Consider the following 55,978-nt stretch of genomic DNA (forward strand, 5'->3'; position numbering starts at 1 on the left):
CGCTCTTGCCGGAGCCGCCATTGTCGCTCTTGCCGGAGCCGCCATTGTCGCTCTTGCCGGAGCCGCCATTGTCGCTCTTGCCGGAGCCGCCATTGTCGCCCTTGTCGGAGCCGCCATTGTCGCTCTTGCCGGAGCCGCCATTGTCGCCCTTGCCGGAGCCGCCGTTGTCACTCTTGCCGGAGCCGCCGTTGTCGCCCTTGCCGGAGCCGCCATTGTCGCTCTTGCCGGAGCCGCCGTTGTCACTCTTGCCGGCGCCGCCATTGTCGCTCTTGCCGGAGCCGCCATCGTCGCTCTTGCCGGAGCCGCCGTTGTCACTCTTGCCGGAGCCGCCGTTGTCGCTCTTGCCCGAACCGTCTTTGTCGCCCTTGCCGTGACCGTGATCCTTGCCCTTGTCGCCGTCGTGATGATCGCGGTCCTTGTCGCCGTGATGATCGCGGTCCTTGTCGCCGTGATGATCGCGGTCCTTGTCGCCGTGGTGATCGCGGTCCTTGTCGCCGTGGTGATCGCGGTCCTTGTCGCCGTGATGATCGTGGTCTTTGCCGCCGTGGTGATCGTGGTCCTTGCCATCGCCGGTGTCATCTCCGCCGCCGGTATCGTTTCCGCCACCGTCAGCAACCTGGTTGCCGCTGTTTTCGGCAGTCGACCCGGTGCTCGATGTTTTCTTGCCGCTGCCGGTGCCCTGGCTGCTGGGGTCGCTATCTCTCGGGCTGAACTTGCTGCCGGCCGGAATTGATTTGGTCGGCATGCACAGCCTGTATTCGAGTGTGCCGCGAACTGCGCTGTTGCAGTTAACCACTGCCGGGGCTGCGGTTGCCAAGCTGCTGCTTGCCAGAAGCGAAGCTAAGGCAATGCCCAATTTCGATGCTCTGCTGATCATTTCAACCGTCTCCCAAGGTTAACCGAATGTTAATGGAGAGAGTTCGTATACTAACGATCAACTAACGTGAAGAATAAACAATAGTTAATCTGTGTCAGTTATGTAATAAGGTTAAATTCGTAAGTATAAAATTTTAATAAATTTTTATACCGACTCTGTTATCGTGACGATACAAATAAGGGGAATCCGCTATGGCGCGTCTCTTTTCTCTTGCTGCTATCTCATTCATTCTCCTGGCTTTTCAGGCTGTTGCCGGGTCATCGCTACCTGTGACGAGAAGCATCGGCGCACCTGTGGGATTCGGCGCAGCCTGCGCCAAGTACAAATGGCTGTGCGGCAGGATGGCGGCGCAACAGCTGAACGACGCGGCAGGCATGGCGCTTCTTCAAAAGGTCAATCGTGCTGTAAATGGACGCATCATTCCCGCAGAAGATCGCCCCTCATCCGGATCCAAGGATGTTTGGTCTCTACCGGTCGCCGGCCGTGGCGACTGTGAGGACTACGCCCTCCAGAAGATGAAGGACCTGATCGAGGCTGGGTTTCCCTCGAACCGGTTGGCGCTTTCCGTGGTCATCGGACCGCATGATCAAAACCATGTCGTTCTCATTGGCCGGACGGACGGCGGCGATTTTGTGCTGGATAATCTGACCAGCGCCGTGAAGCCCTGGCGCATAACCGGCTATACGTTTCTGGCCACGCAGGATTTCCAATCGCGAACGGGCTGGCGCGTGACGCTTGCTGGTCCTCGCGCCGGTGAGTTCTCCTGAACCAGACGCGTCGTCATTCAATCGCATCGCCAAGGTGCCTGACACCGGCAGCCCCGGCTCGGCCGCGAATGGTCCCGTCTCGCAGACTGGGAAGTCTCCTGCAAGAGACCAGGCCTGCCGTTCCTCGGGCGAAGAGGGCGCGGCAATATTGGCTCCTTCAAACTCGTGAGTGAGCCGAAGCGGCAAAACACAAGGGAGCTCAGGTAACTCGATGAGAGCCGTTCAGCGCTGGCGTCAGAGGGCGCCGCGCTTCGAAAGGGCTCGCCGCTGACAAGCACCGGTTCCGGCACTATCTTCACCGCCGAGCTGTTGCCAAGCCTGGAACGAACCATGACGAAAACCAAACTTGTGGATCTCTATCGCGACTACATCGCCTGCCTCAACAGGCAGGACTGGCCGAACCTCGGGCAGTTCGTCGCCCGCGACGCGATTCACAACGAGCGACAGATCGGGTTGTCGGGTTACATCGCCATGCTGGAGCGCGATTTCGATGATATTCCGGACCTTTGTTTCAATGTGCTAATGCTAGTCGTTGACCCGCCTTACCTAGCGTGCCGGCTGAGCTTCGACTGCACGCCCAAGGGAGAATTCCTCGGCATCGATGTGAACGGCAGGCGAGTGACCTTCGCCGAGAACGTCATCTACGAATTTCGCGACGGAAAGATCGTCGAGGTCTGGTCGGTGGTCGACAAGGTGGCCATCGAAGCTCAGCTTCAGGGCGAGCGGTAATTGCGCGGACATCAGACGATGACGACGCGCTCTCCGAACGGGGTGTCGTCGTCGAAATTGCGGGTGCCGATCCGCTCGCTTTCGCCTCGCCTGACAAGACCGGTTGCTCCGCTTGATGCCCAGCTTCTTCCCCTTCTTCCGATGCCGCGTACGCAAACCGCTTCTGTGAGTTCTCCTCGTCGTGGACGATCAGATTCGCGTGCGGGATGAAATCGCTTTCGGTTTCCTTCTTGAGTGCCATCTGATCGGCGGTGATCTGCGACTGGCGGGCGGCGACCCAGGCATTGTCGGGTTCGGAGCCGATCGATGTGCTGGTGCCGACCTTAGTGGGTTCGGACGGGGCGGTGGCGGAGATGGGGTTGATCGCGTCGACCATGAAATTCTCCTGCTGGTGGCAATTTGGCGAAACAGCGGTCGTTTTCTGGGAGGAAAAAACGGAACGGTCTTCGGACCAGTCAGGGAGACATATCGAGCCCAGGCAGAAAAACACAAGGGGACAGTGACGTCGCCGCCACCTCGAACAATGCCGAAATCGAGTGCAGGTACGGCAAATTCGACGAGGAATTGTGTACCCGACACACGGCCCAACGAATGATTTATGTAAGAATCGGAAACACTTTGTGACTAAGTGTCTCCAAAAGCAGCGTTTTTTGACTTGTCGCGTAAGCAGAGATGAAGGATATTCTGAAAACGTTGAGGGAAGCCTTCATGATCAGAATGATTGAAAACCCTGCCGAACTGGCTGGCGAGGATATCACCGGCAAATATATTCTCCGGAAGCTGAACTATCATTGGTTCGCTTACGGCAAGGCGGCCATTGTGACCGCCTGCAAGGGAACAATCCTGCATCTCGAGCGAGAAGAGACGGTTTATTCCGAGCGTTGGGGCCGTCGCGCCTATACCGGAACCGGCAAGCGTTACCCAGGCGGCATCTGTCCCATTTCGGCAATCGCCTGCGTTTGCGATACGCCCGATGACGTCAATGCCGTCATTCAACTGGATGTCGAAGCGCAGGACGAATTCTATCAGCTGATCGCCAAGGCGGAAGCCAGGGTTCAGGCGCTTGCCTCTTCCTCACGAAACAGCCAGTTTCTCGAAGCTGCCGAATAAGGCGGTTTTTCAACGAAATCAGCCTCGGGCCGTCATTGCGGCAATGGCGGAACTTCTCTGACATCCAGAATGCGGGATGCAGAGGCGTCGCGCAATCAGCCGCTTTCGCCGAAACTCAAGCACGTGTTCCCCGATTCTGCCGGCTCGATCACCCGATCTGCTTGAGATCGCGGGCGAAGCGTTGCCAGTTGGCGATGTAGTTTTCCGCCGAGCGGCGGATGGCTTCGATTGCCGCCTCGTCGAGCACACGCACGACGCGGGCGGGTGCTCCGACGATGAGGGAATTATCGGGGAATTGCTTGCCTTCGGTCACCAGCGCATTGGCGCCAACAAGGCAGTTGTCGCCAATCTTCGCGCCATTCAGAATGGTGGCGCCCATGCCGATCAGCACGTTGTCTCCGAGCGTGCAGCCGTGGAGGATGGCGTGGTGGCCGATGGTGCAGCCTTTGCCTGTTGTCATCGGGAAGCCCATGTCGGTATGGGCCATCACACCTTCCTGGATGTTGGTGCCTTCGCCGATGGTGATCTTCTCGTTGTCGCCGCGCAGCACGGCGCCGAACCAGACGCCGACATTCTCGCCGAGCTCGATCTCGCCGATAATATTGGCATCCGGTGCGATCCAATAGAGGCCGGCAGCGGCAAGTTTCGGCGTTGATCCGCCGAGCGCATAGACGGGCATGGCTCGCTCCTCAGACGATCTCGACCGATAGGGTGGCGACGCCGTCGATGCCGCAACTGATGCGATCGCCCCTGGCGACCGCACCGACGCCGGCAGGCGTGCCGGTCATGATGATATCGCCCGGCGCCAGCGTGAAGAGCTTCGACAGTTCGGCGATGATCTCCGGCACCTTCCAGATCATCTGGTTGAGATCGCCGTCCTGGACACGCTTGCCGTTCTGTTCCAGCCAGATATTTGCCTGCGAGGGGTGGCCGAGGCGGCTTGCCGGAACGATCGACGAGACGGGGGCGGAATGTTCGAAGGCCTTTCCGACCTCCCAGGGACGGCCGAGCTTCTTGGCCTCGCCCTGCAGATCGCGGCGGGTGAAATCGACGCCGACGGCATAGCCGTAAATGCAGTCGAGCGCGTCTGCGGCCTTAATGTTGGCGCCGCCGGATTTCAGCGCAAGCACACATTCGACCTCGTAATGCACGTCCTTCGAGAGTGGCGGATAGGGGAAGGCATTGCCCGCCGGCAGCAGGTTATCGGCATTCTTCTGGAAGAAGAAGGGCGGCTCGCGGGTGGGATCATGACCCATCTCGATCGCATGGTCGGCATAGTTGCGCCCGACGCAATAGACGCGGCGCACCGGAAAACGCTCGGCGCTGCCCTCGACCGGCAGCAAAACCGGTTGCGGAAGCGGGATGACGGTTGCGGGATCGGACATGAGCGGGCTCTTTCTGTTTTCGAGTCTTGCCGCATCTTAGACGGAAAACATCGCGCCGGGGAAGCGTCCCGGGCGTCCCGCTTCGGTGCATTGACGCTGTCAAGGTCGCAGGTTAACGTTGGCCATGAGCAGGATTTTTGCAGTTTCAACACAGTCTACGACCATCGCGCCGCGGTGGGTGTTAGACGCGTGAACTGAATTCCGTTCATTGCCGCTAAGACCAACCCGCCGGAGACGAGCGGGTTTTTTGTGGCCGCCCGTGTCCCGCATTCGAGGATGAAATCATGGACGATATCCAGAAGCATATTCTTGCGGAGCGGGCGCTGGCCGTTGCCCGTCGTTGCGTCACCAGCCGCTTTGCCGGGGCGGCTTTCGCCTACGTGGCTGGTTCGCTCATGCGTGGCGATGGGACTGCGTTTTCGGATATTGATCTCGTGGTCGTGTTCCCATCGCTGGAAAGAGCCTCGCGGGAGTCGTTCACTGAGGACGGTTTCCCGGTCGAGGCCTTCGTCCACGACGAACAGACGCTGGCGCATTATCTTCATGCCGATGCGGAGAGCGGCTGCCCCGTCATGGTCACCATGGTGGCGACCGGTAGCATCGTGGGCCTGGATTTCGACAGCGCACGCATCGTTCAGGCCAGGGCCGCAAGCATGCTCGCAGCAGGGCCAAAACCTCTTGCCGGCGCAAGCTACGACATGCTGCGCTATCACGTCACCGATCTTGCCGTCTGCGCGGGTCGCGCCCGCCCGAAGAGATCGCGGCCATCGCTGCGCAGCTCTATCAGAAACTCGCCGACCTCATCCTCCTCGGGCGTGGCGCGTGGGCCGGCCGCGGAAAGTGGGCGCCGCGTCTCAAAAGAGCGCTCGATGCACAATTGGCAATCGAATTCGACGCGGCGTTCAGGCTGGCGGCAGAGGGCGACGCTACGCGATTTCTGGCTTTGGCCGACCGCGAGCTTGCCTTGCATGGCGGCCGCTATTTCGAGGGGTTCAGGCAGGACGCGCCGATGGAAGCGCGCCGCCTGGAATAATAAGGCTGCAGGGTTTCCAGCACCGAATTGAAGAATCCGCGGCGTTGTCATCTCCGACCGGAGAGTTGGTCAACCGACATTGCCGCAGACGCTGCTGAACGTCGCTCGGGCGAAAACAGGCCCTCAACACGTCATTCCATGCTAATCTTTGAGCCATCGGAAGGGATAGTGATGGCAATGCTGGAAACGGATAAGGTGTTCGCAGGCTCGGTTCCGGAAAACTACGACCGCTATATGGTTCCGTTGATTTTCGAACCTTACGCTGCGGATCTTGCGGGGCGGGCGGCATCCTTCTCGCCGAGCGCCGTGTTGGAAACCGCCGCGGGCACCGGGGTCGTTACCCGCGTATTGGCGCCAAGATTGTCGTCAGGCGCAAGCTATGTTGTCAGCGACCTCAACCAGCCGATGCTCGACTATGCCGCTTCCCGGCAAACGCCCGACAGCCGCATCCAATGGCGCCAGGCGGATGCTCTGGCGCTACCGTTTGAGGATGCGGCCTTCGATCTCGTCTGTTGTCAGTTCGGGGCGATGTTCTTTCCCGACCGGCCGGCTGCCTACCGCGAAGCAAGGCGGGTCCTGAAATCAGGAGGACGTTTTTTGCTGAGCGTATGGGATCGCATCGAAGAGAATGTGTTTGCGAATGATGTGACGAATGCTCTCGCCAGGATTTTTCCGAACGCTCCGCCGCGCTTCCTGGCACGCACGCCGCATGGCTACCACGACAAGGACCTGATCCGGTCGGAGTTGGAGGGCGCAGGTTTCTCCCATGTGGTGATCGAAACGAGGGCCGAACAAAGCCGCGCATCCTCGCCCCGCATTCCGGCCGTTGCCTATTGTCAGGGCACGCTTCTTCGCAATGAGATCGAAGCCAGAGAGGCAGGAAAACTGGAGGCTGCGACCGACTACGCTGCATCCGCGATTGCAGACAGGCATGGCGGCGGCGAGGTTGCTGCCAAAATTCAGGCGCATGTCATCGTGGCCGTGGCCTAGAACAGGATGATTTTAGGCCCGCTCGGCCTAATCTGAATCCTGTTCTTAAGAGTTAGAGCATGATGTCATGAGAAAACCGCACACACTTTTCAACATCATGCCAGAGCTGGCGAACACCCGAAGTACATGCCTAGCCGAGAGCGCCTTGGGCAGCGCAGATCCTGTCGATCAGAGCATCAAGTTCACCCCTTGGCGGACGGCTTTTGGCCAGGCGCTGCTTGAGGTACATGATCGGCTCGGCCAGAATTTCTTCCAGGCTCTCGGCGCAGGTGAAATCGCCGGCCACGCGCTTGACCTTCGAATTGTCGAAGATTGCCGTCCAGGCCTTGTCGCCGAGCAGTGGGCCTACCCACTCCGGATTGTATTTGATCAGGGTGTCCGTCGGAATGTGGACGATCTTCGCCTCGACGCCCAGCAATCTTGCGATGGTCTTTTGGATGTCGTCCCAGATATGTGCGCGATCGGAGGTGATATGGAAAATCTCATTTAGCGCTGCCTCCTTGGCGAAAAGTCCGACGAAAGGCATTGCGAAATCGACCGCGCGTGTCAGTGTCCACGGCGTGTGGCCGTCGCCGGCCACGATGGTGGGCTCGCCATCCAGCATGCGTCTCGCCATGACGTCGCTGTCGCCCATCATGATCGGCAGGCCGGTGCGAACGGTGTGGCTGGGACGGACGATCGTCCAGGCGAGATTGATGGACTTCTTGAGCAACTCCTCGCCGGCAATCTTGGCCTGGCTGTAGGGCCAGTAAGGATTGATCGCCGGGGTCTCCTCGGTAATCACATAGTGACGCGGCGGCTTTTCATAGACCGAGGCCGAAGAGATGAAAATGTACTGACCGCAATTGTCCGCAAACAGTTCGATGTCGCGCGCGACCTGATCGGGCGTGAAGGCGATGAACTGGCACACGACATCATAGTTGGCCTTGGCGAGATCGGCATAGCCGCGCGATCCCAGTTCGCCGACGATCGAGGTCACCCCCGCAGGCAACGGGTTGCTTCTCAAGCCACGATTGAAGACGCTGACATGATGGCCTTGGGCAACGGCCCGCTCAACGCATGGATAGGAGATTTGGCCGGTGCCGCCAATGAAAAGAACTTTCAAAGCCATGAGAGTGACCTCGGGGTCTGCGCGGGATCGATGATGGCTCTTCATAGCGCGAAAGAACTTGATCGTCTCCCAGAAATCTCGCCATCTGAGAATGGCAACGCCCAAGAGAGCCTCGTCCCGACATGCTCCGAAGGACTCGAACGGCGAGCGGCATGTGTTCGGGCTGTTGATGGGTGCAAGGAGCGGCGTTGCAGCGTGTCCTTCGAGGCTCCGGCCTTTGGCCTGCGCGCCTCAGGATGAGGGCGTTGGCGGATGCCGCGCCTAGATGAGGGGCGCCGAGGATATCCCGTCCTCGATGAAGAGGTAGACAATGTCCGATAAAGAACTCAATGGCGCCGCGTCGCCGGCAATGAGGCGTACAGCGCGATTGAGGCTCAGGGCTCCTGCATCAACGGATATTCTTTTCCTGACCGAGCTTTTCTCCCGACCGGAGCTGGTCGCACACCGACCCGTGCCGCGGCCCGACTCGCCCGATGAAAGTGCTGCGCGGCTTGCCCGTGATATCGGGCATTGGAAAGATCATGGGTTCGGGCGTTGGGCGGTCGAAGCGAACGGCGCGCTGATCGGTTTCGGCGGCGTGACCGTTTCGAAGGAATTCGGCGGCCTCAATCTTTCGTATCATCTGCACCCCGAAAGCTGGGGGCAGGGATATGCCACGGAGCTGGTCCGGGAAACACTGACCTTTACCTTCGACGATCTGCATGCGGAGCGGGTGATCGGGTTGGTCCGCCCCATCAATGTCGCTTCAAAGCGCATTCTCGAGAAATACGGCTTCCATTTCGACCGCGAAGTGATGCTGCATGGCGCACCGACCAACATGTACACCCTCGGCGAACTCCGGACTTGAGGCCGCCGTAGAGGTTCGGGATGGCCGGTTTGCGCAGGCCCAAAACAGTCGCGCATTTTTGCTCGCTCTAAGGTACCAGCAAGATACTGCCGGCGGAGCGCCCCGACTCCATTTCTTCATGAGCCGTCGCAACATTTCTCAAGCTGTATTCGGCGCCGATCTGAGAGACGATCCCTGTTTCCATCGCCCGGACCGCCGCTTGAGCGGCCTCACGATATCTATCGATGTCAGTGCACCAAGCCATGATGCTCGGGTGAGAGAGCGCCTTGCCTGGCCGGAGTTCCTCGAGGGGAACGGGTGGAACCGGGCCGGCGGCCTGGCCGATGCTGACAGCCATGCCGAACGGTCGGACCGAGCGGATGCTTTTAACAAGCATGTCACCGCCAATTCCGTCAAAGGCGACGTCGACACCGTTTCCGCCCGTCAGCCGCTTGACCTCTGTGACAATATCCGCTCCCCGTCCGACCACGAGATGATCGGCTCCGTAGGATTCGGCGAGCGCCGCCTTTTCAGCGCTACTGACCGTGCCGATCACCGTGGCATTGAGCGACTTTGCCCAACGAACAAGCATGCTGCCCAGTCCACCGGCGGCCGCATGAATGAGAACACAACTCCCGTCATGCACATTGTAGGTCTTCGTCAACAGCATGTAAGCGGTCATGCCTTTGAGCAGCGAACTTGCCGCCGTTTTAGCCGAAATCGCCTTGGGAAGCTTAATCGCACGGTCGGCAGCGATGTTCCTCGTCGAGCAGTAGGCTCCGACCGGCGGTCCCGCATATGCGATATGATCGCCCTCTTTGAAGTTCTCGACGCCGGGGCCGACAGCTTCGACGACGCCTGCGGCCTCCGCGCCGATCACTGCGGGATATGAGGGCAGCGAGTAGATGCCCTTGCGGTGATAGACGTCGAGAAAATTGGTCCCGATAGCGTGATGGCGGATTTGGATCTCGCGGTTGCCGGGAGGATGGACACGTTGATCCTGGACCTGGAACTGAGCGACGTCGCCCGGCGAGTTCAGCAGTACAATCTGATCTGTCATCGTTTGTCTCCTTGATGCAGTCAAACTACCCGGTGGCGAGATGCGTGAAAATTCCCTATTGTCGCCCAATGATTGGGAAAGAATTCACACAAATCGATTGGGACGACCTGCGGCATTTCTTGGCGCTCGCACGGTCCGGAACGTTTCTCGGCGCGGCGAAGCAGCTCGGCGTTGAACATGCGACAATAAGCCGGCGTGTTGCATCGCTGGAAGCCAGACTGGGACGCAAGCTCATCGACCGTCGCGGACGGCGCGTCGTTCTAACCGCCGATGGGGAACAGGTTGCCAAGCATGCAATGCTTATCGCCACGCAAACTGCCGCAATCGAGCAGCTTGGTCGCAGCAGCTCGACTGAACTGCGTGGCCACGTAAGGATCAGCGCTCCTCCAGCGCTTTCGAGCGTCCTTCTGGCGCAGCCAATCGTGGCCATCCGGCGAGACCATCCAGCCGTCCAGATCACGCTTGTCGGAGAGAAACGGCTCGCTTCGTTGAACCGACGGGAGGCAGATATCGCTGTGCGGTTGTCGCGGCCAGAAGATGGCGACTATTCCATCATCAAGCTTGGCGAGATCACCTTCGACCTCTACGGCTCAAAGTCATACCTCGAAACCGTTGCGCCATCCGAATGGACCTTCATCGGCTATGACGAAACAATGAACGCCTCGCCGCAGCAGGCTCGTCTCATTGAGCTGGCCGCTGGCCGGCCGATAGCGGTGAGGTCATCGGTACTGGAATTTCAGGCCGCAGCGGCGAGGCTTGGTGGCGGTGTCGTCATGCTCCCGGATTTCGCCGTCGCGGAATCCGGCGATCTCCAGCGCATCACGGGGGAACATGCTCTTGGAAGGGACGTGTGGTTGGTCGTGCATTCGGAGATCAAGGACGTCCCCTCCGTGCGTGTGGTCGTGGATGCGCTCAAGCGCGCCTTCGGGAAGTGATCGGCTGCCAAATGGAGCGTCACATGCGCGAGCTACGAAGCTATTGAGGGCGCGCTTCATTTCACGGGTTCCATGCGCAGAACCTGGTTTTAGCGCTGCCCCGGATGATCACTCACCGCCGTCGCCAACCAGCGCATCCCGGACGATCGCGTAATAGGGGGCTAGCTCGGGCATGTCAGCAGCCAGCCTCTCGAAGACGTGGTCGGATGGCGCGAGCGTGCCGGCATATTTTGCATCGATGAACGCCCGATGGGCGGCGAGGGACAGCGGATCGGCCTTGTGCAGGACGGTGAAGACCGGCGACGTCACGGTGCGGCCCTTGACGATGATCCGGTCGAGCTCGACGACGGTGTAGGTGTCGGCGACCAGTCTTGCGGTATCCTCGCCGAGCAGCAGCGCTACGCCATAATTCTTCGAGGCGCCTTCGAGGCGGGAGGCGAGGTTGACGCTGTCGCCGAGGCAGGAATAGTCGAAGCGGCGGGTCGAGCCCATATTGCCGACGATGCATTCGCCGGTATTGATGCCGACGCCCATCTTCAGGACGTGCGGTTTACCGCCATGCGCTGCCGCTTCCCGCTCCAGCTGGTTGTTCAGCCTCGAAATCGCTGTCTGCATGGCAAGCGAGGCGCGCACGGCATGGAGGGCATGGTCGGGATCGTCGAGCGGCGCGTTCCAGAAGGCCATGATGCAATCGCCCATATATTTGTCGATCGTCCCGCCATGATCCATCACCACGTCGGAGAGCGGCGTCAACAGCCGGTTGATCAGACCGGTCAGCTGCTCCGGATCGTCCTTCAGCGTCTCGGCGATGGTGGTGAAGCCACGTACATCCGAGAACAGCACCGAGAGCGTGCGCCGCTCGCCGCCGAGCTTCAGTTGCGAGGGATCGTTCGACAGGCGCTTGACGAGATCGGGGGAGATGTATTGGGCGAAGGCGCGGATGATCTGCCGCTTGTTGCGGCGCTCCTCGGCATAATCGAAGGCGGCCTGGCCGAAGACGACCGAGATATAGGCGACCGTCGGGCCGAGCGGCGAGACGAAGACATGGGCAAGCCGGATGCCGGCAAAGCTTACGGCGGCGAAGGCGAGGAGGCCCACCGCACTGGTGACGATCGTCAGCCATCCCGTCGAGCGCCAGACGGTCGTGGCGGCAAGCAGCACCGATATCAGGATGCAGGCGGCAACCGCGGGCAGGCGGGCTTCGGCGATCGACAGGCCAGCACGGATATTGTCGTAGATGGTCGCCTGAATCTCGACACCGGAGACGAGTTTGCCGGTGTGAACCGTATAGGGCGTCGCAAAGGCATCGACACCGCCCTTGTCGATCGCGGGCGCATTCTGCAGGCTGAGGCCGACGAGAACGACTCGGCCCTTGAAATAATTCCGCGGCAGCAAATTCTCAGGGTCGAGCGCCTGGTAGTAGGAGACCGTGGGATAGCTGCGGGCCGGGCCGAAGGACTGGATGAGCCGGCCGGCCGACAGAATCTCCGCCGGCGTTCCCGACGTCTTCGCCAGCATGGCGGCAAAGCCGTCCTCATAGCCCGGAATGCGGCGGAAGATGCCGTCGCCGCTGAGATCGATCGAGGCGATGCCGGTCACAGCACCCGCTTGCGTCAGCTGCGGCAGCGGCGTGGCGCGGATCAGTTGCGAGGCCTGCGGCGTCTCGATCAGCGTTTCGTCGCCGGCAAGCACGGTGTCGGGACCGACGGCCTCGGTGATTGCCGCGTCATTGCCGGGGTTCGAGGGTTCGGCCATGATGATGTCGAGGCCGATGACACGGGCGCCGGCGGCGCGCAGCTGTCTCACGAGTTCGGCATGCAGGCTGCGCGGCCAGGGCCATTGGGCGTTGATATCGGCAAGCGACGGTTCGTCGATCGCAACGATGACAGGTCCACCTTGAGGCGGGCGTGGATCGTCGACGGTCGAGAGGTAATCGTAGCTTCTGAGCTCCAGCAGCGACCAGGCGGGCAGGCGTGACAACAGCGAGATGGCGATCAGCACCGACAGCGACAGTATCAGCAGCCTGAGACGGCGGCTCCCGGTCTGACTGCCGGTGGGCCTGGCCTGCCGAGGCTTATCCTGCTCCCGCATCAGAAGCGGACTTTGAGGGTGCCCTTGAAGGCGCGGCCCCAGCCGGGCACGCCGGGCGTGATCTCGAACTCCTCGTCGAGCAGGTTATAAGCGGCAGCTTCGAGTGCGATGCGCTTGTCCAGCGGTTCCCAGATCAGGTGGGCGTCGAGGCTCCAGTAATCGTCGAGCGTGGTGCCGAGATCATCGCCGTCGCGTTCGCCGACATAATTGGCGGCCACCGTCGCCTTGACCTTGGCCTCGTTGACCCAGGTCAGCGCGATCTGGCCGGAATTCTTCGGGATAAACGGCAGAGAGCCGCCGTAGTTCGGCTCCAGCGGGTCCTTGTTCTCCGATTCCATGTAGGCATAGGTGGCCGAGAGGCCGAAACCGGCGCCGAGCGCGACGTTGGCCGTGACGGCGGCGCGGTCGATGCTGCCGCGCGACAGCGGCAGGCTGTCTGCCGCAGGCAGCGCGATCAGCGGCAGGTCGATCGAGAAATCATGCAATTCCTGGTGCTGATATTCGACCGAGGTGAAGAGCCGGTCGGTCCACTCGGCATCCCATTGCAGCGCCACCGTATCGGTATAACCCTCGACGCCGATCGAATATTGGTTGGCCTGCAAACCGAGGATGCCGATCGGGGCAAGAGTGGGAACGCCGGTGTCGAGGCTCTGGCGCATGAAGGCAGCGCGCAGCCAATGGTTCTCGGCCGGTGCCCAGGCGAGGCCGAAGCGTGGCTCCAGCCGGCTGACATCGACGCTGCCGCCGCTCATCTGCGTGCCGAAGAGAGCATACTCGCCTTTGAGTTCGGGGGTGATCTCGTGCAGCACGTCGATGTAGGCGCGGGCGATGTTGACGCGGTTATTGAATGTGTCCGGGCCGTCGGTGGTCCCGGGGATGATCGGGAAGAGCGGAAAGAGTTCATGAAGGCGAGAGGAGGTGGTCGCGCTGGCATCGATCCAGCCGCCTTCGATGCCGTACCGCCAAGTCAGCGGTCCGCTGCCGATGGAATGGCTGAGCGCGGCGACATAGGCTTTTGAGGACAGCTCCTCCGTCCCGTCCAAGAATGGAATGATGTCGGGGTCAGGCAGACCGAGAACCGGTGCATCGTCTACCTGAAGAGAGGTGGACGTCTGCGATTTGCTTTCCGAATAGAGAAAGGCGCCGTTCAATATGTTTTCGTAGCCGAAGGTATGGCTCCAGCCGAGGCCGGCATTGGTCGTTTCGGTGATATTGCGCCGATAATTGTATTCCGAAGAGACTTCGGTGCGAACCCCGAAGCCCAGGAGGTTGAGGAAGTCCGTCAGTGACGAGCCTTCCGTCAGTGCGTTCAGCGTTCCATCATTCTTGGCATGGTTGACATAGGCCACCACGCGATCGTCCGGCGTCACCGTTGCCGTCAGATAACCATTGCCGCCGACGAGCTTGTTGTTGGTCTGGAAGCCGCCGAAGTTGCGATAGTCGCCGTCCAGCGCCAGTTCTTCCCAGGTCAGGTTGCCGAAGAAGCTGAGCGGGATCGTCTCGTTCGAGAAGCCCTGGATTTCGGCCTCGCCGATGCGCCTTGTATGGCCGTCGACGCTGTTGATGCCGCCGCCGAGCGAGCCTTCGATGAAAGGCGTGCGCAGCAGCGTTGCCGAACGAGAGCGGCCGGAGAGCATGTGCGGATCAAGCAGCAAGCCCTGGATAAAGGATGAATAGCTAGACGCGTTGCCACGGTTCTGGATGACATTGTCATCGCTGAAGCTCGTTGCATTGACGTAAGGGAAGATGCTGCCCTTGATCGACTGGTCGATATAGCCGCTGCCTTCGAAGGGGCTGAAGACCGCATCCCCGTAATAGCGGCCCCAGGCATCCAGGCCCTGGAGGCGAAAAGCGTTGTTCAGCGTCGAGCCGGCATCCTCGTTGGCGCCGAGCGCGCTGTAGTCACCGCCGCGGGCGCGTGAGCGGCGGAGAAATTCCTGCGCGTTGCGGATCGCGCCGTCGGCGTCGTAATCGTCGATATCGATGGCGGTGCGGAAGGAGGAGATGACCGGATCGTTCTTGTCGAGCCTGTCGGCATTGTCGACTGCCTGCTCGGAAGGGATGCGGTCGCCCTTTTCGTAATGGGCGGCGGCGAGCATCAGCTGCGATTGCGAATGGGCTGGATTGGCGGTGCTGGCGGCCAGCAGGTCCTCCAGCGCCTTGTCGCGCTCGCCGGTTTGCAGGTAATAGCGGCCGCGGGCGAGGAGAGCGATGTCGAAGGAGGGATCGGCGGCGAGCGCCGCATCGATTTCGCGCTTGGCATCCTTCATCCTGGATTGGTCGAGATAGAGGATGGCAAGATTGCCGTGCGGGACCGGATCCTGCGGATCGAGGGCGATCGCCTTTAGGAACGCAGCCTCGGCCTCGTCATTGGCGTTGCGGGCGCTTTGCAGCAGGCCCATCGAGTTCAACGATCCCGAGGCCCCCGGCGCAAGCTCGATGGCGCGGTTCAGATCGGCCAGGGCGCCATCGATATCGCTTTCGTAACTCGCCTTGTAGGCGGCACGTGCGGCAAGGGCGATCGGATGATTGGGATCGAGCGAGAGGGCGCGGTTGACCGCCTCCAGCATCTGGGCGCGGTCGTCGATCAGCTGCGCCAGCTGGGCGCGGATCGCAGGCAGGGTTGGGTCATCAGGAAAACGCTTTTCCGCATCCTTGATCAGGTCGACGGAGGCGCGGGGATTTTTGAGGAAGCCTGCCGTGTAGGCCTGCATGATCGCGCCATAGGGGCCGACCGCTGATGACGGCGGCTTTTCGACATGGGCTGGATCGGAAAGCGAACGGGCAAAATAGCCGCCATACTGCGCCATGTTCCGGCGGGCCGGATCAAGATGCGGCAGTGCCGCCGCAAACAGCCTTGCGGCTTCGTCATAGCGTTTTTCGGAGCCGGCGATCGTGGCATCGATCAGGTCGACGCGCGCCTTCTGGAGGGTGGTCAGCTTGCGCCGGCGAACCTCCTGAAGCGTCTTTGCGGCGACCTGCCGGCCGTCGAAGGCGCTCTGCACTTCGGCAAGCTCCAGCCAGTTCTCGGTGGTGCGACGTTCCGGCGACAAAGTCAGCAGCCGGCGGCGCTCATCGGCCATGCGGCCTGCCGGCAACGGAGAGGTCGGCATCAGGCCGAAGCCATCGCGCAGGTTCAGGTAGAACAGCATCTGCTCGCGATCATCGGGTGTGACGATCACCAGCTTTCGCGGCGCCTGGCCGATCGTGGCAACCGCCCCTTCGCCTTCGTTCACCTCGACGCTGCCCTGCGGGTTGCTCAGCGCCACACGGCCTTCGAGCACGATCATCGAGGTCTTGTTGCCCTCGACGGTCATCGTCCAGTCGGTGCCGCGGATGGCGGCTGCGGCCGCTGGTGTCTCGACCGTCAGACCTTGGCCGCCACGCTCGGCGCGCGCCCAGATCGTTCCCGATTGCAGCTCCAGTGTCGTGTCGCCGCTGGCGGCCATTTTCTTGACCTGCAGCGATGAATTGCGGCCGAGGCGAACCTGGGTGTGGTCGGAAAAGACGATGGCGAGCTGGCCGTTGGCATTGGTGCGCAGCACGTCGCCGGTCAGGAGATCCTGATTGATATCGACGACACGCCAATTCGATACGTCGATGAAACGGACCTCTTCGCCGGTCTTGCGGGCGATGACGGAACCGGCGACCGGTGTTGCACGCTGGACCGGATCGGCCATTGCCGGCGGTGCGAGACCGGGACCAGCAAGCGCCAGCGCCATGCCCGCACGACAGATGTTCTTGGAATAACCCCGCATAACCCCAGACCCCATACCCGCTTCCCCTTTGTCCGTGTAGAGGGGAAAAGTCAAGCGCGTTGCACACGTGTTCTTGCTTTCGCCGTCAAGTGTAATATCAGGGAAACACTTGGGGATGGAGTATTCACGTGAGCGAATTCGAAACTGCAACTGAGGTTATGCTAAGCCAGCCGTCGAGCGCGGATATCGGCGTGGAGTATTTCGACCATATCAAGAAAATCAATGATATATTTTACGATCAGGTCAAGATATCCGATCAAAAGGCTGCCTATATCTTTACGTTCATGCTGGCCTTCCTGGTGAGCTCCAGCGAGGTGAGGGCGGTTTTCAGCCTGGGGCGTTATATCAGCGGCACACCAGGGAGCATGCTGTTTTCCGGCTTGCTTGCCGCAGCTTCGGTCTTTTCCATCCTGTCGGCGATCCTCGTTGTGCTGCCGCGCCGTTTGGATAGCTCGACCTCGCTGTTCTGGGGCGCCTGGCAGAACCATCGAGATCTGTTCTTCGACGCGGCACTGCGGCGCGACGAGAGTTATCTGTTCGACCAATATCTCGAAAACGCCAACATCCTCTCCGCCATCGCTCGCAGCAAATACCGCTGCGTCACTTTTGCGTTTCGCGGTTTGATGGTGAGCGTCATCGCTTACGTCCTGCTATTGGTGGCGATGTGAGGATGGGGTTGTTAACAAAACTCATTTGCGCTGAGCGCACGCCAAGCCAAGAATGCAGGGGCGGTGAGACGGGCGCGCCGAAGCGCGCCCGTCCTCTTCAATCCTCGACCTCAAGAACGAGCTCAAGCTCGATCGGTACGCCGAGCGGCAGGCTGGCGACGCCGAGGACGACGCGCCCGGAGAGTTTTTCCTCGCCGAAGACCTGGAGCAGCATTTCCGACGCTCCGTCCGCGACCTTGGGGTGATCGCGGAAATCGCCTTCGGTGGCGATATAGACGCCGAGCTTGACGATCCTGACGACCCTGTCCAGCGAGCCGAGATAGTCCTTGGCGGCCGCCAGCGCACTCAGTGTCGCCGTCTCGGCCGCCTTCCTGCCGTCCTCTGATGTCAGCGCGCCGCCGACACGGCCGATATAGCGCGGCTGGCGGTTGACAACCGGCAGCATGCCGCTGAAGAAGACCAGGTTGCCGCTCCTGACCGCCTCCACATAGGCCCCCAGGGGTGTTGGTGGCGAGGGAAGCGTGATGCCGAGTTCCTGCAGCCGGCGTTCTGCGCCGGCTGCGTGCGCTTGCGGGTGGTTTACCATTTGCCCAGATGTGCGCCGCCGTCGACGTGCAGCACCTCCCCGGTCACGCGCGGAGCTTCGGTCAGGAAGACAACCGCATCGACGACTTCCGCGACGTTGGAAATGCCAGCCATCGGCGACAGCGTGCTCAGGAAGTCCTTCGGATTGTCCTTGTGCAATGGCGTGTCGACGACCCCGGGAGCCACGGTGTTGACGCGGATTCCCTCGCTTGCATATTCCATCGCCAGGTTCTTGGAGATCGCGTCGATGCCGCCTTTGGTCATCATGGCGACCGAGGCCGAGAAGCCGGCGATCGGATGGTCGATCAGCGGTGTGGTGATGCTGACGATGCTGCCGCCCGATTTCTGGGCCAGCATCTGCCGGACAACCAACTGGGTCAGGTGGATGAAGCCTTCGAGATTGGTCGAGGACAGCTTCCGGAAGTCGGTCATGGTGTAATCGACGAAGGGCTTGCTGAAGAAAATGCCGGCATTGTTGACGAGGGCGTCGATCGAGCCGAACCGGTCGATCGCGGTCCTTGTCACTCGCGCCGCGGTTTCGGCATCGCCGATGTCACCGTCGACGAGCGCCAGTCTGTCCGACGCCTGCAAGGCATCCGAGGCGCTGACCTGACGTGAGGTGGCGACGACATTATAGCCGCGCTCGATGAAGGCGTTGACGAGCCCGGCTCCGATACCCTGGGAGGCGCCCGTGACGATGACAGTCTTTGCGGTAGTCATGTTGAACTCCATAGTCTGGTCGGGCAACGCAGGCCTTACGAAGGCGGGTCGCTCGAGACGGGGCTGCTGCGAATGCGCCTCCATCGGGTTATGATCGTTTTCGCAAGGTGAATATGATGAAAACTCCATTCCCCGATTAGATGGAAATATCTGGATTCTCTTTTGCATCCATGCAAAAATCCTGGCATGGCAGACCTGAACGACATCGCGGTTTTCGTGAAGGTGGCGCAGTATGGCAGCTTCAGCCGCGCGGCCCATTCCCTCGGCATGCCGGTCTCGACCGTCAGCCGGAAGGTGACGTCGCTGGAGGAGCAGCTTGGTGTGACGCTGCTGCAGCGCACGACCCGCAAGCTTAGCCTGACGGCGCAGGGCCGGGCCTATTTCGATCAGTGCAGTGAGCCGCTCGCCCATCTTATCGACGCCGAGCAGGCACTCACGGAAACGCAGAAAAAGCCGGAAGGCCTGCTGAAGATCTCCGTGCCCGTCATTTTCGGGCAGGAGGTCTTCTACGAATTCGTATCGTCCTTCCTGAAGACCTATCCCGATATCCAGGTCGATCTCTTCGTCACCAACCTGTTCCTCGATCTGATCGCCGAGAATATCGATCTCGGCATCCGCTTCGGCGAACTCAAGGATTCCTCAATCATCGCGCAGCGGCTCGGAAAGAGCGTGCGTTATCTGGTCGCCGCGCCGGACTATCTGAAGGGCAGGGCGCCTCCCTCAGAGCCCCAGGACCTGAATGAGCATCAGTGCGTGTTGCTGAACGGCCGCAACGGCGAAGCGGAGTGGCATCTGGTCAGCGGCGGCAAGTCGGTCCGCCAGCAGGTGTCGGGGCCGGTCTCGAGCCGGGATTTCGACGCGGTGAGCGCCTTTACCAATCGCGGCCACGGCATCGGCCTTCTGCCTTCGACCTATTGCGACGATGAGATCAGGAGAGGTGCGCTCATCCGCCTGCTGCCGGACTGGTCGTCCGAGGAGATATTCGTGCATGCCGTCTATCCCACCCGCCGCTTCTTGCCCGCCAGATTGCAGGTCTTCCTCGACGCGCTGAAAGCATGGAAAAGCCCTTTGTGGCTGCCGCTGCATTGAGCCGGCCATCACCGAAAATTGAAACTACCGGCGTGGCCGGGCGTCCTGCGTCGGCCAAGCTGTGCTAAGGTTGCGCGCTTGGATGGCGCGGGGATCTGCCGATGCTGACGACAGTTGCGGTGCTTATGGGTCTTTCCGGCCTCGTCCCGGCAGCGCAGGCGGGGGGAAACGAGGTTGACGTGACCCTGGTCCTTGCCGTCGACACCTCGCGCTCGATGGATTTCGAGGAGATCGGCATCCAGCGCGAGGGTTATGTCGAAGCGCTCAAGCACAAGGAATTCATCGATGCGGTGAAGGGCGGTCTGACCGGCCGCATCGCCATCAGCTATTTCGAATGGGCGGGCTATGTCGTCCAGGATTCGGTGATCGACTGGCAGGTCATCGAGACGGAAGCGGACGCGATCGCTTTTGCCGAAAAGCTCGAAGCCCGGCCGATTGCCACGCAGCGGCGTACATCGATCTCCACCGCGATCGCCCAAGGCGCCAGCATGATCGTTTCCAGTCCGTTTCCGTCCAGACGACAGGTGATCGATGTGTCGGGCGATGGCCCGAACAATTCCGGAAATCCAGTCATATCCGCCCGCGACAAGGCGGTGGAAGCAGGCATGATCATCAATGGCCTTGCCATTATGCTGCGGCCCTCCGATGCGCCGAACGGGCTCGACACATATTATGCGGATTGCGTGATCGGCGGCCCCGGCGCCTTCGTGCTGCCGGTCCGCAACATCGAGGATTTCGCAGTTGCCGTGCGCCGCAAGCTGGTGCTGGAGATCAGCGGGTTTTCCCCGCCGGCAACGGTGCAGAGAATCACCGGCGCCGAGACCGGGGTCGACTGCCTGGTTGGCGAGAAACAGTGGCGGGATTTTTTCGAGCGGTGACGGCGGGCGCGTGCGCCGACGCCGAATGAATGCACGGAGCAGCGTTGGAGGTGTCCTTCGAGGCTACTGGCCTTCCTCCTGCGCACCTCAGGGAGGTGCGCAGGACGAAGGCATGCCTCAACAAGGGCTGTTTGAGTTCGCCGGAAAAGACCGCTGCCTATAGCGGCAGCTCTCGGCCAGACTGTTCACTGACCATGTAGTCGGCGTACCAGTCCGGCCAGCCCTCGTCGTGCTTGCCGCCGTTTCGCTTTTCGTGTTCGCCGTGGGCGGTCGCCGCGCGGCGCAGCGCTGATGCAAGGTCGCTCGAGGTCGCAAAGGCTGTCTCGTCGGCGTCGATGCGTCCCGCCAATCGCGTAGTGACCTCCTGGAATAGCCAGCCATTGCCATCGGGATCCTTGAACGAGGCGAAGGAGCGATAGCTGCGGTTTTCGGGATCTCGGCCGGCGATGCGCAGCCGTCCGAAGAGATAGGGCTCGTCCTTGCCGGCATAGACGCCGGCAGCGTCGTGGAACACGTCGCTGACCTCGACGCCGCGAGCGATAAGATCGCGGCGGGCGGCCTCGATGTCGGAGACGATAAGGTAGAGCCCCTGGGCGGAGCCAGGTGGCGCGGCGGTGACGTTCTTGCCGAAGATGATCGCGCAGCCGGAGCCGGGCGGGGTAAACTGGAGCACCCGGAAATCGGCATCATTGGCGAAGTCGGCGTCGAGCCGCCAGCCCAGGCTGTCGTAGAAACGTTTGGCGCGATCGACGTCGGAAACGGGGATGACGACCACCTCGAGCTTGGTGTCGACGGGCCGTGTTCGCGAATTTTCGATAGGGGTTTCACTGCGCATTGCATTGCTCATCTTCAGCTCCTTAAGGTTTGGGACGCATTAAGAATGGCGATACATGTCGGGGGTGAGTGGATCACAGCGCGGCGAGGGCGTCGAATCAATTATTCTGTCGGAATTGACCTGATGAAGACGGCGGGATCGGTCCCGCCGCCTCGGTTCGGGGGGGAACCGCCTTACGCGGCAAGAGCGGCGCGTGTCTTCCCGATTGTGAGCGCGGCCTTTGCGGCCTCCCGCCCTTTCTCGACGAAATGCGCGCGGTAGATCTGCTTATGGTGCTCGGTTTCCTGATACTGATGCGGCGTCAGCGAAATCGAAAGCACCGGCACGCCGGTATCCATGCCGGCGCGCATCAGCCCGTCGACCACCGCCTGAGCGACGAATTCGTGGCGGTAAATTCCGCCGTCGACGACGAAAGCGGCGGCAATGACGGCGCCATAACGTCCGCTTGCGGCCAGATCGCGGGAAAGCAGCGGCATCTCGAATGCGCCGGGAACATCGAACACATCGACCTGCTCGGGCGGCACGAGCTGATAGAAGCCGTCAAGGGCGCGGTCGACGATGTCGGCGTGCCAGCTGGCTTTGATAAAGGCGTAGCGGGTGGGTGTCATGGTAATCTCCTTTGGCGAACAGACACATCACCCAAGGCGATCACGAACGTGCCCGACAGCCGCAAAGGCTGGGAACGTGCGTTCTCTTTCATCCGGACTATGACCGTCGGCTCAGGCATCTCACCTGATCTGCTGACCCTTCCGAGGAAGGCGCTCGCGGGCTCGCAATCGAAACTGCATACCGCCGGTAGGGACTTTCACCCCGCCCTGAGAACGGCCGGGACAATAGGGGGAAGACGAAGGGCTGGCAATAGGGCGAAATGCTTGCATCGCGGAGGCGGGGATGGGGTGAGGCGATCGCCACCTTGCTGGCTGCACCCCCCAGAGAGCCTTTTCCTGAGGTGCGCCGCAGAGGCCCCGAAGGACGCGGCGGGTGCGCGGATGCTAGATGAAGGCAGGGAGCAGCGTTGCGGCGAGTGCTTCGAGGCTCCGCCCCACGGGCTACGCGCCTCAGCATGAGGGACGTTGGAGGATGCCGCGCCGGTGCCGGGCGACGGGGGCGGCGTGGCCCGACCACCCTTGCTGATCGGGTACTTCCGCCTACATGCTCACGCGAGGACACCCACGTCAAAACAGCATGACCCGCTGATCCCGCCCGCGGCGAGGCAGGCCATGACAACTATCGGAGAGCGTGATGCCAGAATCTTTCGTCGTTCACCGCGAGGCGCATATTGCGGCGCCGCCGGCCGCAGTGTTTGCGCTGATGACCGACCCGCAGAAGATCCTGCGCTGGATGGGGACGGAGGCAGAGGTCGAGCCGCAGCCGGGCGGGCTCTATCTTGTCAACGTCACCGGTGCCCGCTTTGCGCGCGGCTCGTTTCGCGAGGTGGTGCCGGTTCATCGCCTTGCCTACAGCTTCGGCTGGGACGGCAGCGAGGTGGTGCCGCCGGGGTCGAGCCTCGTCGAGATCGACCTGATCGAGCAGGGGGGCGGAACACTGCTGCGACTGACGCATAGCGGCCTACCGAGCGCCGATCAATGCGCCGGGCATGCGGAAGGCTGGGCGCATTACCTTGGGCGGCTGACCGAGGTCGCCGCCGGGCGTGACCCGGGTCCCGACGCATTTTACGGCAGGACATGAACGGTTTTTGCGGGCCGGTGGATGGCCCTGAAGCGCCTGCCCTTGCGGGAAAACCAGCTGGCCGGCGCTGCGATGAGCTGTCCGAAATCGCTTCTTTTTCTCCCGCAAACATGAACGTGAAGTTCATCTCCAGTTCAATTTGGCGGCCCTAGGGTGGGAACGGCTGGATGAATTGGAGTTTTCGATGAAGGCACTTTCTATCGCGGCTGCCTTGCTCGCTGGCAGCCTCTCGGTCGGCACAGCTGAGGCGATGCCGATGGGGACAATCAATGTCCAGAGCAATGTCACAAGCGATGTCACGAAGGTCGACTATGCGTGCGGCCGCGGCTGGCATCTGACCCGCTGGGGCGAATGCCGGCCAAACTGGCGACGCCCGCCGCCGGTGGCCTTTTACGGCGGTCCGCCCCGCTGGGGCTGGGAGCGGCGTCACCGGGATTGGGATGGTCCGCGCTGGCGCGATGATTGGCGCGGCGATCACCACCGCCGTTGGCGGGATGACGACTGAAGCCTTCCCAGGGGCAAATTGACGAAGGCCGGTGCGATATTTCGCCCGGCCTTTTCTCTTGAATGTTACGACTGTGATCAGGTCAGATTTTGCTGACCAGCCAGTACTTGCCCTCGATCAGTTCTTCGAGTTCGATCGGATCCTTGACGCCGAATTCATACCATTCGACAAGTTCCTTCGCCTTGCGGCTGCTCTCCTGTGCTGTCAGCTCGACCTGATGCCTGTCGCACCACCGCCGAAGGATCGACGTCAGCAGCGTCATGTCATTCCCATCCAGCGGATCTTTCGGCCAGAAAATCGTGCCCATCGTACCCCTCAATCACACGATGACGAACCGCCGCATAATGGAAGCAAAACGGCGCAAGTTTAAAGCGTTATTTTTTGCTTTTCGCCGTGATGGAAGAATCTCGACAGGAATTGTCTGCGTGGAATGGCTGAAGGGGTCGATGGGGCTTCAGAAGGCATCCTTGCGGACGTCCCGGGGCGATGTCATGTTGAAGCATGGATCTGCCATCTCCCCTTGCCTGGTTGGTTGATGAGGCCGGTGCCTCGCCTGGTCCCGAACGGTTTCTGGCCGAGCTCGGGCGCCGGCTTTTGGCTGACGGCCTGCCGCTTTCGGGCGGCGCGCTGACGCTTTCCGTGCCGCACCCAATCATCGCTCGGCGCACCTGGCTGTGGCGGGCCGAGACCGGGGCCGTCATTGAGGCGCTGGCCTTTGCTGCAGCTCCGCAGAGTGAGGCCGGGCGCGACTGGCTGGGTGGGCTCGGGCCGGTGTGGGAGAGCCGGATCGGGCCTGCACAGGATAATCAGGCATCGGACGGGCCGCTGCTTGGCTGGGCGGGAGTTGCCAACGGGGCAGGGGGCGGCGCATTCGGTGCGGCCGAGGCCAGTCTGCTGCGCGAAGTCGCGCGTTTTGCCGCAGCGCCGCTCGCCGCTTTGGCGGCGCGGGAGGCGCGGGCCGCGCTGCTCGAAGCCTATCTCGGCCGGCGCAGTGCTGCCCGGGTGCAGGCCGGCGCGCTTGCTCGCGGCACCGGTGAGACCATCCGCGCTGCCCTTCTCTGTGCCGATCTGCGTGATTTCACCGCGCTTTCGGAAGTGACGGAGCCGCAGGCGATGATTGCCGCGCTCGACGCTTATTTTGATCGCGTCGCCGGCGCAGTGCACGCCTTCGGCGGCGAGGTGCTGAAATTCATAGGCGACGGCGTGCTGGCGATCTTTCCGGTCACCGCGACGTCGGGCGAAGCAGACATCGCCCGGGGGGATCGCGAGGCCTGCGAGGCCGCCCTGCGGGCGGTCGCCGCCAGCCGTGCCGGCATGAGCCATCTCGACCAGGTGCGCCAGGCCCAGGGGCTGGCGCCGTTGCCGTTCGGCGCGGCGCTGCATTTCGGCGAGATTCTATGGGGCAATATCGGTGCGGCCGACCGGCTGGACTTTACTGCCATCGGCCCCGCGGTCAATCTGGTCAGCCGCCTGGAAGGGCTCTGCAAGCCGCTCGGAAGAAACGTGCTGATTTCGGGAGCGGTGGCGGCGAATACGACGACGGCCTTGATGCCGCTCGGAGAGCATAGCTTGCGCGGCATTACCGACCCTTGCGCAGTCTTCACCCTGGCAGAAGCTTAAGTCACGGACAGGGCGCTTGCAGTTATGCAAAGAAAATTTTGCAAAGATATCTTTGCAATGGTAAGCTTCTGGCATGAAGAACCCCCATCGCCAGACCGTCGCCCATTCAAAGCCGCCGCGCACCGTCAGCCGGGTCGTACCTGATCCCGTCGCGTTGAAGGCGCTGGCGCATCCCGTCCGGTTGCGCATGCTCGGCATGCTCAGGGTCGATGGACCCGCCACGGCGACGCAGCTGGCGGTGCAACTGGGATTGAACAGCGGTGCGACCAGTTATCATCTGCGCCAGCTTGCCCAATACGGCTTCATCGAGGAAGCGCCGCATGCTTCACGGCGCGACCGCTGGTGGCGGGCCAGTCACGAGCTCACCTCGGTGCCGGCAAGCGAGGCCGAGGGTGAAGCGCTGGATCTCGATCACGCCTTCAACCAGGCGGTCCTCTCCTTGCAGGTCGGCCAGATGCAGCAGGCGCTGGAGGAATATGCCGAACTGCCGGGGGAATGGCGCAAGGCGAGTGCTGCCAACGACATGATCATCCCGATGACGGCAAAACAGGCCGAGGCGCTGACCAAGCAGCTGACCGACATCATCCTCGAAGCGATGCGGGTAGCTCCGCCCTTGGGTGAGCCGGCACCCGGGAATATGGTTCCCTTCTCCATCATGCTGCATGCCTTTCCCTATCCGGGCCGGCTTCCGCATCGCGAAAAGGATGGCGAACCGTGAGAAGGGGCGGGCCTTTCCTAGCGCTTGCCGCAGCCGAGACGCTTTCGCTTTCCGGCACGCGGCTATCGACCATTGCTATTCCCTGGCTGGTGCTGAGCACGACGGGTAGCCCTTTCCTGACCGGGCTGACGGCGATGATGGAGATGCTGCCCTATGTCGTCGCCAAGGCGCTCGGCGGGCCGCTGATCGACCGCGTCGGCGCCAAGCGCATCGCCATCGTCTGCGATACCGCTTCGGTGGCCGCGGTGGGACTGGTGCCGCTGCTCGATTTTTTCAGCCTGCTCGGCATGCCGGTGCTTCTGCCCGTGGTCTTTGCCATGGGCGTGCTGCGTGGGCCTTCCGACGCCGCCAAGCAGGCAATGGTTCCCGACATCGCCGCGCTCGCGAATGTGCCGCTCGAACGGGTGACCGGCGTCGCCAGTGCGATCGAGCGGCTGGCCTCGACGGCGGGGGCGGCCGGCGCGGGCGCGTTGATCGGGCTGATCGGCCCGGGCCAGGCGCTCCTCGTCAATGCCGCCACCTTTGCCGCCGCCGCGCTGATCGTCGCAGTCGGCATCCCCGGGATGCGGCGCGCGCCCGAGCTATCCGGCGCACCCGACGTCCGACCGGCAGAAAGGGCTTCCTATCTCGACGATCTCCGCGAAGGCTGGCGCTTTTTGCGTGGCGATGCGGTGCTCGTCAGCATCGTCGCCATGGTGGCGATCACCAATCTGCTGGACCAAGCCTATCATGCGGTGCTGCTGCCTGTCTGGACACGCGATTCCGGCCATGGTCCGGAACTGCTGGGGGCGATGTTTGCGGCCTTCACCGGCGCTTCGATCGCCGGCGCGGCGATTGCCGCGGCGATCGGCGAACGGATGCCGCGCCTGATGGTCTATACCGTGGCGTTCCTCTTGACCGGATTTCCGCGCTTTTTCATCCTTGCGCTGGATGCGCCGCTCATCCTCATCTTCGTCACCTTGGCAATCGCCGGATTTGCCTCGGGATTCCTCAACCCGATCCTGTCGGCGGTGGTTTTCGAGCGCATCCCCAAGCCGCTGATCGGCCGCGTGACCGCGATGAATGCCGCCCTCTGTTTTGCGCTCATTCCCTTCGGCGGCCTCGTCGGCGGCGCGCTGATCAGCACGATCGGCCTTGCCGCGGCACTATTGCTCACCGGGCTTGCCTATCTCGCCGCAACTCTCTTTCCCCTTGCGCTGAAAAGTTTCCGTGGCTTCGACAAGGCTATTACCGATGCCGGTGCTTCCGTATCAAGGCGATGAGCGCGGTCTCTCGTGCCCCAACGCCTCGACCATCAGATCGACAAAACGATGGATGCGCGGTTCCAGCAGGTGCTTGTCGGGATAGAGCATGACGATCTTGGCGTCATCGGTTTCGAGGTCGGGGAGGACCTGCCGGAGACGGCCAGCGGCGAGATCGTCGGCGACGAGGAAATCGGGCAGGAGAGCGATACCCAGCCCCGCCAAGGCGGCGTCGCGGACCGCCTCTGCGCTGTCGAGCCTCAGGCGGCTGCGCCCCCGCGCCTTGATCCACGAGCCGCCTTTGCCGCGAAAACGCCAGCCTTGTCTTTGATTGCGGCTGGCGAAAATCAGGCAGTCATGGGCTGCGAGATCGTCGATATCGCGCGGCTCGCCGCGTTCGGCAAGATAGGACGACGAGGCGCAGAGCCGCGTCCTGTAGGTGGCGATCACGCGCGAGACCAGCCGGGAGTCCGATGCCGTCGCGCCGATCCGGATCGCCAGATCGAAGCCTTCCTCGACGATGTCGGCAAGACGATCGGTTTGGCTCATCTCCACCTGGATGTCGGGCCAGGCCCGAAGATATTCTTCCAACAGGGGCAGCACGACGCGCCGTCCGAAGGCATCAGGCACGGTGAGCCTGAGAACGCCGCGCGGCGTACCGCTCTTGCCTGCCACGCTCGCTTCTGCCTCGTCTACCGATGCGAGGATTTGCAAGCCACGGTCGTAAAACACTCGCCCTTCGTCGGTCAGGTTCAATGTTCTCGTCGTGCGGTTGAGCAGACGTGCGCCGAGCCGGTCCTCCAGGCGGATGACGGCCTTTCCCGCCGCCGAACGGGACAGGCCCAAGGCCTCGCCGCCGGCGATAAAGCTTCCGGCATCGACGACGGCCATGAAGATCAGGATATCGTTCAGGTTCGTACGCGGCATCAGGCAACTCGAGCGGTTCGCTACAGCCATAAGTCGGTCAGTCAGCGACCGATTCAAGGCTCGGACCATCAACGTCCATCGCGGCTGTAAGGTCCCGACGCTCCGCTTCTATGTCGGTGTGCGTTCGGTCCGATATTTCGAGATGGAGCTGACGCTGGGGTTAAGCCCGCGGCGGAGTTCGGCCGATTGGGACGCGGGAAGCCTGGCTACAGCATATCGCCGAGACTCCAATGGTTGTTCCATCGGGCGTCGATCTCGTCGTCGACATTTTGATATCTGATGTCGGTGGAGAGGCGCAGCCGTCGGCTGCTGTCCTGGTTGGTGGTCGAGGCGTGGATCATATAGGGCGAGTGGAGCACAACGTCACCAGCCTCATAATCGGCAGCGAGCCAGCGGGTGTCGAAGCGCTCCGCCATATCAGGGAGATCCTTCGACACCCAGCCGCCTTCCGTCATGTGGCTGTTATAGGCACTGATCCGCTCTTGCGGAGAAAGATCGCCGCTTGCGGCCTGGAACTCGGCCTCCATCTTGACGCCAAGCGCATGCGAGCCTTCGAGGTAGACCAGGCCGCCCATCTCGGTGGGAATGTCGCCGATCGGGATCCAGGCCGTCACCAGGCGGCGGGTGCCGCCGCGGAGGTAGACGAGATCGTAGTGAGCGGGTGTGGCCGTCGCCGATCCCGGCTGGGTGAAACGCATGATCTTGCGCTTGTGCAGATAGGAAATGCCCTGCAGGAAATCATCCATGAAGCGGATGAGCGGCGGTTGCGTGCAGAAGCCTTCATAGGCGGCGGAGCGGACGAGCGACATCAGGCGCCGGTCCGCCAGGCTCCAGTCGCAGCCGGTGGCCGATGCGAGCCCCAGCGTAAAATCGCTGCCGGGCTCGACCAGTCCTGTCGCAGCGAGGCGTTCGAAGACCCAGCCACGGAAGTCGATGATATCGGCCCGCGGCAGAAGACCTTTCAGCCAGACATAGCCATCGTCCTGGTAGCGGCGGCGGATGGCGTCGACGCCGATGGCCGGATCGGTCGGCGTGAGCCAGCCCATCCGCTCCGCAGCCAAGGTCTTGCCGTGGGCGGTAAGGGGAAAATCCGGCGTTCGGGTCTGCGCGGCTCTGGCGGCAATCGACATTTCAGCCTTCCTCAGCTTAAGTTGATTTGCCACCAATTAGCTGATCTACAGGGATAATCGACATAGAGAAAATTGGCAGCTGGACTTTTCGCTCATCATGAGAGACGCCGAGGCCATCTATAGAACGCCGCTCGGCGCGGCCGGCGGCCTGGCGGTCATCGGAAGCGGCAGGCAGCACGCCCGCCATGCGGTGAGCGACCGCAAACTTCCGAGTTTCGCCGTCGTGCTGGTGGAGCGCGGGCCAGGCTGGCTGGAAACCGCAGCCAGCGGCCGGCTGAGGCTGACCGGGCCTGCTCTGTTCTGGCTGTTTCCCAACCGCACGCATTCTTACGCTCCCGACGAAGGCGGCTGGGACGAGCGTTGGGCGCTTTTCGAGGGATCCTTCACGCGAGACTTCGTCAGGCTGAGGATGATTGCCGAGCGGCACCCCGTCGTCGCCTTGCATCATCTCGATGAGCTGACGCGGCTCTTCGGCAAGCTTCATGCCGATCTGCTTGACGATACCAACCTTGGGCAGGCGTCGGCGGCATTGATGCTGCATCACATCGTCATCGCAGCCGCCAGACAGGCGAGCGGAGGGGCCAATCGACACCAGGGAAGGCCTGATATGGCCGATATCGTCGAAACGCTACGGCAGCGGGCGATGCAACCGCTCGATCTCGCTGCCTTCGCCGCCGAGCACGGCATGTCGCTGGCGACGCTGCGCAGGCGGTTCACGCTTGAAACCGGACTGCCTCCCAAAGCATTCCAGCTTCGGGTGCGCATGGACCATGCCAAACAGTTGTTGGCAACCACCGACCAAAAGATCGAAACGGTGGCCGCCATGGTCGGCCTGGACGACCCATTTTATTTTTCACGGGTCTTCCACAAGCGCGAGGGCTGCAGTCCTCGCGAATTCCGCGCTAGATATAGGCGGGTGTGAGCGCCCGGCAGCATTGGTCGGAGCGTCAGCGCCAGCCAAGCGCCGGGGCGACGTGAGTCAGGATCGCCTCGATGACATGGGCGTTGTAGGCAACGCCGAGCTGGTTGGGGACGGTGAGCAGAAGTGTGTCGGCCTCGGCGATCGCCTGATCCTCGGCGAGCTGCTTAACCAGGGCATCGGGTTCGGCGGCATAGCTTCGGCCGAAGATCGCCCGGGTCTTCTCGTCGAGGAAACCGATCTTGTCGTCCTCGTCATTGCCGTAGCCGAAATAGGCGCGATCGCGGTCGTCGACGAGTGCGAAGATGCTGCGGCTGACCGAGACGCGCGGCTGGCGCGTGTGGCCGGCTGCCTTCCAGGCCTCGCGGTAGGCGCGGATCTGGTCGGCCTGCTGGACGTGGAACGGCTCTCCCGTCTCGTCGTCCTTCAGCGTCGAGCTCTGCAGGTTCATGCCGAGCTTGGCCGCCCAGACGGCGGTAGCGTTGGAGCTTGCGCCCCACCAGATCCGCTCGCGCAGCCCCTCCGAATGCGGCTCGAGGCGCAGGAGGCCTGGCGGATTCGGAAACATCGGCCGCGGGTTGGGCTTGGCAAAACCTTCGCCGCGCAACACTTCGAGGAATACTTCGGCGTGATGGCGGGCCATGTCAGCCTCGCTCTGGCCTTCGGGCGGGGCATAGCCGAAATGGCGCCAGCCATCGATCACCTGCTCGGGTGAGCCGCGGCTGATGCCAAGCTGCAGCCGGCCGCCGGCGATGAGGTCGGCGGCACTGGCATCCTCGGCCATATAAAGCGGGTTCTCGTAGCGCATGTCGATGACCGCGGTGCCGATCTCGATCCGGCTGGTTTTTGCGCCGACGGCTGATAGTAGCGGGAAGGGTGCGGCCAGCTGGCGGGCGAAATGATGCACCCGAAAATACGCCCCGTCGGCACCGAGCTCCTCGGCCGCGACGGCAAGGTCGATCGACTGGAGCAGCGCATCGCCGGCCGAGCGCGTCTGCGATTGCGGCGAGGGCGTCCAGTGCCCGAACGAGAGGAAACCGATCTTCTTCATGCCGATGCCGCACCTTGAACCGTTGTGTAGGGGTCGATCGGTCATCGCACAGTTCCGGCCCGGAAGACAATCGGAACTGGTCGGGTGGGGCGCATGGGTGTTGTCGGAACCGGTCTTTCGGCGGGAGGGCCGCCAAACGCCGGTTGCCGCAAACTCTCTGCCGTCCTGAGGCACACCGATCAGTTCTCGTCCTTCGAGGCCCTCACGGGGCACCTCAAGATGAGATCGGAGAGAGCCAACAGCCGCGCCCGCCGATCTCCTCAAGCGGAAGGAGAACCAATCGCGGTAAATGCCGGATATGGAGTCGGTTTTCGCGATGGCGGCGGGGTTTGCGTTTGTTATGATGCCGCGGACGGCGAAGGTGCGTGAGCCTCGGTGCCAACCCTTGCGCGCCTTCTCGGCCTTGACCGCGGGCCGTCACATTGCCGCCGAGAGGCTTGGAACATGCGCTACACGTTTGCCATAGGCGATATTCACGGCTGCATCGATCCGCTCGACAGCATGATCGATCGCATCACAACTTACGCTTCCGAGGGGACTGTGGTTTTCCTTGGCGACTATATCGATCGTGGGCCTGACAGCAGACGTGTCCTCGACCGGCTCATTGCCGGTCCGTCCGACCCGTGGCGCTGGATCTGCCTGAAGGGCAATCATGAGGACATGATGGTCGCTGCCTATGCCGATAGCGATAACAGAGCCGTATGGCTTGGCAATGGCGGATTTGAAACCGAGATTTCGTTTGGCGGCAGGGTTTTGCCCCAGCATCTGCAATGGGCGGCCGGTCGTCCGCTCATGCATTTCGATCGGCACCGCATCTTCGTCCACGCCGGTGTCGATCCCGCATTTCCACTGGAGCAGCAGAGCGAGCACGATCTTCTATGGATCCGGTTTCCTCCCGGCCGGTCTGAAGAGTATTGGGGCAAGCATTTGGTCCACGGACATACACCGTCGCTATCCAATCCGGTGACGACAGGAAACCGCACGAATATCGACAGCGGCTGCGTCTTCGGCGGCAAGCTTTCCTGTGCGGTGTTTGATGATGACGTTGCCGGCGGGCCGATTGACTTCATCGAGGTGAAGGCATGAACTTAGCCGCGTCGATAAAGGTGTAAAGCCGCAGACGGCTGAGCGGGAGCAGTGCGCAGCGAGGTATCTATCGCCTCGCTATGACCCGTCAGCAAAAAAAATGGCGAGAACGCTGCCCCGGAGGAAAGATTGATGGCGTTGGCACCATCACTGGCGGCCTATACCTCGCCTGCCGGCAGCAAGCCGCAGCCAGGGCGCCAAATGGAAGCCGCTCATCAGCAGGTACATCGGCACCATTCCGCCGATCGGCAGGAAATCCGGCGTGGTCGTGCAGATCATGTCGGCGCTGCTAGCCGTGGCCGTCAGCAGCGCCATGAGCGCAAATGTCGGGGCGGCGGCGAGCGACAGCCAATCAGCGGCGGCGAGGGTGCTCCAGGTGGATTTGCCCGGTTTACCGACGGACCCGTCTGCAGCGGCGGCCAGCGAGAGCCATTCGGCGGCGTTGAGGGCGGCGTTGCCGCCCGGGGCAGCCATGCTGGCGCCCGAGGCGGCGTATTCGCCGCCCCTTTTCGAGGTGTGGAGGGGAAGCGGCATTGGAGTCACTCCTTGCCATATCGGTCGTGGTGGCGCCACCAGACGCCGGTTTCGTTGCGTCCCTTGGGAGCGCGGTCGAGCCATTGGTACATGCCCCAGAGCCCGTCGAGCCCGCGGGAATAGCTGGAATAGCTGTGGTAGACGGCGCCATCGGCAAGCTCGAAGGCGCTGACGCCCGGCCGGTCGCGGGTGTAGGTGGCGACATCGGTTTCGGTCATGGCGGCGATCTGCGCCACCGGTCCCTCGCTGCCGCGCAACTGCCATTCCTGCACGGTCTTGCCGGCCAATGGTTCGAAGGCGAGTGGTTCGGGGGCGGGCTGCTCGCGGCGGTAATTATATTCTATGTCGCCCTGGCGCTGCTGCTCGGGGGTGAACCAGACGCTGAAATCGCCGTTGAAGTCGCTGCCGAAGGAGGAGGCCCAGGGAAAGCTCCAGCCCATGCGCTGCTTGAATGCCTGAAGCTTTGCGATCGGCGCCCGCGAGATCGCCGTGAAGGCGACGTCGTGGTTTTCGAGATGAACGAAGAAGCCGTTGAATCCGTCGGCGATCGAGGAGCAGGACGGGCATCCGGCGGTGTAATCCGGCCCGAACATGAAGTGATAGACGAGGAGCTGCGAGCGGCCGCCGAAGAGGTCCTTCAGCGAAACGTTGCCCGCCTCGGTGTCGAAGCGGTATTCGTTGTCGATCCTGACACGCGGCAATTGCTGGCGCTTCATCGCCAGCGCGTCGCTCTGCCGCGTCAGCACCTTTTCCTCTTCGAGCAGATCGAGCCGCGCTTCCAGCCACTCCTGCCGTGTTCCGAGCTGTATCGTCATTGGGTCTTCTCCTTTGCCTGTCTATCGTCGTAGCATCCGGCGCAGGGTTGCCAGCCGGTCTCACGCAGATTACGGCCGGGCAGGGGAATAACGGGAGTGACAAGTGTGACGGGATTTGAATGGACTCGCTGATCACAGCCGCGGCGCGGGCGCTGGCATCGGGCGATGCACTCGGCGCGCTGAAGCGGGTGGCGTTGCGCGACGATGCGCCGGCACTGGCGCTGCGCGGCATCGCGATGGCACAGCTTGGCGATCTCGTTCGCGCCAAGGCGCTGTTGAAGAGTGCGGCGCGCGCCTTCGGCCCACGGGAGGCAGTGGCGCGAGCGCGCTGCGTGGTCGCCGAGGCCGAGATCGCGCTCGTCTCGCGCGATCTCACCTGGCCGCCGAAGGCGCTGGAAGCGGCGCGCAAGGTGCTGGATGCGCACGGCGACAGGGTCAATGCCGCCCATGCAGGCAATGTGGCCATTCGCAGGCTGGTGCTGATCGGCGGCCTCGACGAGGCCGAGCGCTCGCTCGCAGCACTCGATCCGACGCCGCTGCCGCCGGCTCTGCGGGCTGCCCACGAGCTGGTGGCGGCTGGCATTGCCGTCCGCCGCTTGCAGACGAGGGCGGCGCGTTCGGCGCTTGACCGGGCAAGGCTTGCAGCGCGCGCGGCCGATATCCCGGCTTTGACGGCGGAGGTCGAAGCCGCCGCCCTGGTGCTCGATACTCCGGCGGCGCGGCTGCTGTCGCGCGGGCAAGAACGTCCGCTGCTGCTTGCTGCGGTGGAAGAGCTGCTTTCCTCCGGCATGCTCGTCGTCGATGCCTGCCGCCATGTGGTGTGGAACGCTGGGACGGCGGTCTCGCTGGCGACGCGGCCCGTGCTGTTTGCGCTCGCCCGCGCACTTGCCGAAGCCTGGCCGGCGGATGTGGCACGGGGTACGCTCATCGCCCGTGCCTTCCGTGGCAAACACGCCGATGAATCGCATCGCGCCCGGCTGAGGGTCGAGATCGGCCGGCTGCGCGCCGAGCTGCGCGGACTGGCGGAGGTTTCGGCGACGAAGCGCGGCTTTGTGCTTTCGCTGCCCGGCGCCCGGGAGATTGCCGTGCTGGCCCCCCTCGTCGAAGGGTCTCATGGGGCGGTGCTCGCCTTTCTGGCCGACGGCGAGGCTTGGTCGAGCTCGGCCTTGGCGATCGCGCTCGGAGCGAGCCCCCGCACCGTGCAGCGGGCGCTGGATTCCCTGGCTGGGGAAGGCAAGGTGCAATCACTGGGGCGCGGGCGGGCACGGCGCTGGATGAGCCCGCCGCTATCGGGTTTCCCGACGATCTTGTTACTCCCCGGGCCGCTGCCGAGCGATTAGGATCGCCCGAGTTATAAGCAAGCCGAGTTTTAGGGAAGCCCGAGTTACAGGAAGGCCCGAGTTACAGGAAAGCTTGAGTTATAGGGAAAAGAGATGAAAAAATCAGCTGCGAATATCCTGCGTGAATATGGACCGTTTCCCGGCGCCGAGCGCGTCAATGGCGTCACCTTCGACGGCGCGCATGTCTGGTTTGCCTCGGGCGACCGCCTGAACGCGCTCGATCCCGCAAGCGGCGAGGTGGTGCGCTCGATCGAGGTCGCGTCCCATGCCGGAACGGCCTTCGATGGCGAGTTTCTCTATCAGATCGCCGAGGATGTCATTCACAAGATCGACCCGAAGACCGGCCGCATCCTCTCCACCATCCCGGCGCCCGGCAATGGCGGCGATTCCGGGCTTGCCTGGGCCGAAGGCACGCTCTGGGTCGGCCAGCACCGAGGCCGCAGAATCCATCAGATCGACCCGGAGACGGGCAAGATCCTGCGCACCATCGAATCCAACCGAGTCGTGACAGGCGTTACCTGGGTCGACGGCCAGCTCTGGCACGGCACCTGGGAGGGCGACGACAGCGACGTCCGGCGCATCGACCCCGAAACGGGGGAGGTGCTGGAACGTCTCGACATGCCCGAAGGCGTCGGTGTCTCCGGCCTCGAATCCGATGGCGGCGACTGCTTTTTCTGCGGCGGTGGCGGCAGCGGCAAGGTTCGCACGGTGCGCCGGCCGGGGTGAGAGCCACGCGCCACCGTGGTAGGGCCCGGTCGCGCGAAGTGGGAGCGATCGATCCAATAGATCGATTTGCGGGGACGCAATGGCAAGGACGGGACGAGACGTCGTTGACGCTGCGCCGAAGACGCCGATGCGGCATATCCTCTCCCCGGCGGCCGTTTGCTCACCAGCAATCAGTGCGAAGCCGGAAATTGACACGAGCGCACTTGCAGAATTTCGATCGAGTGGGCGATTGATTTCGTCACTTAACGATCTACCTTCGCGGTTTCGGGCGAGGGCTTTGCCCGAAGCCGTTATGACCGCGGGAAAGACTTTGAAGCATCTGCACACAACGCTCGGGCCTAGGAGCAAATCTCAACTGGGGATGATCCTCCCGCATGAGCACGTCTTCGTTGACCTCAGGACACCCGACCAGCCCGGTTATGCCGAAGCAGAGACCGACGCCGTCGTTCGGCTGATGGCCCCGGAAATCGAGCGGATCAAGAAGCTCGGGGTGACGGCACTCGTCGAATGCTCGACGGGCGGCGTCGGACGTCGTGCGGATATCGATCTTGCCGTGTCGCTTGCTACGGATTTTCCGATTGTGGTTCCCACCGGCAATTACCGCGAGCCGTGGATCCCCGAATGGGTCCGCTATGCTTCCGAGAAGGAGCTTGAGGCGTGGATGCTTCGCGAGCTGACGGAGCAGATCGGCGAGACTGGGTTCCAGGCGGGCTGGATCAAGCTCAGCGCCGGCGATGACGGCATGACGGCGCTCGAGACGAAAATCCTGCGGGCAGCCGCGCGCGCGGCAGCGCAGACAGACGCCGTCATCGGCAGTCATACGATCAGAGGACGGGTCGTCATGGATCAGCTCGATGTCATCGAGGCGGAGGGCTACAGGGCCGACAGGTTCATCTCGATCCATACGCAGGAAGAAAAGGACTTCGCCTACAACGTCGCCGTCGCCGAGCGCGGCGCTTGGATCGAGTATGACCATGTCGGCAGGGCCGGGGACAAGGAGGTGGCGGAACTGGTGATGAAGGCGCTGGAGGCGGGCTGCGGCGACCGCCTGTTGTTGAGCCATGACCGGGGCTGGTTCGATCCGGCGCTGCCGATGGGCGGGACACCCAAGCCGTACACCCATCTTTCCACGGTCCTGCTGCCCGAGCTAAAACGGCGGGGCGTGGACGACGGGACCCTGATGCGCCTGACCCACGAGAACCCGTTCGAGGCTTTCGCCCGATAGGGGCAGGGGGCGGGCGAAAGAAACCTACCGGCGTAACCGTTTTCCGAGAAGCGCGATGATCACGTGAGCGGGGCGCCGATATCAACGGCCTGCTCAAAATCCGCAACTTGTCCGCATCGATGAGATCGGCCGGCGTCACGATGCCCTTGGCGGTGATTTCCTCTCCGAGGCTCGCAATCTCAGTACGACGATACGCCGACTTATACCGCTGGATCCTCATCGAACAAAAGCGCCATGCCGATCGCATCGATGAACCGGCCGTCGATACGCGCGGCGCGCCGAATTATGCCCTCGCGCACGAACCCTAGTTTTTCATAGAGTGCGATCGCCCGGAGATTGTCTTGGTAAACATCGAGTTCGACCCTGATAAACCCGACCTCCTGCGCGGCCCTTAATGTCGTCTCGATGAGCTTTCGTCCGAGACCCTGGCCGCGATAGGCCGGAAGAATCCCCATGCCAAGCTTTCCGCGATGGACGTGCGACGGGAAGAAATGCCGGTTGATGTCGCACCAGCCGACGACCTCGTCTTGAGCGATAGCAACGAATTGCGGATTGGCTTTTGCAATCATGCCCATCACGAAGGCGCGCGTTTCCGGTAGCGGCGTCGCTTCCAGCATGGACAGGTATTTTTTCTCCCGCGCGACCACATCGAGCGTGCGATGAAAGCTGTCGATTTGGGCAGCAGAGATCGGTTCGATCCTGACGTCTGACGTATCCGGCGCGGCGGCGTCCATGCGCTTCTCCTTCGACGATCGCGAATGCATTCGGCGGCATGCCGCGGACTTTAGGGGAGCGTATAATTCACGGTCCGTCAACCTTTGCGTGTCAATTTCTCGGCAGCAGGCGCCATCAAAAGGTTGCAGATATTGAAGGTCAGGCTAACATCCCACATTACATTCGTCTTGGTGACACTCACCTGCGCGGCGGCTGTGTTGCTGTGCGGATTTGCCTGGCTCGCCGCCGTGAAGGTCGATGATCTCTCGCTGCGCCGGCAGGCCGACTTTGTCGACCAAGGACTGGAAGAGCAGATCGCGGCGCTTCCCCGAGAACAGGAAAGCATTGCCAAATGGGACGATGCCTTCCTTTATGCCAAGCAGCGGAACCATGAATGGCTGCTCGACAATATCGGCCGGTGGACGAGCCAGTATTTCGGGCACGACAGGACTTATATCTTCGACGATACCAATCGCCTGATGTTTGCGTTCCGCGACGGCGCGGATGCCATGCCGCCACGGCTCGGCAGCGACGACGGCCAAGAAATGACAGCACTCGCCGGGGAGATGCGCGCGGTTCTTGCCGAGCAGGCTGCAAAGCCCGGCACCAAACCGCTTGGTCAACTGGCGACGGTTCGTACGATCATGATCGGCAGCCGGCCGGCAATCGCCAGCGCGCGTCCCATTCTGCCGAGCTCGGCCAGGATGCAGGTCGAAGCGGGCCAGGAGTTCATCGCCGTCTCGGTCAAGTTCATCGATGAAAAAGCCGCCGAAAGCATCGCCCATTATGCGCGCCTCGAAGGATTGCATTTCGCGTCGAAAAGTGAGGACGGGCGCGCTGAGGTGCCGGTCTCGTCACGAGACGGCGGCACGATCGGTTATCTCGTATGGTCTCCTATCCTGCCCGGATTCATGCTGCTTCAACAGATCGCACCGGCTGGGCTTGGCTGCCTGGCGCTGCTGATCGCTGTCGTGTTCTGGCTCGGGCGCGGTCTTCATCGCACGTCGCTGACCTTGCTGGACAGCCAGGCTGAGATCACCCATCACCGCTACCATCTGGAAGAAATGGTGGCCGATCGAACGGCAGAGATCGAAAGGCAGAGAGAGGAACTGGACCGGCTGCTGGTGCACGAACGCCAGGTCAATGCGCTCCAGCGCCAGTTCGTTGCCATGGCGTCGCACGAGTTTCGCACGCCACTCGCGATCATCGATGCCGCCGCCCAGCGGCTCTGCCGCTCGACCACCAATGTCAGTGGCGGTTACGTTCACGAAAAGGCGGGCGTGATCCGCAGCGCGGTGGTGCGCATGGTCGATCTGATGGAGAGCATTCTCGCCAGCGGCCGGCTCGAAACCGGACAGATCACACTGAAGCGGAGCGAAGGCGATCTGAAAGCGCTGCTCGTCGCCTGCTGCGACAGACAGCGCCACCTCAGCCGCTCGCATGTGCTCCATCTCGATGTCGAGTCGATGCCCGATCTGTTGACGTTCGACCGCAGCGCGATGGAACAGGTCTTCACCAACTTGATTTCGAACGCCGTCAAATATTCGCCCAACGCGCCGAACATTTATGTTCGTGCCCGGGTTGAGGAAAAGACGGTAGAGATCGCTATTGCCGACAGCGGCATCGGCATGGATTCGGATGATCTGCCGAAGCTGTTCCAACCCTATTATCGCGCTCGCAGTGCTACGGGCATTGCCGGAACCGGCATCGGCCTGAACGTCGTCAAGCAGGTCGTCGAATTGCATGGCGGTACCGTTGAGGTGACGAGCGAGCTCGGCAAGGGCACAACATTTATCATTCTTCTGCCAATAGAGTTTCTATTGTCGGATCAGCACGTCGCAGCTTAGGGAAAAGCTTATGGTTACAGTCCTGTGCATAGAAGATGAAGTCGAGATCCGGAACCTCCTCGTCGAGGAACTGAGCGAAGCCGGGTACAAGACGCTCGAGGCCTCGAACGGCGCCGAAGGGCTGGAAATGATCCTGTCGAAATGGCCCGATATCGTCATCAGCGATATTTCGATGCCGGTCATGGACGGACACCAGCTTCTGGCGGAAATTCAGATCAATCACCCCGAGCTCTCCAACATCCCCTTCATCCTGCTGACGGCGCTGACCGACCGGGAAAACACGCTTGCCGGTCTGCGCGGCGGAGCGGCGGACTATCTGACAAAGCCGCTCGACTTCGACCTGCTGCTCGCCAAGCTTGAAGGTTGCGTGACGCGGCTGGAAAATGACAAGGCGGTCAATCGGTCGTTTTGAGGAGTGGTTTGGGCGATGATGAAGAGTGTGCCGTGCGGCCCCTGGCCCGGCATCAACTGGCGCCTAACCTCTCCCAGTCATTCCTGTGCTTGTCACAGGAATCCAGCCACGGCGCGTCTGCGCCGTGAATGACTCCATGCAGCCTTCAAGAAAGTCTTCCGCGCCCAAGGACTTGGGCGCACTGGATTCCTGTGACAAGCACAGGAATGACGGAGGAGAGGTGGGTGCGAGATGACCACGGATGCCGCACGCTGCTGCCCGCAGCATCTCGGCCCAGTCCCCGCCTCACACTCCTTACCTCCCCAACACATCCCCCAGCATCTCGAACACTTTCGCATCTAGGGTCTGCGACACATTGAACCGCATGAAATTCGTCGCCGATTGCGACAGGCTGAAGGCATTTCCGGGAGCCAAAACGATTCTCTTTTCCAATGCGGCCCGCGCCACATCAGCGGCATCGACGCCATCGGGCAGGCGGCACCAGAGGAACATGCCGGCCTGCGGCTCCAGCCAGGGCACTATCCCCAGGCCCTTCAGCCTGGTCGAGACTTCGCTCATTGCCCGGGAGAGCCGCTGTCTCAGCGTCTCCACGTGTTTGCGATAGCTGCCGTCGCTCAAGACGTTCAGCACCAGCTCCGCCGTCAACCGGCCGCCGCCGAAGGAGGTGGCGATCTTGAGGTCGGTCAGGCCGTCGATCCATTCCGGTTTTGCGGCGACGAAACCGCAGCGGGCCGAGGCCGACAGGGTCTTCGAAAAGCTGCCAATGTGGACGACCCGTTCGAGGCCGTCGAAAGCGGCAAGGCGGGGGGCCGGCGCATGCTCGAAATCGGCAAAGATATCGTCCTCGATGATAGTGAGGTCGAATTGATCGGCGAGTTTCAGAAGCCGATGGGCCGTCACCGGGGAAAGCGTTGCGCCGGTGGGATTGTGGATGCCGGAGTTGGTGATGTAGAGCCGCGGCCGCTTCTCGGCGACGACTTGGGCAAATCGCTCGATATCGGGACCGGACGGCGTGTAGGGCACGCCGACAATCTTTGCCCGGTGGGCGCGCAGAAGCGCGTGGAAATTGAAATAGCAGGGGTCGTCGACCAGCACCGTGTCGCCGGGCTCGAGCAGGAAACGGCAGAGCAGATCGATTGCCTGGGTGCCGGAGTCGGCCAGCATGATCTGGTCGGGGGAGGCTTCGATCCCTCGTTCGCCCATGCGGCGGCAAATCAGCTGTCGCAGCTGCGGCAAGCCGAGCGGCGAGCCGTAATCGGCGAGCGCCGGTCCATCGGCGCGGGCAAGGGTTCTGAGCCCGCGGCGCATGCCTTCCCCCGGCAGCCAGGAGGGCGGCAGCCAGCCGCAGCCGGGCTTCAAGGCGGTTTCATCGGCCTCCAGCGATTGCCGGGATATCCAGAAGGGATCGACGGCGCGGTCGAGCTTCGGCCCGGCCTCGGCAAGCGCAAAGGGGGCTGCCTGGTTGGCGACGTAAAAACCCGAGCCCGGCCTTGCCAGGATCGCGCCTTCGGCGACGAGGCGCTCATAGGCGTCGACGACGGTCGAGGTCGACAGCTTCAATGTCGCTGCCAACCCCCGGACCGAAGGCAGCCTTGCACCGGGTGTGAGGCTGCGCCCCGCGATGCGCTGCCGGATCGTCGCGACGACCATCTCCACGCGCGTGCGTGCTTCGTCCATCTGTACTGCTTCCGCACCATAACAGTTTCGCGAAACCGTATCAGATTGTCACTGTCATGACTATCCGTATTGGCCGATAAGCGTGAAAGCAAAAAGGAGTGCAGCGCATCATGGAGCGCGAGATGGACCGCATGACGTCGGGATGGATCAATGGCTTTATCGGGGTGGTGATCTTCAGCGGATCGCTGCCGGCCACCCGTGTGGCGGTGATGCAGTTCGATCCGGTCTTCTTGACCGTGGCGCGTGCGGCGATCGCTGGCGTTCTGGCGCTTGGCCTGCTGATCGCTTTCAGAGAGAAGCGGCCGAGCCGGCGCGACATCCTCTCGCTTGCCATCGTCGCGCTCGGCGTCGTGGTCGGTTTTCCCCTGCTGACGGCGCTGGCGCTGCAGCACGTCACGTCAGCGCATTCCATCGTCTTCATCGGGCTGCTGCCGCTCTCGACGGCGGTCTTCGGCGTGATCCGCGGCGGCGAACGCCCGAAGCCGGCATTCTGGCTGTTCTCCATTCTCGGTAGCGCGCTGGTGGCGGGTTTCGCATTGATGCAGGGTCTGACCGCGTCGCCGGTCGGCGATCTTTTGATGCTGGCGGCGATCATCGTCTGCGGCCTCGGTTATGCCGAAGGCGGCCGGCTTTCGCGCACGTTCGGCGGATGGCAGGTGATTTCCTGGGCGCTGGTGCTGTCGCTGCCGGTCATGGTCGCGGTTGCGCTGTTCCATCGGCCGGCGAGTTTTGCCGGCATCGAAACGCCGGCGCTCGTCGGCCTTGCCTATGTCTCGCTGTTTTCGATGCTGATCGGCTTCATCTTCTGGTACCGCGGCCTGTCGCAAGGCGGCATCGCCGCCGTCTGCCAGCTGCAGCTGCTCCAGCCTTTCTTCGGCTTGGCGCTCGCCGCCACCCTGCTGCACGAACCCGTGACCTGGGCGATGCTCGCCGTGACGGTCGCCGTCATCCTGTGCGTCGTGGGTGCACGCAGGTTTGCGCGCTAGGGGAGAGTCCCGAAGCGGTCTCAGTCAGGTTTGATCGAAGGCTTCGGGCTGCAATTGCCCGATCCTCATCAGATGTTGCAGCGTGTATGACATCGACAGAGCATCGTCGAGCCCGTCATGCGCCCGTAGCGGAGGATGGTCGACGCCGAAATAGTCGGCCAGTTTGTTGCTAGGCGTCTTTGCCAAGTCCTCGATCGGCATGCCCGCAGCAATGAGAAGCTTGACGGCGTTGTCGAACCGATGGGCGGGGATGGAAGGTGGAATGCCTGCAATATAGCAACTGATGGCCATCATGTTCAGCTCATCCTTGCCCCACGACCAAAACCGGGCGCCGTCCGAGAAGCTGTCGACACCGGAAAGCGCATCCTGCAATGCCACGCCATGAGCATCGATGTCTTCTCCGGAAATGCTCGTCAGATCGGTGAAGTAAGGATCGAGCGGATATCTTTTGCCGAGGCGGTCGATGGGCCTGACATAAGACTTGTATGTATCCAGGATCGGATACTCTCCCTCGAGGCCGAGCTTGACGGCGCCGATCATTGCAACGACGGGGTCGGGATCGTGGGCCGCGCACCAAAATCTGCGTTGCGAGCCTTCGAGGCAGAGAAATTCACAGTCGAATATGATGGCGGTCTTCATTGTCGGCATTCCCTCCAGGCTGGTAGCCGGCACGGAAATTCCCGCACCGGTCTATACGTCGGCGGTCACAAAGCCGCCGCTCAATCGTCAGCAAATGGCCCCGTTACCGCCGCACCGTGCCCTCTTAGAGGTTCCATCGTCGCGACCTCGCCAGCCCTTGAGCGGCTGAGCGATCGACCGAGGCGGTCTTGCTGCCGACAAATCATGCACGTGAAAAAGGAACGAATATGATCACTCGTTACACACCCGTCGCAACGATGACCGCTGCGGTCTTCAGCCTGCTTGCTTTCAGCCCGGCCTCCGCTGCTGAGATGGCCCAGGCACAACAGCAGCCGTCGGCACAAGCGCAGCCGCCGGCACAGGGTCAGGCGCCGATGCAGGGACAACCCGGCGGCAACGGTGCGCCCGCCGCCGTCAGCGATCAGAAAATCGAGGCCTTTGCCGTTGCCTATCTGCAGGTCGACAAGGTCCGGCAGGAATATTCGGCCAAGATCGGCGCGACGAAGGACGAGGCTGGCAAGCAGAAGCTGCAGGCAGAAGCCAAGAAGCAGATGGTCGACACCGTCGAAGCCTCGAACGGCATCTCCGTCGAGGAATACTCCTCGATCCTGACGGCCGCGCAGAGCGACCCGGCTCTGGCCAAGAAAGTGCTGGAAAAGATCGGCACGCCGCCGCCGGGGCAGCAGCAGCAATAGGCTTAAACCGAAACGACGGGGCGGGCGGGCTGAAAGTCCACTTCGCAAGCACTTCCCGCGCCCGCCCCAATTCTGATGCGGCCTACTTGGCGGGCACGACCAGCGCCTCGCCCTTGCGCACGATGTAGGTCGCCAGCTCCGAAGCCTCGCCGTTGCCGACGTTCTTTGCCGAGTGCACCACGCCCGACGGAATGAACAGGGACTGGCCGGCCTTGAGCGTCACCGGCTGCCTGCCTTCGAGCTGATATTCCAGCGTTCCCTCGAGAACAAAGGCGATCTCTTCGCCAGGATGCGAATGCTTTGGCGCGAGAACGCCGGGAGCGAAATCGACGCGCACCTGAACGGCCTCATGGCCGGGCACGTCGATATCGTTTTTGATCAGATCGGTGCGTTGCAGCGGCTGTTCCGCATGCGCTGCCGTGGCGGCGCCCAGAGCGAGGGCGAGCGCCATAGCCTGGATCATTTTCATCGTGCCATCCTTCCTAAATTGACCTTTCCGGCTCGTTGGCCGCAAGGGCATTTCAGTCGATAATTGAACCGGGGATGTGTCGGGAAATCGGCATTTTTGTAAGCGAGTGTATCTAGGCAGCGGCGGCTCCGGGCTGTTCGGGTGGCGGGATTTTATCTTCTGTCCTGCCGTGCAAGCCCCCCTCTGGCCTGCCGGCCATCTCCCCCACAGGTGGGGAGATTGGCAAGTGGCTAAACCTTCCCGCCCGTCTACCGTTCGGCATGCTGTGACGCTTGTTGTTTTGGGAAGCCCTTGCGCCAGGCGATCTCCCCACCTGTGGGGGAGATGCCCGGCAGGGCAGAGGGGGGCTTGTAAGGTAGGACAATCCGGCCGATTCCCGTACCTCAAGCCGCCGACGTTGAGCCTCTAACCCCAGCCAGCGTCGCAATATCCGTCACACCACCCGATGACTCGAAGTCGAAGATCTTCTGGGTCACCAGCGCAGCCGCACCCCGGGCCCAGGAATTGTCCTCCCAGTCGGGCAGCAGCGGCGGCGCGGTCCTGAAGGTGCGGGCGGCCAGCGCCTCGCGCAGCGGCGTCAGGAAAGGGTCGCCGAGGGAGACGGCTTCGCCGCCGGCGACGATGACTTCGGGATCGGTGATGTTGACGAGATTGGCAAGGGCAGTGCCGATGCCGCGGCCGGAATCTCCGACAAGGGCGAGGGCGGTGGCGTCGCCTGATGCGAGCGCCTTGCGGAGATCGGGAAGACCGAGTTCGTCGCGGCCGATTGCCTCCCGCCAGCGCCGGAGCATCGAGATTTCGGAGTGATAGGCCATCAGACAGCCGCGCTTGCCGCATTCGCAGAGCCGGCCGTTCTCCTCGAAAAGCGTGTGGCCGAACTTGCCGGCGGCACCATTGGCGCCGCGATAGAGCTTGCCGTCGATGACAAGTGCACAGCTGATGCCGACGCCGACGGCCAGCACCGCCATGTTGCGGTGCTGGCGGCCGAGGCCGAAGAGCTGCTGGGCAATGGCATAGGCGTTGGTGTCGTCCTCCAGCCAGACCGGCACGTGGACGCGGGCCGCGACCAGCGCGGCGAGGGGGACGTTGTTCCAGCTGAAGCGGTGGCTGCGCACGCAGGCTGTCTGCTCGTGATTGATGACACCGGGCATGGAGATGCCGATGCCGGCGAGCCGGGCGTCGGGCCGGCCGGCGAGCTTCACCAGTTCGGGCACGGTGGCCGCCAAGAGGTCGGCGACCTGATCAGGGTCGTGGCCGTTAAGGCTGACCCGCATGGCGGCGACCGGGTTGGTGGCAAGGTCGGTTGCCACGCACTCGACCGAATCCACCATGAGTTTGAAGCCGACGGCAAGCGCGTGTTCGTAGTTGATATCCACCGGGATCGGCCGGCGGCCCGTGAGGCCGGGCACGGTCTTGCCCTCGATGACGATGCCCTCCTCCAGAAGGTCGGTGACGACGAAGGTGACGGCGGCCGGACTTAAGCCGATGACGGTGGCGATATCGGCGCGGCTTCTCGGCCCCTCGCGCCTGAGAAGGTTAAGAATGAGGCGTCGGTTCATGGCTCTCGCCGTGGTCTGGTCGCCTTTTAACTTCACGATGCATTCCTTAATTTTGTAAATTAATTATTGCGGGCCGAAAAGATCTATGCATAAGTTCGGCCGCGGATCAACTCAGCCAAGCGGATTATCGCTGGAATTGCGGGTCGATCGCATGTGTTGAAGGCCTGGTCGGTCGTTTCATGGAGGAGGCGGCGGTCGGGAGATATCGATCGATCAACTGGGAGGAATTCAATGACATTTTTGAAGCAATTTCCGTCGACCACCCGCAGACGCTTCCTGAAGGGCGCGGGCCTGGTTTCCGCCGCGGCTTTTACCGGCAGCTTCCCGATCCCGGCGATCGCGCAGGCGCAGGAGGTGACGATGATCTCCGCCGAAAACAACGGTGCTGCGCTCGACGCGCTGAAGGCGATCGCCGCGGGCTTCAGCAAGGAAGCCGGGGTCAACGTCGTCATCAACAACATGGACCACGAGGCCCACAAGACGGCCATCCGCAACTATCTGGTGGCCGGTGCCCCTGACGTCTGCTCCTGGTTTTCGGGAAACCGCATGCGCGCCTTCGTCAAGCGCGGCCTGTTCGACGATATTTCCGATCTCTTCGAGAAGGAAAAGTACAAGGACGTGCTCGGTGCGACCGCAGGGGCCGTCACCGAAGACGGCAAGCAATATGGCCTTCCCACAGGCGGCACGCTCTGGGGCATGTTCTACCGCAAGGATGTGTTTGCCGAGCATGGCCTGACGGTGCCGACGACGGCGGAAGAGTTCATGGCCTATGGCGAAAAGTGCAAGGCGGCCGGCATCACACCGGTGGCGATGGGCACCAAGGAATTGTGGCCGGCGGCCGGCTGGTTCGACCAGATGAACCTGCGCATCAACGGACTCGACAAACACATGGCGCTGATGAACGGCGAGATGAGCTATCTCGACCCGTCGCTGACCCCAGTTTTCGACCAGTGGGAAGCGATGATTTCCAAGGAGTTCTTCACGGCGAACCATACCTCCTTCGGCTGGCAGGAGGCGGCGGCGCTCCTGGCGCAGAAGAAGGCCGGCATGATGAATTTGGGCGCCTTCCTGCGCTCGGCCTTCACTGCCGAGGACCTGCCGCAGCTCGCCTATGCGACCTTCCCGGTGCTCGACCCCAAGGTCGGCCACTTCGAGGAATTCTCGGTCAATTCGATCCACATTCCCGCCAAGGCCAAGAACAAGCAGGGCGCGCGCGAATTCCTCGCCTATTTCTACAAGCCCGAGAACCTGGCTGCCTATCTGGAGCCGGGCGGCAACGTGCCGCCGCGTCATGACCTGCCGCCGAGCAAGGACCCGCTGGTCAATGTCGCCGTCGAGGTCATGAAAACGGTGCAGGGCACGTCGCAATATTACGACCGCGACAGCGACCCCGATATGGCCCAGGCAGGCCTCGTCGGTTTCCAGGAGTTCATGGCCAAGCCCGACCGACGCAAGGCGATCCTCACGCGGCTCGAGGGGACGCGTAAGCGGATCTATAAGATTTAGAGTTCTCCTCCCGGAGACGCTGGGAGTGGGCCTGTGCCCGCTCCCGAGGGGCGGCGGTATACGCACCGCCGCTCCAAAATGTGGAGGTGTCCTCCACACCTTCCGGAGCAGGCATAGGCCAACTCCTGTCATAATTGAGGCTCCAGAGATGTTAATGCTATGGCGCCGCCAGCGTTGGTGGCTTACCCCGACTTTGCTCATCGCGCCGGCGATCGTGCTGTTTTCTACCGTCATCCTGCTATCGGCCGTCCGCAGCGTCTGGATCAGTCTGCACGACTGGGATGGGTTCGGCCCGATGGTCTGGATCGGCTTCGGCAATTACGTCGAGCTCTATAACGATCCGCAATTCTACGTGTCGCTTAAGAACAATCTGATCTGGCTCGTCATGTTCATGGCCGCGCCGCCGATCGGGCTTGCCATCGCGCTCCTGGTCAACCAGAAAATCCGCGGCATGCGCTTTCTGAAGTCGCTGTTCTTCATTCCGCTGGTGCTGGCCTCGGTCACCGTCGGCGTCGTGTTCACCTGGGTCTATACGCCGGAATTCGGGCTGCTGGCGCTGATCTTCAAGGCGTTCGGGGCGACGGCGCCAGCGGTGCTCTCTGATGAGCATTTCGTCACCTTCGCCATCGTCATCGCCGCCCTCTGGCCGCAGGTCACCTTCTGCATGGTGCTTTATCTCGCCGGCCTCAACAATCTCAGTGAAGAGCTGATCGGTGCGGGGCGCGTCGACGGGGCGAGGGGCTGGAACATGCTGTGGCACATCGTGCTGCCGCAACTGACCCAGGTGACCTTCATCGCCATCGCCGTCACGGTGGTCGGGGCGCTCCGCTCCTTCGACATGGTGTCGGTGATGACATCAGGCGGGCCGTTCGGCTCTTCCTCGGTTCTCGCCTACCAGATGTTCGAGCAGTCGATCTTCTCCTACCGCTTCGGTTACGGCGCGGCGATCGCCTCGGTGCTGTTCGTGATCATGGCCGTGTTCATCGTCTGGTACCTCACCCGCATCATCCGTACCGAAGAGAGGGGAGGCTGATGTATCCTCGTCCCATTCCCGAGGCCGCCGTCTGGCAGCGCCGCCTCTATGTGCTTACCGTCATCATCGTGCTGCTGCTCTGGCTCTGCCCGCTGTTTGCGATCATCCTCACCTCGTTCCGCTCGACCGAGGATGTCATGGGCGGCAATCTGTGGGGATGGCCGACCGGCATCGGCGTGATCGACAATTACACTGCGGTCTTCACCCAGACGCCGATGGCCCGTTATTTCCTCAACAGCCTGATCATCACCATTCCCTCGGTGATCGGCGTGCTGGCGCTCTCGACGCTCGCCGGCTACGTGCTGTCGCGTTACCGCTTTCGCGGCAACATGCTGATCTTCGCGCTGTTTGTCGGCGGCAATTTCCTGCCGCACCAGATCATGATGATCCCGGTGCGCGACCTGATGGTGCGGCTCGACCTGATCGATACGACGGCGGCGCTGATCATCTTCCACGTCGCCTTCCAGACCGGTTTTGCGACACTGTTCATGCGCAATTTCATCGCCGCACTGCCCGATGAACTGTTCCAGGCGGCCCGCGCCGAAGGCGCCTCTCCCTTCCAGACGCTCATCCATGTGGCGATCCCGCTGGTGCGGCCGGCGCTGGCCGCACTCGCCATCCTGATCTTCACCTTCATCTGGAACGACTATTTCTGGGCCGTGGTGCTGACCGTCAGCGATAGCGTCAAGCCGGTGACGGCAGGCCTTGCCAATCTGCGCGGCGAATGGGTCTCGGCCTGGAACCTGATTTCCGCAGGCACCATCGTCGTCGCCGTGCCGCCGGTGGTGATGTTCTTCCTGATGCAACGGCATTTCATCGCCGGCCTGACCATGGGGGCGGTGAAGGGATGAGTGCCGCATTTTTCGTTTCAACAAGAGAGGGCCAGGACATGACCAGTCTCGAACTTCGGCAGATCAACAAGAATTACGGCGCCTATCATGCGCTACGCGGCATCGACCTTTCGGTCGCGCAAGGCGAGTTCATCGTCATGGTCGGTCCATCAGGCTGCGGCAAATCCACGCTTTTGAAATCGATCGCCGGCCTGGAGGAGATTTCCTCCGGCCAGATCCTGATCAACGGCCGCGATGTCAGCAAGCAGGAACCGGGCGATCGCGGCATCGCCATGGTCTTCCAGTCCTATGCGCTCTATCCGCACATGACAGTGGCGGAGAACATGGGCTTCGGCCTGCGCATGGCCAAGCGCCCGAAGGCCGAGATCGAGGCGGCCGTGGCGCGCGCAGCCAAGATCCTCCGGATCACCGATCAGCTCGACAAGCGGCCGAAGCAGCTGTCCGGCGGCCAGCGGCAGCGCGTGGCGATCGGCCGGGCGATCACCCGCTCGCCCGAGGTCTTCCTGTTCGACGAGCCGCTGTCGAACCTCGATGCGGCGCTTAGAACCCAGATGCGCGTCGAGCTCAGCAGCCTGCATGCCGAGCTTGGCGCCACCATGGTCTATGTCACCCATGACCAGGTGGAGGCGATGACCATGGCAAGCCGGATCGTCGTCCTCAACCGGGGGGTGATCGAGCAGGTCGGCTCGCCATTGGAGCTTTACCGCAATCCCGACAATCTTTTCGTCGCCGGCTTCCTCGGCGCGCCACGGATGAATTTCCTCGGCGTCACCGTCGACGACGTGTCCGGCCGCAACGTGACGGTTTCGGCGCCCGGTCTCGTGCCGGTGACAGTGGAACTGGCGCAGGCGACGGCGCTGTCGAAAGGCACCAGCCTGACCCTCGGCGTTCGTCCGGAGACGATATCGATGGTCGCCGATGCCAGTCAGGGTGGGGCGATCGAAGGCCAGGTCCGGCTGGTCGAGCATCTCGGCCGCGAGACCATCCTCTATGTCGACGCCGGCAATATGCGGACCATCGCTTCGGAAAGCGGCACCGGCAACATCACGGTGCAGCTGAGTTACGTCGCGCCCTTTGCCGCCGAGCAGAAGGTGGCGCTGAAGCTTGACGCCAGCGAGCTCTATCTCTTTTCATCCGAAGGCGGCCGCACGATCAGCGCCCGCAAGACCATTCTCGACAGATAGGAAAGACCATCCCGTGTCCGACAAGACCCTCTCCGTATGGAACACCGTCAAGACCGACCGCTTCCTCGTCGGCGCCCCGCATTATCCCGAGCATGTCGATGAAAGCTATTGGGAGCGCGACGCCGAGCGTATGGCGAAGGCCGGCTTCAACACCGTCAGAATGGCCGAATTCGCCTGGCATATTCTCGAGCCGAAGCTCGGCGCCTTCGACTTCGATCTCTTCGACCGCGCCATCGCCATGCTCGGCCGCTACGGCATCGATACCATCCTATGCACCCCGACGGCGACGCCGCCGCGCTGGCTGACCGTGGCCCATCCCGAGGTCCTCCGGGTCGACGGCAAGGGCCGCCCGATGAGCCACGGTTCGCGCCAGCACTGCGACACGGCAAGCCCTGTCTTGCGTGAACACAGCCGGCGCATCACCAAGGCGATGGCCGAGCACTATCGCGACAATCCGCATGTCGTCGGATGGCAGACCGACAATGAGCTGAACACCAGCATGCCGGAGAGCTTTTCCGAGGCGACGCTCACCGAATTCCAGGCTTACCTTGCCGACACATACGGCGAGATCGGCAAGCTCAACCGCGCCTGGGGCGGCGATTTTTGGGCGACGGCCTATGATGGTTTCGACCAGGTGGTGCTGCCGATCGAATTCGGCCCGACCTTTCCAAGCCCCGGCCATCTGCAGGATTACCACCGCTTCCTCGCCTTCTCGACGGCGCGCTTCCAGCACGACCAGGTCGAGATCCTGCGCGCGGTGAAATCCGCCTGGTTCATCTTCCACAATCTCGGCGGCCTGCGGGATATCGATTTCCGCGGCCAGTTCAGCAAGGATCTCGATTTCGTCGGCTATGATATCTATCCGATGCTCTATGACGAGTTCCAGCGGCTCGGCAACCACGCCAAGGTGCAGGCGCTGCACCTCGATATCTGCCGCGGCTTCTCCGGCAACTACATCGTGCCCGAGCAGCAATCGGGCTTCGGCAGCCAGCCGGGCTTCTGCACGCTGACGCCGGAACCGGGCGAGCTACGCCGCATGGCGCTGTCTTCGGTCGCTCACGGCGCCGACGGCTTGATGTTCTTCCGCTGGCGTCCGGCCCATTTCGGCGCCGAGATCTACTGGATGGGCATCATCGACCATGACGATGTCGCCCGCCACCGCTATGAGGAAGCCAAGCGCTTCGCCACCGAGATGATTGCGCTGCAGCCGAAGATCCTCGGCACCTATGTGCGCATGGATGTCGGCATCGCCGGTTCGGATTTCGACAACCAGGAAGCTCACAAGACCTATCCGATCGGCCTGCCGAGCCCGCAGGACGATGCGATCCTGCTGCACCAGCATTGCTATGATCGCGGTATCGCCTGCGGCTTCATCCATCCCGAGGACGATCTTTCCAGGTTGAAGCTCTTCTATGTCCCCCATTGGGTGATGTGGAAGGACGAATGGACGGCGAAGCTCGAAGCCTTCGCGGCGGCGGGCGGCACCGTCGTCATCGGCGCCCGCACCGGCACCCGCAATGAAGACAACCACGTCATCCGCGAGACCGCCCCCGGCACCACCCTTTCGAAGCTGACTGGCGTGTGCGTCGAAGATTTCGGCCGTCTGACCGCGCCGGGCGCCAACGGCCTGTTCGACGTGATGGAGCGCTCGGGCGGGCTCGTCATCCCGCCGAACAAGCCGGCCGAATCCCATCGCCGCGAACGCCGCTTCAAGATCGGCAACCGCGAAATCACCGCCGGCCACTTCTATGAAAACCTCGCCGTCGACGGCGATGTCGAAGTGATCGCCGCCTGGTCCAACCGCTATGCCGAAGGCCAGGCGATGGCAACCTCCCGCAAGGTCGGCAAGGGGCAGGTGGTCTATCTCGGCACCTATCTCACGCCTGAACTGACCGAGGCGCTCACTGAACGCCTCTTTCCCCAGGCCGGGATCGAACCGCTGGTCGGCGGTCTGCCCGAAGGCGTGGAGGTGACGATGCGGATGAATGAGGAACGGCGGCTGCTCTTCGTGCAAAACTATACCGACCAGCCGGCGTCTATCGGCGGCGTGCCGGCCGGGCGGGACCTGCTGGATGGGGAGAAGCCGGTGACGGGTAGGCTGGATCTTGGAGGCTATGGCTGTGCGATTGTTGAGCTGGAGGGGTGAGGCCGTGGCGCACCGCCCGTCCTTCGAGGCCCCTGCGGGGCGCCTCAGGATGAGGCTCTATGGGGCGCTGGCGCGAGACGGTGTCGTAACAGTAGACGTAGCAAAACCACGGCATTCCACCACCTGTAATTGGGCGCGGCACTCTCCAACCTCCCTCATCGGACAGAGGTTTCGCAGCATGCGTTGCCCCGGCGTCCGTAAGCGATAGGCTTCGGGTAGTGGCGTCCATTATCCGACTGGTGTGCTCGCCGGATGGTGTGCCGGAGCCGCATGGGCAAGTGTGTGCTGGTAGGTCGGTCGAAGTTATCTGAATGGCGGCGCGGATAGAGGCAGGTGAAGCGGGAGGAATTGTCTACGGTATTTTGTCGTCGACGGTTTTTCACCCGGCATGTTGATAGGGGTAGCCTCATTGCTGCAAAGCGCACAACCGCGACAATTGCGATTGCGCCCAGTCGCGAGCGGTTTGTTGAGTATTTTCGAGACCAGACAGAAGGCCACCGATTTCTCCGCTGATTTGGATATCGGAATCCAAAATCCGACATGCGGCGGTATCAAGGGACACGGTAGCCAAAACGTCACTATCAAGCTGTGGCAACTGAATGAGGTCCTCAGAACCGGACTCACACGTCAACACTGCCCTTGCCGAAAGAGTACTGACACCACTCGGAAAAGTACAAATCTTCACCGAAACGAGCTGAAATCTGGCGGTTTGATTAGGGCCAATAGGAATCTGTTCGCACAATTGTAGCGTGGCAATTGATCGGGCGATCGCAGGCCACTCAGGGCGATCGAGTGGCGATCGGCATTCTGCGAACGCTGGCGCGTGAAACAAAACGGCGACGGCGAACGGAATACAAAGAGCCTTGATACCGTTCCCAAGCGATTTGCTCATTGTCGGTCCTTTGCGCAACGGCCTCAGGGTGCCCTGTTGTAAATCGTTATTAGGGTGGAATCGCGGCACCCCCGATGACGTCGTCTGGACCTTAATATCCTGGCCGACGGGAGGCGGTGGGGAGCCCTCTTGGTCACATTCCATTATCACATGAATGCCGCCCGCTTCCCGGCTTACAAAGACCTCTCCGGCGTCGACTTCACTACCAGCGAGATAAATGAAGCAACGGTGCGAGTTCATGGATGCGGCGCAGAATGTTGTGCTTATCGGCAGGCCCGGAACAGGCAAAACCCATGTTGCGACTGCCCTTGGCGTTCAGGCGAAAGGTCCGCTTCTTCTCCACGATCGAATTGGTCATCGCGCTTGAGCAGGAGAAGGTAAAGGGCAAGGCGGGGCCTTCGTCTCGGCCAAACCGGGATTGTAGTGGGAGCTTTCCCCTGGTGGGATCGTCCGATTGCGCATGCTTTGCGGCCGACAGCGGAAGCTTTTGGTCCCTGATGCTACCCTGTCACAGCTCCCTCATTGGCCGGTCTGGCAAGAGCGGCAAATTTAGCCAGCACGCCTGCGGTATATCGGGGTTTCGGTTGTTTCCATTCAGCACGCCGCCGCGAAATTTCTTCGTCCTGCAGATCGAGTTGCAGCAGCTTGCGATGCGCATCGATGGTAATCGGATCGCCTTCGCGAACCAGCGCAATCGTGCCTCCGACAAAAGCTTCCGGGGTGACGTGGCCGACGACCATGCCCCAGGTCCCGCCCGAGAATCGTCCGTCCGTGATCAGCCCCACGCTATCGCCAAGGCCCCGGCCGATGATCGCGGCCGTCGGGGCGAGCATTTCCGGCATGCCGGGACCACCCTTTGGCCCGAGGTAGCGGAGGACGAGTATATCGCCCGGCTTGATCTTGTCTGACAGAATGGCATCCATCGCCGATTGCTCGTCTTCGAATACGCGTGCCGGACCAGTGATCACCAGATTCTTCAGGCCAGTAATCTTGGCGACCGCCCCACCTTCCGCAAGATTGCCTTTGAGGATCGCGAGATGGCCTTCGCTATAGAGCGGCGCATCCAGGTTCCTTATGACATTCTGATCTACCTTCGGTTGGTCCGGCACCGTTTCCAGTTCTTCAGCGATCGTGCGACCAGTGATGGTCAGGCAGTCCCCATGCAGGAGCCCGGCATTGAGCAACAGTTTCAGCACCTGGGGAATGCCGCCCGCCTGATGCAGGTCTACCGCCATATATTTTCCGGACGGCTTGAGATCGCAGATAACTGGAACCTTGCGGCGGATGCGCTCGAAATCGTCCAGAGACCATTCGACCTCGGCCGCGTGGGCGATCGCCAGGTAGTGCAGAACGGCATTGGTGGAGCCGCCGGTTGCCATGATCAGGGCCACGGCATTCTCGATGGCACTGCGCGTGACGATGTTACGAGGCGTGATACCTTTCTTCACGGCCTCGACCAGCACTCTGGCCGACGAAGCTGCACTCTCGATCTTCTCGTGGTCCGGATTGGCCATGTTCGATGAATAGAGCAACGACATGCCCAGCGCCTCGAAAGACGAACTCATGGTATTGGCCGTAAACATACCCCCGCATGAACCTGTGGAGGGACAGGCATTGCGTTCAATCCCGTCAAAATCTTCCTGGCTCATTTTTCCGGCCATGAACGCACCGACCGCCTCGAAGGAAGACACCACGGAAAGCTTTTGTCCCTTCCATCTGCCCGGCTTGATCGTCCCGCCGTAAACATAGATGGCGGGAACATTTGCCCGAAGAATTCCCATCATCCCGCCTGGCATGTTCTTGTCGCAGCCACCGATGACGAGTACCCCGTCCATCCACTGGCCCTGAACGGCAGTCTCGACACAATCGGCAATCACCTCTCGGGACACCAGCGAGTACTTCATGCCCTCGGTGCCCATGGACATACCATCAGAAATCGTCGGGGTACCGAAAACCTGGGGATTGGCTCCTGCCGCCTTGATCGCCGCGATCGCCGCATCCGCCAATGGTTGCAGTCCTGCATTGCAAGGCGTGATCGTGGAGTGCCCGTTGGCAATGCCGATCATTGGTTTTTCGAAATCGGCTTTCTTATAGCCCAGCGCATAATACATGGCACGATTGGGTGAGCGAGCCACCCCTTCGGTAATATGCTTTGATCGATCATTGAAGGGCATCACATGCCTCCGGCCTCAGTCCACGCGAACTGACGAGACGCAATCATTACCATAAGATCGTATAGATCAGTTTTCCTTTCGGCGAGCCTGTAGGACTGTTTTGGGCCGACAGCGGAAATAATTTCCGCTTCGCGCCCTCATTTCGGCCGTTGGAGCATAGCTTGCACCTGCCGCAACGCAGAGATTGTCTAGTTTCAAGATAACGGCATATTTGCGCCGCC

51 protein-coding genes, 4 pseudogenes and 1 riboswitch are annotated in these 55,978 nt (G+C 62.0%); of the genes and pseudogenes, 30 read left to right on the forward strand and 25 right to left on the reverse strand.

What is annotated here, in order from left to right; genetic code table 11:
* Nucleotides 1-745: pseudogene (locus tag HJB84_RS20410) on the reverse strand (hypothetical protein); the annotation flags it as partial.
* Between the two features lie 323 nt (nt 746-1,068).
* On the opposite strand from HJB84_RS20410, the gene HJB84_RS20415 reads away from it, so the two are divergent.
* Both HJB84_RS20415 and HJB84_RS20420 read left to right on the forward strand, forming a co-directional pair.
* On the forward strand, nt 1,069-1,644 hold the full coding sequence (locus HJB84_RS20415) for a transglutaminase-like cysteine peptidase (protein ID WP_221116725.1): 576 nt from the start codon (nt 1,069-1,071) through the stop codon (nt 1,642-1,644).
* A 330-nt stretch (nt 1,645-1,974) separates the two neighbouring features.
* Nucleotides 1,975-2,373, forward strand: coding sequence for an ester cyclase (locus tag HJB84_RS20420; protein WP_207581013.1), 399 nt, complete (start codon nt 1,975-1,977; stop codon nt 2,371-2,373).
* An 11-nt stretch (nt 2,374-2,384) separates the two neighbouring features.
* Here HJB84_RS20420 and HJB84_RS34010 read toward each other — a convergent pair.
* Nucleotides 2,385-2,749 (reverse strand): annotated as a pseudogene (locus HJB84_RS34010) (hypothetical protein).
* Nucleotides 2,750-3,081: 332 nt separating this feature from the next.
* On the opposite strand from HJB84_RS34010, the gene HJB84_RS20425 reads away from it, so the two are divergent.
* Complete coding sequence (locus HJB84_RS20425) at nt 3,082-3,483, forward strand: hypothetical protein (protein ID WP_207581012.1); 402 nt, start codon at nt 3,082-3,084, stop codon at nt 3,481-3,483.
* 148 nt (nt 3,484-3,631) lie between these two features.
* Here HJB84_RS20425 and HJB84_RS20430 read toward each other — a convergent pair whose 3' ends face one another.
* Nucleotides 3,632-4,162, reverse strand: a complete 531-nt coding sequence (locus HJB84_RS20430) for a gamma carbonic anhydrase family protein (RefSeq protein ID WP_207581011.1) — start codon at nt 4,160-4,162, stop codon at nt 3,632-3,634.
* Nucleotides 4,163-4,172: 10 nt separating this feature from the next.
* Nucleotides 4,173-4,868, reverse strand: a complete 696-nt coding sequence (locus tag HJB84_RS20435) for a fumarylacetoacetate hydrolase family protein (RefSeq protein WP_207581010.1) — start codon at nt 4,866-4,868, stop codon at nt 4,173-4,175.
* A gap of 284 nt (nt 4,869-5,152) precedes the next feature.
* On the opposite strand from HJB84_RS20435, the pseudogene HJB84_RS20440 reads away from it, so the two are divergent.
* Together HJB84_RS20440 and HJB84_RS20445 are read left to right on the forward strand one after the other, a co-directional pair.
* Nucleotides 5,153-5,901 (forward strand): annotated as a pseudogene (locus tag HJB84_RS20440) (nucleotidyltransferase domain-containing protein).
* Between the two features lie 177 nt (nt 5,902-6,078).
* Nucleotides 6,079-6,891 (forward strand): class I SAM-dependent methyltransferase, encoded by an 813-nt coding sequence (locus HJB84_RS20445; protein ID WP_207584341.1) that lies wholly within the window; start codon nt 6,079-6,081, stop codon nt 6,889-6,891.
* Nucleotides 6,892-7,021: 130 nt separating this feature from the next.
* Here HJB84_RS20445 and HJB84_RS20450 read toward each other — a convergent pair whose 3' ends face one another.
* Nucleotides 7,022-8,002, reverse strand: coding sequence for an SDR family oxidoreductase (locus HJB84_RS20450; protein ID WP_221116726.1), 981 nt, complete (start codon nt 8,000-8,002; stop codon nt 7,022-7,024).
* Between the two features lie 310 nt (nt 8,003-8,312).
* On the opposite strand from HJB84_RS20450, the gene HJB84_RS20455 reads away from it, so the two are divergent.
* The gene (locus HJB84_RS20455) at nt 8,313-8,849 is read left to right on the forward strand and encodes a GNAT family N-acetyltransferase (protein WP_207581007.1); all 537 of its coding nucleotides are present in this window, start codon (nt 8,313-8,315) and stop codon (nt 8,847-8,849) included.
* Between the two features lie 67 nt (nt 8,850-8,916).
* Here the strand turns inward: HJB84_RS20455 and HJB84_RS20460 are convergent, their stop codons facing one another.
* Nucleotides 8,917-9,888 carry a quinone oxidoreductase gene (locus HJB84_RS20460; RefSeq protein ID WP_221116727.1) on the reverse strand — a complete coding sequence of 324 codons (972 nt, stop codon included), beginning with the start codon at nt 9,886-9,888 and terminating at the stop codon, nt 8,917-8,919.
* Between the two features lie 68 nt (nt 9,889-9,956).
* On the opposite strand from HJB84_RS20460, the gene HJB84_RS20465 reads away from it, so the two are divergent.
* Complete coding sequence (locus tag HJB84_RS20465) at nt 9,957-10,823, forward strand: LysR family transcriptional regulator (protein WP_207581005.1); 867 nt, start codon at nt 9,957-9,959, stop codon at nt 10,821-10,823.
* A 108-nt stretch (nt 10,824-10,931) separates the two neighbouring features.
* Here the strand turns inward: HJB84_RS20465 and HJB84_RS20470 are convergent, their stop codons facing one another.
* Both HJB84_RS20470 and HJB84_RS20475 read right to left on the reverse strand, forming a co-directional pair.
* Nucleotides 10,932-12,914 carry a CHASE2 domain-containing protein gene (locus HJB84_RS20470; RefSeq protein WP_207581004.1) on the reverse strand — a complete coding sequence of 661 codons (1,983 nt, stop codon included), beginning with the start codon at nt 12,912-12,914 and terminating at the stop codon, nt 10,932-10,934.
* The gene (locus HJB84_RS20475; RefSeq protein ID WP_311044136.1) at nt 12,914-16,672 is read right to left on the reverse strand and encodes a FecR domain-containing protein; all 3,759 of its coding nucleotides are present in this window, start codon (nt 16,670-16,672) and stop codon (nt 12,914-12,916) included. The genes HJB84_RS20470 and HJB84_RS20475 overlap by 1 nt, the downstream gene beginning before the upstream one ends.
* Nucleotides 16,673-16,800: 128 nt before the next feature.
* On the opposite strand from HJB84_RS20475, the gene HJB84_RS20480 reads away from it, so the two are divergent.
* Complete coding sequence (locus HJB84_RS20480) at nt 16,801-17,340, forward strand: Pycsar system effector family protein (protein ID WP_221116728.1); 540 nt, start codon at nt 16,801-16,803, stop codon at nt 17,338-17,340.
* 97 nt (nt 17,341-17,437) lie between these two features.
* On the opposite strand, the gene HJB84_RS20485 is transcribed toward HJB84_RS20480, so the two are convergent.
* Nucleotides 17,438-17,926 (reverse strand): RidA family protein, encoded by a 489-nt coding sequence (locus HJB84_RS20485; RefSeq protein ID WP_221116729.1) that lies wholly within the window; start codon nt 17,924-17,926, stop codon nt 17,438-17,440.
* Nucleotides 17,920-18,645: an SDR family NAD(P)-dependent oxidoreductase gene (locus HJB84_RS20490; RefSeq protein WP_207581001.1), complete on the reverse strand. Its 726-nt coding sequence runs from the start codon at nt 18,643-18,645 to the stop codon at nt 17,920-17,922. Before HJB84_RS20490 ends, HJB84_RS20485 begins: the two co-directional genes overlap by 7 nt.
* Before the next feature lie 186 nt (nt 18,646-18,831).
* Here HJB84_RS20490 and HJB84_RS20495 point away from each other — a divergent pair, with 186 nt between their 5' ends.
* Together HJB84_RS20495 and HJB84_RS20500 are read left to right on the forward strand one after the other, a co-directional pair.
* On the forward strand, nt 18,832-19,734 hold the full coding sequence (locus tag HJB84_RS20495; protein ID WP_221116730.1) for a LysR family transcriptional regulator: 903 nt from the start codon (nt 18,832-18,834) through the stop codon (nt 19,732-19,734).
* 101 nt (nt 19,735-19,835) lie between these two features.
* Entirely contained in the window at nt 19,836-20,612 is a 777-nt protein-coding gene (locus HJB84_RS20500) for a DUF1194 domain-containing protein (protein WP_207580999.1), read from the forward strand.
* A gap of 157 nt (nt 20,613-20,769) precedes the next feature.
* On the opposite strand, the gene HJB84_RS20505 is transcribed toward HJB84_RS20500, so the two are convergent.
* Both HJB84_RS20505 and HJB84_RS20510 read right to left on the reverse strand, forming a co-directional pair.
* On the reverse strand, nt 20,770-21,459 hold the full coding sequence (locus HJB84_RS20505) for a VOC family protein (RefSeq protein ID WP_207580998.1): 690 nt from the start codon (nt 21,457-21,459) through the stop codon (nt 20,770-20,772).
* A 161-nt stretch (nt 21,460-21,620) separates the two neighbouring features.
* Complete coding sequence (locus HJB84_RS20510; RefSeq protein ID WP_221116731.1) at nt 21,621-22,055, reverse strand: 6,7-dimethyl-8-ribityllumazine synthase; 435 nt, start codon at nt 22,053-22,055, stop codon at nt 21,621-21,623.
* A 76-nt stretch (nt 22,056-22,131) separates the two neighbouring features.
* Nucleotides 22,132-22,274, reverse strand: a riboswitch (FMN riboswitch).
* Nucleotides 22,275-22,689: 415 nt separating this feature from the next.
* Between HJB84_RS20510 and HJB84_RS20515 the strand changes: the two genes are divergently transcribed.
* Both HJB84_RS20515 and HJB84_RS20520 read left to right on the forward strand, forming a co-directional pair.
* Entirely contained in the window at nt 22,690-23,136 is a 447-nt protein-coding gene (locus HJB84_RS20515) for an SRPBCC domain-containing protein (protein ID WP_207580997.1), read from the forward strand.
* A 184-nt stretch (nt 23,137-23,320) separates the two neighbouring features.
* Nucleotides 23,321-23,641 (forward strand): GCG_CRPN prefix-to-repeats domain-containing protein, encoded by a 321-nt coding sequence (locus HJB84_RS20520; protein ID WP_207580996.1) that lies wholly within the window; start codon nt 23,321-23,323, stop codon nt 23,639-23,641.
* Between the two features lie 82 nt (nt 23,642-23,723).
* Here the strand turns inward: HJB84_RS20520 and HJB84_RS20525 are convergent, their stop codons facing one another.
* Nucleotides 23,724-23,948, reverse strand: a complete 225-nt coding sequence (locus HJB84_RS20525) for a hypothetical protein (protein WP_207580995.1) — start codon at nt 23,946-23,948, stop codon at nt 23,724-23,726.
* 194 nt (nt 23,949-24,142) lie between these two features.
* Here HJB84_RS20525 and HJB84_RS20530 point away from each other — a divergent pair, with 194 nt between their 5' ends.
* From HJB84_RS20530 to HJB84_RS20540, 3 genes are all read left to right on the forward strand, one after another.
* On the forward strand, nt 24,143-25,261 hold the full coding sequence (locus HJB84_RS20530) for an adenylate/guanylate cyclase domain-containing protein (RefSeq protein WP_207580994.1): 1,119 nt from the start codon (nt 24,143-24,145) through the stop codon (nt 25,259-25,261).
* 73 nt (nt 25,262-25,334) lie between these two features.
* Nucleotides 25,335-25,979, forward strand: a complete 645-nt coding sequence (locus HJB84_RS20535) for a helix-turn-helix transcriptional regulator (RefSeq protein ID WP_221116732.1) — start codon at nt 25,335-25,337, stop codon at nt 25,977-25,979.
* Complete coding sequence (locus HJB84_RS20540) at nt 25,976-27,241, forward strand: MFS transporter (protein WP_221116733.1); 1,266 nt, start codon at nt 25,976-25,978, stop codon at nt 27,239-27,241. Before HJB84_RS20535 ends, HJB84_RS20540 begins: the two co-directional genes overlap by 4 nt.
* Here HJB84_RS20540 and HJB84_RS20545 read toward each other — a convergent pair.
* Nucleotides 27,230-28,147, reverse strand: a complete 918-nt coding sequence (locus HJB84_RS20545; RefSeq protein WP_221116734.1) for a LysR family transcriptional regulator — start codon at nt 28,145-28,147, stop codon at nt 27,230-27,232. The two genes, HJB84_RS20540 and HJB84_RS20545, sit on opposite strands and share 12 nt — an antisense overlap.
* Nucleotides 28,148-28,353: 206 nt before the next feature.
* Nucleotides 28,354-29,277, reverse strand: a complete 924-nt coding sequence (locus HJB84_RS20550) for a phytanoyl-CoA dioxygenase family protein (protein ID WP_221116735.1) — start codon at nt 29,275-29,277, stop codon at nt 28,354-28,356.
* 97 nt (nt 29,278-29,374) lie between these two features.
* Here HJB84_RS20550 and HJB84_RS20555 point away from each other — a divergent pair, with 97 nt between their 5' ends.
* Nucleotides 29,375-30,199: an AraC family transcriptional regulator gene (locus tag HJB84_RS20555; RefSeq protein ID WP_221116736.1), complete on the forward strand. Its 825-nt coding sequence runs from the start codon at nt 29,375-29,377 to the stop codon at nt 30,197-30,199.
* Between the two features lie 25 nt (nt 30,200-30,224).
* Here HJB84_RS20555 and HJB84_RS20560 read toward each other — a convergent pair whose 3' ends face one another.
* Nucleotides 30,225-31,247 (reverse strand): LLM class flavin-dependent oxidoreductase, encoded by a 1,023-nt coding sequence (locus HJB84_RS20560; RefSeq protein ID WP_207584339.1) that lies wholly within the window; start codon nt 31,245-31,247, stop codon nt 30,225-30,227.
* Nucleotides 31,248-31,691: 444 nt separating this feature from the next.
* Here HJB84_RS20560 and HJB84_RS20565 point away from each other — a divergent pair, with 444 nt between their 5' ends.
* Nucleotides 31,692-32,333, forward strand: coding sequence for a metallophosphoesterase family protein (locus tag HJB84_RS20565; protein WP_207580988.1), 642 nt, complete (start codon nt 31,692-31,694; stop codon nt 32,331-32,333).
* 147 nt (nt 32,334-32,480) lie between these two features.
* Here the strand turns inward: HJB84_RS20565 and HJB84_RS20570 are convergent, their stop codons facing one another.
* Together HJB84_RS20570 and HJB84_RS20575 are read right to left on the reverse strand one after the other, a co-directional pair.
* Complete coding sequence (locus tag HJB84_RS20570) at nt 32,481-32,867, reverse strand: hypothetical protein (protein WP_221116737.1); 387 nt, start codon at nt 32,865-32,867, stop codon at nt 32,481-32,483.
* A gap of 5 nt (nt 32,868-32,872) precedes the next feature.
* Nucleotides 32,873-33,682: a thioredoxin family protein gene (locus tag HJB84_RS20575; protein WP_207580986.1), complete on the reverse strand. Its 810-nt coding sequence runs from the start codon at nt 33,680-33,682 to the stop codon at nt 32,873-32,875.
* Nucleotides 33,683-33,801: 119 nt separating this feature from the next.
* Between HJB84_RS20575 and HJB84_RS20580 the strand changes: the two genes are divergently transcribed.
* The 3 genes from HJB84_RS20580 (at nt 33,802) to HJB84_RS20590 (ending at nt 36,973) form a co-directional block, all read left to right on the forward strand.
* Nucleotides 33,802-35,022, forward strand: a complete 1,221-nt coding sequence (locus HJB84_RS20580; RefSeq protein WP_207580985.1) for a helix-turn-helix domain-containing protein — start codon at nt 33,802-33,804, stop codon at nt 35,020-35,022.
* 93 nt (nt 35,023-35,115) lie between these two features.
* Nucleotides 35,116-35,748, forward strand: a complete 633-nt coding sequence (locus tag HJB84_RS20585) for a PQQ-binding-like beta-propeller repeat protein (protein WP_207580984.1) — start codon at nt 35,116-35,118, stop codon at nt 35,746-35,748.
* Nucleotides 35,749-36,058: 310 nt separating this feature from the next.
* A complete protein-coding gene (locus HJB84_RS20590) occupies nt 36,059-36,973 on the forward strand; it encodes a phosphotriesterase (RefSeq protein ID WP_207584338.1) in 915 nt (304 codons plus the stop codon).
* Nucleotides 36,974-37,173: 200 nt separating this feature from the next.
* Here HJB84_RS20590 and HJB84_RS20595 read toward each other — a convergent pair whose 3' ends face one another.
* Entirely contained in the window at nt 37,174-37,707 is a 534-nt protein-coding gene (locus HJB84_RS20595; RefSeq protein ID WP_221116738.1) for a GNAT family N-acetyltransferase, read from the reverse strand.
* An 84-nt stretch (nt 37,708-37,791) separates the two neighbouring features.
* Between HJB84_RS20595 and HJB84_RS20600 the strand changes: the two genes are divergently transcribed.
* On the forward strand, nt 37,792-39,534 hold the full coding sequence (locus tag HJB84_RS20600; protein WP_207580982.1) for an ATP-binding protein: 1,743 nt from the start codon (nt 37,792-37,794) through the stop codon (nt 39,532-39,534).
* Between the two features lie 10 nt (nt 39,535-39,544).
* Nucleotides 39,545-39,946, forward strand: a complete 402-nt coding sequence (locus HJB84_RS20605; protein ID WP_164011395.1) for a PleD family two-component system response regulator — start codon at nt 39,545-39,547, stop codon at nt 39,944-39,946.
* A gap of 294 nt (nt 39,947-40,240) precedes the next feature.
* Here HJB84_RS20605 and HJB84_RS20610 read toward each other — a convergent pair whose 3' ends face one another.
* Nucleotides 40,241-41,623, reverse strand: a complete 1,383-nt coding sequence (locus tag HJB84_RS20610; RefSeq protein WP_207580981.1) for a PLP-dependent aminotransferase family protein — start codon at nt 41,621-41,623, stop codon at nt 40,241-40,243.
* A 122-nt stretch (nt 41,624-41,745) separates the two neighbouring features.
* Between HJB84_RS20610 and HJB84_RS20615 the strand changes: the two genes are divergently transcribed.
* Entirely contained in the window at nt 41,746-42,609 is an 864-nt protein-coding gene (locus tag HJB84_RS20615; protein WP_221116739.1) for a DMT family transporter, read from the forward strand.
* A gap of 24 nt (nt 42,610-42,633) precedes the next feature.
* Here the strand turns inward: HJB84_RS20615 and HJB84_RS20620 are convergent, their stop codons facing one another.
* Nucleotides 42,634-43,248, reverse strand: a complete 615-nt coding sequence (locus tag HJB84_RS20620) for a 3'-5' exonuclease (RefSeq protein WP_207580980.1) — start codon at nt 43,246-43,248, stop codon at nt 42,634-42,636.
* A gap of 227 nt (nt 43,249-43,475) precedes the next feature.
* Here HJB84_RS20620 and HJB84_RS20625 point away from each other — a divergent pair, with 227 nt between their 5' ends.
* Nucleotides 43,476-43,943, forward strand: a complete 468-nt coding sequence (locus HJB84_RS20625; RefSeq protein ID WP_207580979.1) for a DUF4168 domain-containing protein — start codon at nt 43,476-43,478, stop codon at nt 43,941-43,943.
* Nucleotides 43,944-44,025: 82 nt separating this feature from the next.
* Here the strand turns inward: HJB84_RS20625 and HJB84_RS20630 are convergent, their stop codons facing one another.
* Nucleotides 44,026-44,412, reverse strand: coding sequence for a cupin domain-containing protein (locus HJB84_RS20630; RefSeq protein ID WP_221116740.1), 387 nt, complete (start codon nt 44,410-44,412; stop codon nt 44,026-44,028).
* Nucleotides 44,413-44,795: 383 nt separating this feature from the next.
* Entirely contained in the window at nt 44,796-46,007 is a 1,212-nt protein-coding gene (locus HJB84_RS20635; protein ID WP_207580977.1) for an ROK family protein, read from the reverse strand.
* Nucleotides 46,008-46,202: 195 nt separating this feature from the next.
* Between HJB84_RS20635 and HJB84_RS20640 the strand changes: the two genes are divergently transcribed.
* The 5 genes from HJB84_RS20640 (at nt 46,203) to HJB84_RS20660 (ending at nt 52,691) form a co-directional block, all read left to right on the forward strand.
* Nucleotides 46,203-47,477, forward strand: a complete 1,275-nt coding sequence (locus tag HJB84_RS20640) for an ABC transporter substrate-binding protein (protein WP_221116741.1) — start codon at nt 46,203-46,205, stop codon at nt 47,475-47,477.
* A gap of 148 nt (nt 47,478-47,625) precedes the next feature.
* Entirely contained in the window at nt 47,626-48,510 is an 885-nt protein-coding gene (locus HJB84_RS20645; protein ID WP_207580975.1) for a carbohydrate ABC transporter permease, read from the forward strand.
* Complete coding sequence (locus tag HJB84_RS20650; protein ID WP_207580974.1) at nt 48,510-49,361, forward strand: carbohydrate ABC transporter permease; 852 nt, start codon at nt 48,510-48,512, stop codon at nt 49,359-49,361. Before HJB84_RS20645 ends, HJB84_RS20650 begins: the two co-directional genes overlap by 1 nt.
* Nucleotides 49,362-49,399: 38 nt before the next feature.
* Nucleotides 49,400-50,545 (forward strand): ABC transporter ATP-binding protein, encoded by a 1,146-nt coding sequence (locus HJB84_RS20655; protein WP_221116742.1) that lies wholly within the window; start codon nt 49,400-49,402, stop codon nt 50,543-50,545.
* Nucleotides 50,546-50,558: 13 nt separating this feature from the next.
* Nucleotides 50,559-52,691 (forward strand): beta-galactosidase, encoded by a 2,133-nt coding sequence (locus tag HJB84_RS20660; RefSeq protein ID WP_221116743.1) that lies wholly within the window; start codon nt 50,559-50,561, stop codon nt 52,689-52,691.
* A 406-nt stretch (nt 52,692-53,097) separates the two neighbouring features.
* On the opposite strand, the gene HJB84_RS20665 is transcribed toward HJB84_RS20660, so the two are convergent.
* Nucleotides 53,098-53,583: a hypothetical protein gene (locus tag HJB84_RS20665; RefSeq protein WP_221116794.1), complete on the reverse strand. Its 486-nt coding sequence runs from the start codon at nt 53,581-53,583 to the stop codon at nt 53,098-53,100.
* A gap of 144 nt (nt 53,584-53,727) precedes the next feature.
* Here HJB84_RS20665 and HJB84_RS20670 point away from each other — a divergent pair.
* Nucleotides 53,728-53,978: pseudogene (locus tag HJB84_RS20670) on the forward strand (ATP-binding protein); the annotation flags it as partial.
* A 105-nt stretch (nt 53,979-54,083) separates the two neighbouring features.
* Here the strand turns inward: HJB84_RS20670 and ilvD are convergent.
* Entirely contained in the window at nt 54,084-55,757 is a 1,674-nt protein-coding gene (gene ilvD, locus HJB84_RS20675) for a dihydroxy-acid dehydratase (protein ID WP_221116744.1), read from the reverse strand.
* Between the last annotated feature and the right edge of the window lie 221 nt (nt 55,758-55,978).

Origin of the sequence: Rhizobium sp. NZLR1b, from assembly GCF_019685155.1 — a bacterium.
GTDB lineage: Bacteria > Pseudomonadota > Alphaproteobacteria > Rhizobiales > Rhizobiaceae > Rhizobium.

Coding starts and splice junctions, on each gene's coding strand:
- HJB84_RS20415 (WP_221116725.1), top strand. CDS start 1,069: ATGGCGCGTCTCTTTTCTCTTGCTGCTATCTCATTCATTCTCCTGGCT.
- HJB84_RS20420 (WP_207581013.1), top strand. CDS start 1,975: ATGACGAAAACCAAACTTGTGGATCTCTATCGCGACTACATCGCCTGC.
- HJB84_RS20425 (WP_207581012.1), top strand. CDS start 3,082: ATGATCAGAATGATTGAAAACCCTGCCGAACTGGCTGGCGAGGATATC.
- HJB84_RS20430 (WP_207581011.1), bottom strand. CDS start 4,162: ATGCCCGTCTATGCGCTCGGCGGATCAACGCCGAAACTTGCCGCTGCC.
- HJB84_RS20435 (WP_207581010.1), bottom strand. CDS start 4,868: ATGTCCGATCCCGCAACCGTCATCCCGCTTCCGCAACCGGTTTTGCTG.
- HJB84_RS20445 (WP_207584341.1), top strand. CDS start 6,079: ATGCTGGAAACGGATAAGGTGTTCGCAGGCTCGGTTCCGGAAAACTAC.
- HJB84_RS20450 (WP_221116726.1), bottom strand. CDS start 8,002: ATGGCTTTGAAAGTTCTTTTCATTGGCGGCACCGGCCAAATCTCCTAT.
- HJB84_RS20455 (WP_207581007.1), top strand. CDS start 8,313: ATGTCCGATAAAGAACTCAATGGCGCCGCGTCGCCGGCAATGAGGCGT.
- HJB84_RS20460 (WP_221116727.1), bottom strand. CDS start 9,888: ATGACAGATCAGATTGTACTGCTGAACTCGCCGGGCGACGTCGCTCAG.
- HJB84_RS20465 (WP_207581005.1), top strand. CDS start 9,957: ATGATTGGGAAAGAATTCACACAAATCGATTGGGACGACCTGCGGCAT.
- HJB84_RS20470 (WP_207581004.1), bottom strand. CDS start 12,914: ATGCGGGAGCAGGATAAGCCTCGGCAGGCCAGGCCCACCGGCAGTCAG.
- HJB84_RS20475 (WP_311044136.1), bottom strand. CDS start 16,672: ATGCGGGGTTATTCCAAGAACATCTGTCGTGCGGGCATGGCGCTGGCG.
- HJB84_RS20485 (WP_221116729.1), bottom strand. CDS start 17,926: ATGGTAAACCACCCGCAAGCGCACGCAGCCGGCGCAGAACGCCGGCTG.
- HJB84_RS20490 (WP_207581001.1), bottom strand. CDS start 18,645: ATGACTACCGCAAAGACTGTCATCGTCACGGGCGCCTCCCAGGGTATC.
- HJB84_RS20495 (WP_221116730.1), top strand. CDS start 18,832: ATGGCAGACCTGAACGACATCGCGGTTTTCGTGAAGGTGGCGCAGTAT.
- HJB84_RS20500 (WP_207580999.1), top strand. CDS start 19,836: ATGCTGACGACAGTTGCGGTGCTTATGGGTCTTTCCGGCCTCGTCCCG.
- HJB84_RS20505 (WP_207580998.1), bottom strand. CDS start 21,459: ATGAGCAATGCAATGCGCAGTGAAACCCCTATCGAAAATTCGCGAACA.
- HJB84_RS20510 (WP_221116731.1), bottom strand. CDS start 22,055: ATGACACCCACCCGCTACGCCTTTATCAAAGCCAGCTGGCACGCCGAC.
- HJB84_RS20515 (WP_207580997.1), top strand. CDS start 22,690: ATGCCAGAATCTTTCGTCGTTCACCGCGAGGCGCATATTGCGGCGCCG.
- HJB84_RS20520 (WP_207580996.1), top strand. CDS start 23,321: ATGAAGGCACTTTCTATCGCGGCTGCCTTGCTCGCTGGCAGCCTCTCG.
- HJB84_RS20525 (WP_207580995.1), bottom strand. CDS start 23,948: ATGGGCACGATTTTCTGGCCGAAAGATCCGCTGGATGGGAATGACATG.
- HJB84_RS20530 (WP_207580994.1), top strand. CDS start 24,143: ATGGATCTGCCATCTCCCCTTGCCTGGTTGGTTGATGAGGCCGGTGCC.
- HJB84_RS20535 (WP_221116732.1), top strand. CDS start 25,335: ATGAAGAACCCCCATCGCCAGACCGTCGCCCATTCAAAGCCGCCGCGC.
- HJB84_RS20545 (WP_221116734.1), bottom strand. CDS start 28,147: ATGCCGCGTACGAACCTGAACGATATCCTGATCTTCATGGCCGTCGTC.
- HJB84_RS20550 (WP_221116735.1), bottom strand. CDS start 29,277: ATGTCGATTGCCGCCAGAGCCGCGCAGACCCGAACGCCGGATTTTCCC.
- HJB84_RS20555 (WP_221116736.1), top strand. CDS start 29,375: ATGAGAGACGCCGAGGCCATCTATAGAACGCCGCTCGGCGCGGCCGGC.
- HJB84_RS20560 (WP_207584339.1), bottom strand. CDS start 31,247: ATGAAGAAGATCGGTTTCCTCTCGTTCGGGCACTGGACGCCCTCGCCG.
- HJB84_RS20565 (WP_207580988.1), top strand. CDS start 31,692: ATGCGCTACACGTTTGCCATAGGCGATATTCACGGCTGCATCGATCCG.
- HJB84_RS20570 (WP_221116737.1), bottom strand. CDS start 32,867: ATGCCGCTTCCCCTCCACACCTCGAAAAGGGGCGGCGAATACGCCGCC.
- HJB84_RS20575 (WP_207580986.1), bottom strand. CDS start 33,682: ATGACGATACAGCTCGGAACACGGCAGGAGTGGCTGGAAGCGCGGCTC.
- HJB84_RS20580 (WP_207580985.1), top strand. CDS start 33,802: ATGGACTCGCTGATCACAGCCGCGGCGCGGGCGCTGGCATCGGGCGAT.
- HJB84_RS20585 (WP_207580984.1), top strand. CDS start 35,116: ATGAAAAAATCAGCTGCGAATATCCTGCGTGAATATGGACCGTTTCCC.
- HJB84_RS20595 (WP_221116738.1), bottom strand. CDS start 37,707: ATGGACGCCGCCGCGCCGGATACGTCAGACGTCAGGATCGAACCGATC.
- HJB84_RS20605 (WP_164011395.1), top strand. CDS start 39,545: ATGGTTACAGTCCTGTGCATAGAAGATGAAGTCGAGATCCGGAACCTC.
- HJB84_RS20610 (WP_207580981.1), bottom strand. CDS start 41,623: ATGGACGAAGCACGCACGCGCGTGGAGATGGTCGTCGCGACGATCCGG.
- HJB84_RS20615 (WP_221116739.1), top strand. CDS start 41,746: ATGGACCGCATGACGTCGGGATGGATCAATGGCTTTATCGGGGTGGTG.
- HJB84_RS20620 (WP_207580980.1), bottom strand. CDS start 43,248: ATGAAGACCGCCATCATATTCGACTGTGAATTTCTCTGCCTCGAAGGC.
- HJB84_RS20625 (WP_207580979.1), top strand. CDS start 43,476: ATGATCACTCGTTACACACCCGTCGCAACGATGACCGCTGCGGTCTTC.
- HJB84_RS20630 (WP_221116740.1), bottom strand. CDS start 44,412: ATGAAAATGATCCAGGCTATGGCGCTCGCCCTCGCTCTGGGCGCCGCC.
- HJB84_RS20640 (WP_221116741.1), top strand. CDS start 46,203: ATGACATTTTTGAAGCAATTTCCGTCGACCACCCGCAGACGCTTCCTG.
- HJB84_RS20645 (WP_207580975.1), top strand. CDS start 47,626: ATGTTAATGCTATGGCGCCGCCAGCGTTGGTGGCTTACCCCGACTTTG.
- HJB84_RS20650 (WP_207580974.1), top strand. CDS start 48,510: ATGTATCCTCGTCCCATTCCCGAGGCCGCCGTCTGGCAGCGCCGCCTC.
- HJB84_RS20655 (WP_221116742.1), top strand. CDS start 49,400: ATGACCAGTCTCGAACTTCGGCAGATCAACAAGAATTACGGCGCCTAT.
- HJB84_RS20665 (WP_221116794.1), bottom strand. CDS start 53,583: ATGAGCAAATCGCTTGGGAACGGTATCAAGGCTCTTTGTATTCCGTTC.
- ilvD (WP_221116744.1), bottom strand. CDS start 55,757: ATGCCCTTCAATGATCGATCAAAGCATATTACCGAAGGGGTGGCTCGC.